This is a genomic window from Erwinia psidii (assembly GCF_003846135.1).
Lineage (GTDB): Bacteria > Pseudomonadota > Gammaproteobacteria > Enterobacterales > Enterobacteriaceae > Erwinia > Erwinia psidii.
In genome coordinates, this window is sequence record NZ_RHHM01000006.1 from 1 (window position 1) to 57,671 (window position 57,671).

At 52.7% G+C, this 57,671-nt stretch carries 49 protein-coding genes and 1 rRNA gene (1 of these 50 running past the window's edge); 15 read left to right on the forward strand and 35 right to left on the reverse strand.

Features of this window, described 5'->3' with window-relative positions:
• Together EB241_RS08720 and gmhB are read right to left on the reverse strand one after the other, a co-directional pair.
• A 16S ribosomal RNA gene (locus EB241_RS08720) occupies positions 1–104 on the reverse strand; the annotation flags it as partial.
• A 414-nt stretch (positions 105–518) separates the two neighbouring features.
• Positions 519–1,079 (reverse strand): D-glycero-beta-D-manno-heptose 1,7-bisphosphate 7-phosphatase, encoded by a 561-nt coding sequence (gmhB, locus tag EB241_RS08725; RefSeq protein WP_124232808.1) that lies wholly within the window; start codon positions 1,077–1,079, stop codon positions 519–521.
• A 181-nt stretch (positions 1,080–1,260) separates the two neighbouring features.
• Here gmhB and metN point away from each other — a divergent pair, with 181 nt between their 5' ends.
• The 6 genes from metN (at position 1,261) to proS (ending at position 6,864) form a co-directional block, all read left to right on the forward strand.
• A complete protein-coding gene (gene metN / locus EB241_RS08730) occupies positions 1,261–2,292 on the forward strand; it encodes a methionine ABC transporter ATP-binding protein MetN (protein WP_124232809.1) in 1,032 nt (343 codons plus the stop codon).
• Positions 2,285–2,938: a methionine ABC transporter permease MetI gene (locus EB241_RS08735; RefSeq protein WP_124232810.1), complete on the forward strand. Its 654-nt coding sequence runs from the start codon at positions 2,285–2,287 to the stop codon at positions 2,936–2,938. The genes metN and EB241_RS08735 overlap by 8 nt, the downstream gene beginning before the upstream one ends.
• A 30-nt stretch (positions 2,939–2,968) precedes the next feature.
• Entirely contained in the window at positions 2,969–3,784 is an 816-nt protein-coding gene (locus EB241_RS08740) for a MetQ/NlpA family lipoprotein (protein ID WP_124232811.1), read from the forward strand.
• A gap of 142 nt (positions 3,785–3,926) precedes the next feature.
• On the forward strand, positions 3,927–4,331 hold the full coding sequence (gene rcsF / locus EB241_RS08745) for an Rcs stress response system protein RcsF (RefSeq protein ID WP_124232812.1): 405 nt from the start codon (positions 3,927–3,929) through the stop codon (positions 4,329–4,331).
• Positions 4,328–5,035, forward strand: coding sequence for a tRNA (N6-threonylcarbamoyladenosine(37)-N6)-methyltransferase TrmO (gene tsaA / locus EB241_RS08750; RefSeq protein WP_124232813.1), 708 nt, complete (start codon positions 4,328–4,330; stop codon positions 5,033–5,035). The genes rcsF and tsaA overlap by 4 nt, the downstream gene beginning before the upstream one ends.
• Before the next feature lie 110 nt (positions 5,036–5,145).
• Positions 5,146–6,864 (forward strand): proline--tRNA ligase, encoded by a 1,719-nt coding sequence (gene proS, locus EB241_RS08755; protein WP_124232814.1) that lies wholly within the window; start codon positions 5,146–5,148, stop codon positions 6,862–6,864.
• Positions 6,865–7,279: 415 nt separating this feature from the next.
• Here proS and arfB read toward each other — a convergent pair whose 3' ends face one another.
• The gene (gene arfB, locus EB241_RS08760) at positions 7,280–7,699 is read right to left on the reverse strand and encodes an alternative ribosome rescue aminoacyl-tRNA hydrolase ArfB (RefSeq protein WP_124232815.1); all 420 of its coding nucleotides are present in this window, start codon (positions 7,697–7,699) and stop codon (positions 7,280–7,282) included.
• Positions 7,696–8,250, reverse strand: a complete 555-nt coding sequence (locus EB241_RS08765) for a YaeQ family protein (protein ID WP_124232816.1) — start codon at positions 8,248–8,250, stop codon at positions 7,696–7,698. Before EB241_RS08765 ends, arfB begins: the two co-directional genes overlap by 4 nt.
• Before the next feature lie 131 nt (positions 8,251–8,381).
• Here EB241_RS08765 and EB241_RS08770 point away from each other — a divergent pair, with 131 nt between their 5' ends.
• A complete protein-coding gene (locus EB241_RS08770; RefSeq protein ID WP_124233011.1) occupies positions 8,382–8,582 on the forward strand; it encodes a YaeP family protein in 201 nt (66 codons plus the stop codon).
• Positions 8,569–8,832 carry a Rho-binding antiterminator gene (gene rof, locus EB241_RS08775; RefSeq protein ID WP_124232817.1) on the forward strand — a complete coding sequence of 88 codons (264 nt, stop codon included), beginning with the start codon at positions 8,569–8,571 and terminating at the stop codon, positions 8,830–8,832. Before EB241_RS08770 ends, rof begins: the two co-directional genes overlap by 14 nt.
• A 165-nt stretch (positions 8,833–8,997) precedes the next feature.
• Here the strand turns inward: rof and tilS are convergent, their stop codons facing one another.
• Together tilS and EB241_RS08785 are read right to left on the reverse strand one after the other, a co-directional pair.
• Positions 8,998–10,350, reverse strand: coding sequence for a tRNA lysidine(34) synthetase TilS (tilS, locus tag EB241_RS08780; RefSeq protein WP_124232818.1), 1,353 nt, complete (start codon positions 10,348–10,350; stop codon positions 8,998–9,000).
• Between the two features lie 62 nt (positions 10,351–10,412).
• Positions 10,413–10,802 (reverse strand): VOC family protein, encoded by a 390-nt coding sequence (locus tag EB241_RS08785; protein WP_124232819.1) that lies wholly within the window; start codon positions 10,800–10,802, stop codon positions 10,413–10,415.
• A 22-nt stretch (positions 10,803–10,824) separates the two neighbouring features.
• On the opposite strand from EB241_RS08785, the gene EB241_RS21095 reads away from it, so the two are divergent.
• The gene (locus EB241_RS21095) at positions 10,825–11,016 is read left to right on the forward strand and encodes a hypothetical protein (RefSeq protein WP_199737339.1); all 192 of its coding nucleotides are present in this window, start codon (positions 10,825–10,827) and stop codon (positions 11,014–11,016) included.
• Between the two features lie 127 nt (positions 11,017–11,143).
• On the opposite strand, the gene EB241_RS08795 is transcribed toward EB241_RS21095, so the two are convergent.
• The 18 genes from EB241_RS08795 to rpsB all read right to left on the reverse strand — a co-directional run bounded on the left by EB241_RS08795 (position 11,144) and on the right by rpsB (position 32,592).
• On the reverse strand, positions 11,144–11,962 hold the full coding sequence (locus EB241_RS08795; protein WP_233592573.1) for a prepilin peptidase: 819 nt from the start codon (positions 11,960–11,962) through the stop codon (positions 11,144–11,146).
• 812 nt (positions 11,963–12,774) lie between these two features.
• Complete coding sequence (gene accA / locus EB241_RS08800; RefSeq protein ID WP_124232821.1) at positions 12,775–13,734, reverse strand: acetyl-CoA carboxylase carboxyl transferase subunit alpha; 960 nt, start codon at positions 13,732–13,734, stop codon at positions 12,775–12,777.
• Positions 13,735–13,746: 12 nt separating this feature from the next.
• Complete coding sequence (gene dnaE / locus EB241_RS08805) at positions 13,747–17,229, reverse strand: DNA polymerase III subunit alpha (RefSeq protein WP_124232822.1); 3,483 nt, start codon at positions 17,227–17,229, stop codon at positions 13,747–13,749.
• Between the two features lie 32 nt (positions 17,230–17,261).
• The gene (gene rnhB / locus EB241_RS08810) at positions 17,262–17,885 is read right to left on the reverse strand and encodes a ribonuclease HII (protein WP_124232823.1); all 624 of its coding nucleotides are present in this window, start codon (positions 17,883–17,885) and stop codon (positions 17,262–17,264) included.
• Complete coding sequence (gene lpxB, locus EB241_RS08815) at positions 17,882–19,063, reverse strand: lipid-A-disaccharide synthase (protein WP_124232824.1); 1,182 nt, start codon at positions 19,061–19,063, stop codon at positions 17,882–17,884. Before lpxB ends, rnhB begins: the two co-directional genes overlap by 4 nt.
• 3 nt (positions 19,064–19,066) lie before the next feature.
• Positions 19,067–19,855 (reverse strand): acyl-ACP--UDP-N-acetylglucosamine O-acyltransferase, encoded by a 789-nt coding sequence (gene lpxA / locus EB241_RS08820; protein WP_124232825.1) that lies wholly within the window; start codon positions 19,853–19,855, stop codon positions 19,067–19,069.
• A 3-nt stretch (positions 19,856–19,858) separates the two neighbouring features.
• Entirely contained in the window at positions 19,859–20,314 is a 456-nt protein-coding gene (fabZ, locus tag EB241_RS08825) for a 3-hydroxyacyl-ACP dehydratase FabZ (protein ID WP_124232826.1), read from the reverse strand.
• A gap of 162 nt (positions 20,315–20,476) precedes the next feature.
• The gene (gene lpxD, locus EB241_RS08830; protein WP_124232827.1) at positions 20,477–21,499 is read right to left on the reverse strand and encodes a UDP-3-O-(3-hydroxymyristoyl)glucosamine N-acyltransferase; all 1,023 of its coding nucleotides are present in this window, start codon (positions 21,497–21,499) and stop codon (positions 20,477–20,479) included.
• A gap of 3 nt (positions 21,500–21,502) precedes the next feature.
• Positions 21,503–22,000, reverse strand: a complete 498-nt coding sequence (gene skp, locus EB241_RS08835) for a molecular chaperone Skp (RefSeq protein ID WP_124232828.1) — start codon at positions 21,998–22,000, stop codon at positions 21,503–21,505.
• Positions 22,001–22,159: 159 nt separating this feature from the next.
• Positions 22,160–24,562: an outer membrane protein assembly factor BamA gene (gene bamA, locus EB241_RS08840; protein WP_124232829.1), complete on the reverse strand. Its 2,403-nt coding sequence runs from the start codon at positions 24,560–24,562 to the stop codon at positions 22,160–22,162.
• 55 nt (positions 24,563–24,617) lie between these two features.
• The gene (gene rseP / locus EB241_RS08845) at positions 24,618–25,967 is read right to left on the reverse strand and encodes a sigma E protease regulator RseP (RefSeq protein ID WP_124232830.1); all 1,350 of its coding nucleotides are present in this window, start codon (positions 25,965–25,967) and stop codon (positions 24,618–24,620) included.
• A gap of 9 nt (positions 25,968–25,976) precedes the next feature.
• Positions 25,977–26,834, reverse strand: a complete 858-nt coding sequence (gene cdsA, locus EB241_RS08850) for a phosphatidate cytidylyltransferase (protein ID WP_124232831.1) — start codon at positions 26,832–26,834, stop codon at positions 25,977–25,979.
• Between the two features lie 18 nt (positions 26,835–26,852).
• Positions 26,853–27,605 carry a (2E,6E)-farnesyl-diphosphate-specific ditrans,polycis-undecaprenyl-diphosphate synthase gene (gene ispU, locus EB241_RS08855; RefSeq protein ID WP_124232832.1) on the reverse strand — a complete coding sequence of 251 codons (753 nt, stop codon included), beginning with the start codon at positions 27,603–27,605 and terminating at the stop codon, positions 26,853–26,855.
• A gap of 192 nt (positions 27,606–27,797) precedes the next feature.
• Positions 27,798–28,994 carry a 1-deoxy-D-xylulose-5-phosphate reductoisomerase gene (gene ispC, locus EB241_RS08860; RefSeq protein ID WP_124232833.1) on the reverse strand — a complete coding sequence of 399 codons (1,197 nt, stop codon included), beginning with the start codon at positions 28,992–28,994 and terminating at the stop codon, positions 27,798–27,800.
• A gap of 133 nt (positions 28,995–29,127) precedes the next feature.
• Positions 29,128–29,685, reverse strand: a complete 558-nt coding sequence (gene frr / locus EB241_RS08865) for a ribosome recycling factor (RefSeq protein WP_124232834.1) — start codon at positions 29,683–29,685, stop codon at positions 29,128–29,130.
• Positions 29,686–29,819: 134 nt separating this feature from the next.
• Positions 29,820–30,545, reverse strand: coding sequence for a UMP kinase (gene pyrH, locus EB241_RS08870; RefSeq protein WP_124232835.1), 726 nt, complete (start codon positions 30,543–30,545; stop codon positions 29,820–29,822).
• 154 nt (positions 30,546–30,699) lie between these two features.
• Positions 30,700–31,551, reverse strand: a complete 852-nt coding sequence (gene tsf / locus EB241_RS08875; protein WP_124232836.1) for a translation elongation factor Ts — start codon at positions 31,549–31,551, stop codon at positions 30,700–30,702.
• A 315-nt stretch (positions 31,552–31,866) separates the two neighbouring features.
• Positions 31,867–32,592, reverse strand: a complete 726-nt coding sequence (gene rpsB, locus EB241_RS08880) for a 30S ribosomal protein S2 (protein ID WP_124232837.1) — start codon at positions 32,590–32,592, stop codon at positions 31,867–31,869.
• 307 nt (positions 32,593–32,899) lie between these two features.
• Here rpsB and map point away from each other — a divergent pair, with 307 nt between their 5' ends.
• From map to EB241_RS08900, 4 genes are all read left to right on the forward strand, one after another.
• Positions 32,900–33,694 carry a type I methionyl aminopeptidase gene (gene map / locus EB241_RS08885; RefSeq protein WP_124232838.1) on the forward strand — a complete coding sequence of 265 codons (795 nt, stop codon included), beginning with the start codon at positions 32,900–32,902 and terminating at the stop codon, positions 33,692–33,694.
• Between the two features lie 256 nt (positions 33,695–33,950).
• On the forward strand, positions 33,951–36,596 hold the full coding sequence (gene glnD / locus EB241_RS08890; RefSeq protein ID WP_124232839.1) for a bifunctional uridylyltransferase/uridylyl-removing protein GlnD: 2,646 nt from the start codon (positions 33,951–33,953) through the stop codon (positions 36,594–36,596).
• A 105-nt stretch (positions 36,597–36,701) separates the two neighbouring features.
• Positions 36,702–37,526 carry a 2,3,4,5-tetrahydropyridine-2,6-dicarboxylate N-succinyltransferase gene (gene dapD / locus EB241_RS08895; RefSeq protein ID WP_124232840.1) on the forward strand — a complete coding sequence of 275 codons (825 nt, stop codon included), beginning with the start codon at positions 36,702–36,704 and terminating at the stop codon, positions 37,524–37,526.
• Between the two features lie 327 nt (positions 37,527–37,853).
• Positions 37,854–38,246 (forward strand): DUF3461 family protein, encoded by a 393-nt coding sequence (locus EB241_RS08900; protein WP_124232841.1) that lies wholly within the window; start codon positions 37,854–37,856, stop codon positions 38,244–38,246.
• A 124-nt stretch (positions 38,247–38,370) separates the two neighbouring features.
• Here EB241_RS08900 and EB241_RS08905 read toward each other — a convergent pair whose 3' ends face one another.
• The 3 genes from EB241_RS08905 to dgt form a co-directional block, all read right to left on the reverse strand.
• Positions 38,371–39,528 (reverse strand): CdaR family transcriptional regulator, encoded by a 1,158-nt coding sequence (locus EB241_RS08905; RefSeq protein ID WP_124232842.1) that lies wholly within the window; start codon positions 39,526–39,528, stop codon positions 38,371–38,373.
• A 386-nt stretch (positions 39,529–39,914) separates the two neighbouring features.
• Positions 39,915–41,348 carry a serine endoprotease DegP gene (degP, locus tag EB241_RS08910; RefSeq protein ID WP_124232843.1) on the reverse strand — a complete coding sequence of 478 codons (1,434 nt, stop codon included), beginning with the start codon at positions 41,346–41,348 and terminating at the stop codon, positions 39,915–39,917.
• Positions 41,349–41,495: 147 nt separating this feature from the next.
• Positions 41,496–43,010, reverse strand: coding sequence for a dGTPase (dgt, locus tag EB241_RS08915; RefSeq protein WP_124232844.1), 1,515 nt, complete (start codon positions 43,008–43,010; stop codon positions 41,496–41,498).
• Positions 43,011–43,195: 185 nt separating this feature from the next.
• Between dgt and mtnN the strand changes: the two genes are divergently transcribed.
• A complete protein-coding gene (mtnN, locus tag EB241_RS08920; protein ID WP_124232845.1) occupies positions 43,196–43,894 on the forward strand; it encodes a 5'-methylthioadenosine/S-adenosylhomocysteine nucleosidase in 699 nt (232 codons plus the stop codon).
• Between the two features lie 475 nt (positions 43,895–44,369).
• Here the strand turns inward: mtnN and erpA are convergent, their stop codons facing one another.
• The 3 genes from erpA to EB241_RS08935 all read right to left on the reverse strand — a co-directional run bounded on the left by erpA (position 44,370) and on the right by EB241_RS08935 (position 47,114).
• Complete coding sequence (gene erpA / locus EB241_RS08925; RefSeq protein WP_124232846.1) at positions 44,370–44,714, reverse strand: iron-sulfur cluster insertion protein ErpA; 345 nt, start codon at positions 44,712–44,714, stop codon at positions 44,370–44,372.
• Positions 44,715–44,802: 88 nt separating this feature from the next.
• Positions 44,803–46,239, reverse strand: coding sequence for a H(+)/Cl(-) exchange transporter ClcA (gene clcA / locus EB241_RS08930; RefSeq protein WP_124232847.1), 1,437 nt, complete (start codon positions 46,237–46,239; stop codon positions 44,803–44,805).
• 425 nt (positions 46,240–46,664) lie between these two features.
• Positions 46,665–47,114, reverse strand: coding sequence for a cupin domain-containing protein (locus tag EB241_RS08935; protein ID WP_124232848.1), 450 nt, complete (start codon positions 47,112–47,114; stop codon positions 46,665–46,667).
• 782 nt (positions 47,115–47,896) lie between these two features.
• On the opposite strand from EB241_RS08935, the gene hemL reads away from it, so the two are divergent.
• Positions 47,897–49,180 (forward strand): glutamate-1-semialdehyde 2,1-aminomutase, encoded by a 1,284-nt coding sequence (gene hemL / locus EB241_RS08940; RefSeq protein WP_124232849.1) that lies wholly within the window; start codon positions 47,897–47,899, stop codon positions 49,178–49,180.
• A gap of 147 nt (positions 49,181–49,327) precedes the next feature.
• On the opposite strand, the gene fhuB is transcribed toward hemL, so the two are convergent.
• The 5 genes from fhuB to hrpB form a co-directional block, all read right to left on the reverse strand.
• Positions 49,328–51,316, reverse strand: a complete 1,989-nt coding sequence (gene fhuB, locus EB241_RS08945) for a Fe(3+)-hydroxamate ABC transporter permease FhuB (protein WP_124232850.1) — start codon at positions 51,314–51,316, stop codon at positions 49,328–49,330.
• On the reverse strand, positions 51,313–52,194 hold the full coding sequence (gene fhuD / locus EB241_RS08950; protein ID WP_124232851.1) for a Fe(3+)-hydroxamate ABC transporter substrate-binding protein FhuD: 882 nt from the start codon (positions 52,192–52,194) through the stop codon (positions 51,313–51,315). The genes fhuB and fhuD overlap by 4 nt, the downstream gene beginning before the upstream one ends.
• Before the next feature lie 15 nt (positions 52,195–52,209).
• A complete protein-coding gene (fhuC, locus tag EB241_RS08955; RefSeq protein ID WP_124232852.1) occupies positions 52,210–53,004 on the reverse strand; it encodes a Fe3+-hydroxamate ABC transporter ATP-binding protein FhuC in 795 nt (264 codons plus the stop codon).
• A gap of 368 nt (positions 53,005–53,372) precedes the next feature.
• The gene (gene mrcB, locus EB241_RS08960) at positions 53,373–55,871 is read right to left on the reverse strand and encodes a bifunctional glycosyl transferase/transpeptidase (protein ID WP_124232853.1); all 2,499 of its coding nucleotides are present in this window, start codon (positions 55,869–55,871) and stop codon (positions 53,373–53,375) included.
• Between the two features lie 108 nt (positions 55,872–55,979).
• On the reverse strand, positions 55,980–57,671 hold the 3' portion of the coding sequence (gene hrpB, locus EB241_RS08965) for an ATP-dependent helicase HrpB (RefSeq protein WP_124232854.1). The gene runs 750 nt beyond the window's last position; 1,692 of the gene's 2,442 nt are visible here — the last part of the coding sequence; its start codon lies off the right edge, out of view; it ends in the stop codon at positions 55,980–55,982.

Consider the following 57,671-nt stretch of genomic DNA (forward strand, 5'->3'; position numbering starts at 1 on the left):
CACTCGTCGGCAAAGAAGCAAGCTTCTTCCCGCTACCGTTCGACTTGCATGTGTTAGGCCTGCCGCCAGCGTTCAATCTGAGCCATGATCAAACTCTTCAATTTAAAGTTTGATTTGCTTCACCGTTCATTAATGAACTGTGAAGCGATGCTCAAGGAAAACGTCGTAATGAATTACGTGTTCACTCTTAAGACTTGATATTTTTTTGCGCCTTACGGCGCGGATATCAATCCTGCGAGTGCCCACACAGATTGTCTGATAAATTGTTAAAGAGCGGTGCGACCGGACATAACTGCCTGTCGCGAGGTGGCGTATATTACGCTCTCCTCCTTCAGAGTCAACGTCTTTTTGAGAAGAAGTTGCTCCGGCGGTTCAGCGTGCTGAACCTCTTAACCCGGCGACCCGTAAGCCGTTGTTCCGTGTCAGTGGTGGCGCATTATAGGGATGCGCCGCGGGAAGGCAAGCACAAAAACGAAGTTTTTTATCATTAGCTGAAACTTCGTACAAAACGCTGTATTTTAGCCTTGTTTAATCCTTGCAGGCAGCTCAGCGAGGCTATTAATCACCCAGTCAGCTGCTTTTTCACCCTCTGCGGTAACCGCCTTGCCGGTACGGACTAACACACATTTCCCCACACCAGCCGCTTTACCTGCAAGCAGGTCATCAATTTTGTCACCCACCATAAAGGAGGCTGCCATATCAATATTAAGTTCCTGCTGGGCAGACAGCAGCATGCCAGGCTGTGGTTTACGACAGTCACACTGCTGGCGATAGACATCCACAACAGCTTCCGGGTGATGTGGACAAAACCAGATACCATCGAGATCTACGTCCCGATCGGCCAGCGACCAGTCCATCCATTCAGTCAGCTGCATAAAGGTATCTTCTGTAAAAATACCACGCGCGATACCAGACTGGTTTGTCACCAGCACCAATGCATAACCCATTTTTTTCAGTTCTCGCAGCGCATCAATCACGCCATCAATAAACTGAAAGTTATCGATCTCATGGATATAGCCGTGATCAACATTTATCGTGCCGTCACGATCCAGAAAAATTGCGGGGACTTTGTCTGCCACGTAGAAACTCCTGCTACAAATGTTGCCACAGTGTATTGCATTATTATGCGTATAACGACAATGGCAGTTTAGATGACGTTGATTGATTCAGACGTCTGGATGCCTTAACATCCAAGCGCCCTACGCCCTCTTTGGGATACACTAAAATTAAACACCACGGATAATCGTATTACCTAGAAAAATGATAAAACTCTCTCACATTACCAAAGTATTTCGCCAGGGTGCGCGTACTGTTAACGCGCTGTCTGATGTCAGCCTGGAGGTACCAGCGGGTCAGATTTACGGCGTCATTGGTGCCTCAGGCGCGGGTAAAAGTACCCTGATTCGTTGTGTTAATTTACTTGAGCGACCAACGTCCGGTAGCGTATTGGTCGATAACCAGGATTTGACCACGCTTTCTGAAAGTCAGCTAACACTGGCTCGTCGGCAAATTGGTATGATCTTTCAGCATTTTAACCTGCTGAACTCCCGAACGGCAGCAGGCAATGTGGCACTACCACTGGAACTGGGAAAAATGTCTGGAACCGATATTAAAACGCGCGTGAGTGAATTGCTGGAGCTGGTTGGTCTGGCCGATAAGCACGATGCCTGGCCTGCCAATCTTTCCGGCGGACAAAAGCAGCGCGTAGCTATAGCCCGCGCGCTGGCCAGCAACCCCAAGGTTTTATTGTGTGACGAAGCTACCAGCGCACTTGATCCGGCTACAACCCGTTCTATCCTTGAATTGCTGAAAGACATCAATCGCCGACTGGGCATCACCATTCTGTTAATTACCCATGAAATGGATGTGGTGAAGCGTATCTGTGATCGGGTCGCGGTGATAAGTCACGGTGAGCTGATTGAACAGGATACGGTGAGTGAAGTGTTCTCGCACCCTAAGACGCCACTGGCACAGCAATTTATTCAGTCAACGCTGCATCTGGATATTCCTGATGACTATGCCGCCCGTCTGTCAACAGAGTCCCGAACGGGCAGCGTTCCTTTATTGCGTCTGGAGTTCACGGGTAAATCGGTCGATGCGCCGCTGCTTTCAGAAGTAGCCCGCAAATTTAACGTGAACAACAACATTATCAGTGCGCAAATGGATTATGCCGGTGGCGTAAAGTTCGGCATTATGCTGGCAGAAATGCATGGTACAGATATGGATACCCGCGCAACGATCGAGTTTCTGAAAGAGCATCATGTAAAGGTGGAGGTTTTAGGCTATGTCTGAAGCAATGATTATGCTGCTCTGCCGGGGCGTATGGGAGACACTGGTGATGACATTTGTCTCCGGTTTTTTCGGCTTTGTACTTGGCCTGCCGCTGGGCGTCCTGCTGTATGTCAGCCGCCCGAAACAGATTATTGAAAACCGGCTGCTGTACCGCTCACTGTCCGCACTGGTGAATATTTTCCGAGCCATTCCGTTTATCATTTTGCTGGTATGGATGATCCCTTTCACCCGGCTGATTGTTGGCACCTCAATTGGCTTACAGGCCGCTATTGTCCCACTGACTCTTGGTGCCGCGCCATTCATCGCTCGTATGGTGGAAAATACGCTGCTGGAGCTGCCCACCGGATTGATCGAAGCCTCACGGGCTATGGGAGCAACCCCGATACAAATCATAAAAAAAGTGTTGCTGCCAGAAGCGCTGCCGGGTTTGATCAATGCAGCGACCATTACACTTATCACCCTGGTCGGATATTCCGCGATGGGAGGAGCCGTCGGTGCCGGTGGGCTTGGCCAGATAGGCATTCAGTATGGTTATATCGGTTATAACGCAACAGTGATGAATACGGTATTAGTGTTGTTAGTGATTTTAGTGTATTTGATCCAGTTCTGTGGCGAACGCATTGCGCGTGCCGTCACCCACAAATAAACAACCATACATTCTGATAAAGGAAGGGATATGTCTTTTAATTTTAAAACATTTGCCGCTGTGGGTGCGCTTATTGGTACACTGGCGCTGGTAGGTTGCGATCAGAAAGAAAAAGATCCAAACCATATTAAAGTTGGCGTCATAGTCGGTGCCGAGCAGCAGGTTGCTGAAGTGGCCAAAAAAGTCGCCAAAGATAAATATGGTCTGGATGTTGAGCTGGTGACCTTCAACGATTATGTTCTGCCAAACGAAGCGTTAAATAAAGGCGATATTGATGTAAACGCCTTCCAGCATAAACCTTACCTGGATCAGCAAATCAAGGATCGCGGCTACAAGCTGGTTCCGGTCGGTAATACCTTTGTTTATCCGATCGCAGGCTACTCCAGGAAAATTAAATCACTGGATGAACTCCAGCACGGCGCGCAGGTTGCTATCCCTAACGATCCTACCAACCTTGGTCGTTCACTGCTTCTGCTGCAAAAAGAGGGGCTGATCAAACTGAAAGAGGGGGTTGGCTTGCTGCCAACGTCGCTGGATGTGGTAGAGAATCCGAAAAACATCAAGCTGGTAGAACTCGAAGCCCCACAATTACCTCGCTCTCTTGACGATCAGCAAATTGCGCTGGCAGTGATTAACACCACCTATGCCAGCCAGATCAACCTGACACCAGCAAAAGATGGCATTTTTGTGGAAGACAAAAACTCGCCATACGTAAATCTGATTGTGGCTCGTGAAGATAATAAAGATGCTGAAAACGTGAAAAAATTCGTCCAGGCCTATCAGTCTGATGAAGTAAGCGACGCGGCAAATAAAACCTTCAATGGCGGAGCGGTAAAAGGCTGGTAAATCAGCGCAAAAACACCGAACTTACAGCATTATTTTATCAAAGCGGGCGAAAGTCCGCTTTGATACATTCTGAGCGCTTGTCATTTAACACCGGGCTTGTTTCAATAACGCCACTTTGATTACCGAACATGAGGATTTTCCCATGCGTGTTTTACCGCTCTGCTTGTTAGCCCTTTCGCTGACAGGATGCTCGCTGCTGCAAAAGCCGTACAAACCGGTCAAACCCTTCAGCCAGCCCACGCAAACCGTGTCGGAACAGGCCAAGACAGTCTCCCATCCGGCACCGGTAAAACTGTACACCAATGCCAGCGATCTGATGAACGGGCCTTTTCGCGATTTAGGGGAAGTCTATGGTGAAGATTGTCAGAATAACCGACAAAGCTCGCCCCCAAACATTAATACTGCGCGCAAGCGGCTGCAAATCCACGCGGCAAATATGAAAGCCAATGCGGTATTACTGCACCGCTGTGAAATTGTCAGCGATACACAGGGATGTTTCCGCAAGGCGGTGTGTGAAGGCTCAGCACTGAAAGTAACCCGGCAATGAATTCTTTTGCCTTCCAGCAAATCGGCACTATCCGCTCCCCCTGGAAAGAGAAGTTTGCCGTGCCTCGCCAACCGGGCCTGATTCAGGATGGCGGTGGGGAACTGCATTTGCAAGCACCCTATAATCAGACGGATGCAGTACGCGGGCTGGAAGCGTTCAGCCATATCTGGCTGCTGTTTATCTTCCATCACACCATGGCAGAAGGATGGCAGCCAACCGTTCGCCCTCCCAGACTGGGTGGAAATGCCCGCGTTGGCGTTTTCGCCACCCGTTCCACCTTTCGCCCAAACCCTGTGGGTATGTCGTTGGTTGAACTGACCGGAATTCGCACAGAAAAAAAGACAGTGATACTTGAACTGGGTAGCCTCGATCTGGTTGATGGCACACCGGTTATTGATATTAAACCTTATCTGCCTTTTGCCGAATCACTCCCCCAGGCACGGGCCGGTTTTGCGCAACAAGCGCCGGCAGCTGATATGCCAGTTACGTTTTCCCCTGAAGCGCAACAGCAGATTGCCGGACAGCAAACCCGCTATCCTCATCTCGAACGTTTTATCCGACAGACTCTTGCTCAGGATCCTCGTCCGGCATATCACAAAACTGCACACACCGATCGGGAATACGCCGCCTGGCTGCTGGATTTCAACGTGCGCTGGCGTGTCACCGCAAGCGAGACCATCGTAACCGCCATCGACGACCGTTAATTTATCTTCCGGCATCTTTTGACTCTTCAGACACGCTGGTACACTAGCCGCCAGCAATTTCTTTACAGGGCTTAATTAGTAAGCTTTCTGTTTAACTGGGATCGTAATTCATGCGCACTACTCAATATTTGCTCTCCACTCTGAAGGAGACTCCTGCCGACGCTGAAGTGATCAGCCACCAGCTGATGCTTCGCGCCGGTATGATCCGCAAACTGGCCTCCGGCCTCTACACCTGGCTACCAACTGGCCTGCGCGTATTGAAAAAAGTTGAAAACATTGTACGTGAAGAGATGAATAATGCGGGTGCTATCGAGATTTCCATGCCTGTGGTACAGCCTGCTGATTTGTGGCAGGAAAGTGGCCGCTTTGAGCAGTATGGCCCTGAACTGCTGCGCTTTGTCGATCGTGGCGACCGCCCTTTTGTACTTGGCCCAACGCATGAAGAGGTGGTCACCGATCTCATCCGTAATGAACTCAGCTCTTACAAGCAGTTGCCGCTGAATGTATTTCAGATCCAGACCAAATTCCGTGACGAAGTACGGCCGCGTTTTGGTGTGATGCGTTCGCGCGAGTTCATTATGAAAGACGCTTACTCTTTTCATACCTCGCAGGCGTCTCTTCAGGCCACTTATGATGATATGTACCGTGCCTACAGTCAGTGTTTCAGCCGCATGGGTCTGGACTTTCGTGCTGTTCAGGCGGATACCGGTTCCATTGGCGGTAGCGCATCTCATGAGTTTCAGGTACTGGCACAAAGTGGTGAAGATGACATTATTTTCTCAACGGATTCCGACTATGCGGCCAACATGGAACTGGCTGAAGCTGTAGCGCCGACCGAAGGCCGTGCAGAAGCCACTCAGCCATTAACCGAAATCGACACGCCTGATGCAAAAACGATCGCGGCCCTGGTTGAGCAGTTTAATCTGCCGATTAAAAAAACGGTCAAGACACTGCTGGTCAAAGCCACCAAAGAAAGCGGCCACGATCTTGTCGCGCTGCTGGTACGTGGCGATCACGAACTGAATGAAGTAAAAGCCGAAAAAATTGATATTGTTGCTGCGCCACTGGCCTTCGCCAGTGAAGAAGAGATCCGCGCGGCTATCGGTGCGGGACCGGGGTCACTGGGTCCATTAGGCCTTACTTTGCCAGTAATCGCTGACCGCACTGTTGCCACCATGAGCGACTTTTCAGCGGGTGCAAATAAAGACGATAAACATTTTACCGGCATCAACTGGCTGCGCGATCTGCCATTGCCACGAGTGGAAGACATCCGCAACGTGGTCGAAGGCGATGCCAGCCCGGACGGAAAAGGCACTCTGCTGATTAAACGCGGTATCGAAGTAGGACATATCTTCCAGCTGGGCACGAAATACTCTGAAGCGATGAAAGCGGCCGTTCAGGGTGAAGAGGGCCGTAACCAGACCCTGACCATGGGCTGCTACGGTATTGGCATCACCCGTATTGTTGCTGCGGCAATTGAGCAGAATCATGATGAGCGCGGTATTATCTGGCCAGACGCGCTGGCCCCCTTTCAGGTGGCGATCCTGCCCATGAACATGCACAAATCTTTCCGTGTGAAGGATCTGGCAGAAGATCTGTATCAGCAATTGCGAGCGAAAAGCGTTGAGGTCATTCTGGATGACCGCAAAGAGCGTCCGGGTGTCATGTTTGCCGATATGGAACTGATTGGTGTACCGCACACCATCGTCATCGGCGAGCGTAACCTCGACAGCGAAGAGATTGAGTATAAATCCCGCCGCGAAGGTGAAAAAAGAATGATTAAAACCGGTGAAATCCTCGATTTCCTGATCCGCGAACTGAAAGCCTGAAAATGAGCATCGGCGGGCTGTCCGGCCCGCCAGCAACCTTCCACTTGTTATCAGCTAGCTATCTGGCCACCGGCTTACGCTTCTGGCAGGCAATAATTATTGTTCAACCGGGCAATAGCCTGAATATCGATTATTTCCGGCCTGTATGACAGCGGTCATCAATTACACTTTGTGTTTTTATCAGAAGCCGCACCAAAGTTACGCCCTGCGACGTGTAAATGACCGTCTTTCCCCCGATCATATTGACTCATGCGCTAATTGCAGTGAAAACGAAGCCGGGGCGTTTTCGCCATCAGCACAGGAGGTAACATTCTGATATTTTCGCCAGCACTTGCTCTGCCTGAACGCTGAGGTCATTCTGATAGCCCGATAGCGAAAAGCAGCCTCACCGGAGCCGTCGCAACTATTTTTTATATCATTCACGGCCGCAACACGGCTTTCCGCGAAGTGACTTAATGCCGGATTTACGGGACTTGGACTCCAGTCGTCGCTGCTTTGAAGCCCTGGTTGGCCTTGTCGCTCGTCGCGTTTTCTCCACTACCGTCAATTCCTGAATCAGATTTTCCAACCGCTTCAGCGCTGCCTCACGGTTCATTTCCTGACTGCGGTACTCCTGCGCTTTGATAATCACCACGCCCTGGGCAATCAGATGGTGGCTGGCTGCCAGCAGACGCTCTTTATAAAACACCGGCAGACTGGAGGCGCGAATATCAAAACGCAGATGGATAGCGGTAGCACTTTTATTAACATGTTGACCACCGTTACCCTGAGCCCTGATTGCCGTCAGCTCCAGTTCACTGTCGGCAATGGTCACGCTGCGTGAAAGAACAATCATATGATGTTGCCATTTTTCAGCCAGTCGGTAAAACGCAGTTCAAGATGGTTTTTCTCATCGGACAGCCAAATCGTACCGTCCTGTACTGTGGCCTGGAGATGCATTGATCGGGCTGCCATCCCGGCCAGAGCCTGCATTTGGTGATCGTCAAGGAAACGCACGCTGAGATTTTCCAGCTGTGCCAGTCGGCGTTGATTCTGCTGCCACCAGATCTGTGCAGCGCGCGCATTGTAGGCGTATAAAAAAACACTCGCTGCACGGTTACAGGCTTTTTTTATACGGCGCTCATCGGGTAGCCCCAGCTCAACCCAAACCTCAATGCCATTATGGTCATTCATGCGCCAGATCTCTGGCTCATCTTCAGCACTCAAACCACGGGTAAAAACCAGCCTTTCATCCGCGTTTACTAACCAGGCCAGCAAACGCAGCATCAGCCGTTCTTCTGTTTCGGAAGGATGACGGGCCAGCGTCAGATTGCTGTCAATAAAAACATGCCGATCCATATCAGCGATGTTAATCATCGCTTTGTAAATAGTCGCTTTGAGTGCCATAACGTTCCTTATATTAATCGCCTGCTATTGTAACCTGTTAAGACAGCAAATCACTCGACGTCAGGCTGATTTCACGTAAATTCCTGTGTTATAGTCGTCGAATTACCAGAGGAAAATCTTGAGGTGTAATGGTGCAGAGGTATAGCGAATTAGTTCGCCGTAAATACGCCGGGATAGGCAGCGGCGACCTGGGATACGTGCCGGATGCACTGGGTTGCGTGCTAAAAACACTCGATGAGATAGCGGCTAATACTGAGCTACACTCTTCCATCAGGGAACAGGCAGCATTTGCTGCTGCAAACTTATTGGTGAGCGATTATGTTAACGAATGAAGCCTACAAACCGATAAACTGCGATGATTACGACAACCTGGAACTCGCCTGTCAGAATAACTGGACGCTGGTGCTGGCATTGAAAAATGGTGAACAGCTGAAAGCCATAGCAACTGACATGGTGTCACGCAAAAATGTGGAATATCTTGCTGTTGCTCTCTCTGGCGAAGTAAGGGAGTTACGCCTGGACCACATTGCCAGCTTCAGTCACCCGGATTTAGGTACTGTTATCGTCAGTGAGTCCGATTAGTGTCCGGTGGGCGGGCTTCCCCGCCCAAAATCGCGACGTAATACACTGCCAAATCGCTGACATCCCATATTGCCCAGCAGCTCCCGCAAGCTTTCACCACGTTACTAACCTCTGCCAGCGCGTAATTTTGCATAATAATTTTCCCGGCCACCAGCCGGTTTCAGGTCATCGGGTAAGCTCCTGTTGCCAACAAATCTGCCAGTGAGGTCCCATTCCGGGATCACCTTCGCGGGTAACAAAGATGCCCACTGCGGCAATCAACTGGTCGTCATAAAAAATCATCGGGATACGACCACGCTGCCACGGCGGCACACCCAGTTCCTGCCAGAGCTTTTTTAGCGATCGACTACCCGCGCGGCCAACAATATGAAATTTCCCCTGAGCCTGAAAGCGCACGCTAACTTTTTCATGGCAACCTGCAGGACGCACCATGGTATTTTTCCCACCAATAGCTGTGGCATTATCATGAACAATCATTGCACTAGGTTCCCGTCGCAGCAGCCATCCGCTTGCACTGGCCAGGGCCACAGTCGTGTCAGTGGCAGGCCACTCAATCACCACATTATCCACAGGCTGACACACTTCAAGCCAGTAAAGACGGTTCCGATAGCGACGGATCTCATATTTACCCAACAGCAGACGTGGCTCTGCATCGTCGCGGCTGCACGCTACCTCCTGCCAGATCCGCAACAACGCATCTCTGGAAGGCATCACGCCCTGATGACTGGCAATCCAGCGCCGAATCAGTGCACTGCGCCGAACATGACTCATCTCCGCCAGCGGCGCGATAGCCAGGGAGCCATCTTCTTCCATCAGGGTGATTAGCGAATCTGCCAGAAGCTCATCCAACAACTGTTCCTGCTCAGCACACAGACTGGCACTTCGGGCAACCGCCTGAGGAAAATGCGACCAACGCGCGCTCAGCAGCGGCATAATAGCCTGGCGCAAAAAGTTGCGCTCATAGCGCTGGTCCTGGTTACTGTCATCTTCAATCCATCGCAGACGATGCTCCGCAGCCCAGCTTTCCAGCTCAAGCCGTGAACAGGCCAGCAAAGGACGTAAATGCCAATGGCAACCAAGCAGCCCTCTGGCAGACATCCCGGAGAGTCCGGCGGGACCGCTTCCCCGCTTCAGGGCAAGCAGCAGTGTTTCACACTGATCGTCCTGATGTTGAGCAGTAAGAAGAACCTCACCGGGCTGCAGATGTTCCAGAAACGCCTGATAGCGGGCGGCGCGTGCCGCAGCTTCAATACCTTTTTCCCGGCCATCAACCTGAACGTTGACCACCTCAAGTAAAACCTGCCATTCAGCACACTGTCGCTGGCAATGGCTAACCCAGCTGTCAGCCAGCGGGTTGAGTCCATGATGAATATGGATCGCGCGCAGATGTAAAGCAGGGAGCTGCTGGCGGAGGAGAACCAGCTGATGCAACAGCACGCTTGAGTCAACTCCACCGCTGTAAGCCACCAGCAGATGCCGGTGCCCACCAAGTTGCTGTTCAAGATTAGACAATGGCATGAACGTTCCAAACAGGGATTAATCAATCCGGTTATATATGAGCGGATCGGCCGGGCGCTATCTTACGCTTGATACAGCTCAAGCGGCAAACCATCTGGATCGCAGAAGAAGGTGTAGTGTTTACCCGTAAGAGGATCAACACGGATCGCTTCACAAACCACATCGTTTTCTGTCAGGTGCTGTATGGCAGCCTCAATGTCTGCCACACTGAAAGCCAGATGACGCAGACCACAGGCTTCAGGCTGATTAACTCGTGCTGGCGGTTGTGGAAACGAGAACAGCTCAATACTGTACTGACCATGCAGGGCCAAATCACCTTTCCACGAATCACGGGCTTCCCGATAAACTTCACTTATCAGAGTAAAACCAAGAACGTCACAATAAAAACGCTTACTGACTTCATACCGGCTGGCGATAATGGCGATGTGATGAATTTGCTTAATCGCTAACATGGTTGCTCCCTGAAGATGATGAATGTGGTTATCTGAGGCATCTTTTCGCCTGCCAACGACGACACCAGCCCGTCACGGCGCTTTACGCTTCAGCCAATCAGCCAATCAGCCAATCAGCCAATCAGCCAATCAGCCAATCAGCCAATCAGCCAATCAGCCAATCAGCCAATCAGCCAATTATGATGCCACTTATCATTGGCAGGCAGGTGGATAAATGGGTAACGGTAGCGGCAGGTCGGCACGCCGCAACATTATACATACCGAAAATGCGGTCAGGGATGACACCATCCGGGTTATCTTCTGGCATTGCCTGGCAGCAAAGGCAAGCGTTGCAATCGTTTTTACCCTGATGTCATCTGCATCATCAAAAGCCACCAGCCTGACAGGGCCAGCCATGGACCAAAAGGCAAAGCCTCGTTCAGGCTCCGGCGTCCCATAAAATGCAACAGCAAATGAACAGCGCTTGCCATTAAGGCAGCATACAGCACCAGTAGTGGCAACGATCGCCAACCACACCATGCCCCAAGCGCCGCGAGTAATTTGAAATCGCCATAGCCCAGCCCCTCTTTACCAGTCACTATTTTGAAGATCCAGTGAATGGCCCAGAGGCTTAAATATCCCAACAACGCACCGATCACCGCATCATTTAGCAATACGACTGAGCCGTTGAGATTTGCCAACAGGCCCAGCCAGAGCAGCAAAAGTGTCAGGCGGTCCGGTAACAACATATATTCAATGTCAATCACAGCAAGTAAAATCAGCAACCAGCCGCAGAAGATCAGAGCAAACGCTGCAATATCTGGCGGCCAGTTAAACGCCACCCAGAAGCTGCTGACGGCTGCCGCCAGCTCGGTTAACGGATAGCGCCAGCCAATATGGTGCTGGCAATAATGACAACGCCCCCGCAGATACAGCCAGCTCAACAGCGGAACATTATGATAAAAGGCCAGACGCCGCCGGCAATATGGGCAGCAGGATCGCGGGGAAAAAAGATTAACGCATTCAGTGCCATGCTCAGAGGGTAACGCCAGCAGATGTCGTGCTTCTGCCAGTGCCTGGCGTTGCAGCATTTGTGGCAAGCGCCAGGCTACGCAGTTTAATACGCTACCGGCTATCAGTCCCAGTCCACCTGTTATTACCCACCACATTTCCGCTTTCACACCGAGATTCTCCCTGTCAACGCCGTCTTATTAATTTGATATCTGATAAAAAGGATTGCTAACCACTTTGCTGTCCGTTAATCGTCAGCGCGTCTCATTAACTTACTGGGCCAAAATAATTGCTGAGAAAGTCGATCAACCCACCGTTGTATCTTCGTGCTCTTTCCAGACCAGATTCACAGCATAAAACCACCGTCGCGCATCGTTAAAAACCGCGAAGAAACGTAAATGCGGAGAGAATCGCAAATAACAATATCGGGGAAATTACATAAACAAAAGACCGGAACGCCGATCATAAATCAGGACAAGCTACACTGGCTGAACGCAGAGGTAATCCTGAAGCGTGTGAACAGATAATCGCGCTATTTTGCCTGTGCCGGTGAGCATATTCATCGTTATTGAGCCAGGATTAAAACCTTAAAACAGCAACAGAAGTCACTGTATCTGGCCAGTAAAAATAATATGGCACCACGGGTTTATTTTAAGAGAAAAATCGTTGATGGCTGCGTATGCAGAGGGAAAGTGGCGTACCAGAAAACCCACCCTCATACTTACGGTAGCGTTCAGCAAAGGGCATGAGTGGGTGCATACGGACTCAGCAGGTATCACGTTCATTGTCATAAAGCGTAGAAAGTCCACTTCGTCTGCATGGATCATGCAGGGAAAACGATGGGCCTGTGTATGAAGAAATAAAGACCCCGGCAAAAATCTTTGCTGGGGTCAGGCTGGCGTATAGCATCAACTGCGGCAGTAAAAGCAGCAGGCCTTCTTTCCCAGTGCTTCTGTATGCGCCCTTACCGGTAAGAACCGAATCAGGCGTAGCCGTAATTCATCAGACGCTGGTAACGGCGATCCAACAGTTCATCTTTGCTGAGGCTGTCCAGATCGGCCAGATCGGCCAACAGCTGTTTCTTCAGCGACTCACCGGCCACCAGCGGACCGCGGTGTGCGCCGCCGAGTGGCTCAGGGATCACCGTATCAATCAGCTTAAGCTCTTTCAGACGGGGCGCAATAATGCCCATCGCTTCAGCAGCCAGCGGCGCTTTATCGGCGCTTTTCCACAGGATGGAAGCACAGCCTTCCGGCGAAATAACCGAATAGGTGCTGTACTGCATCATGTTGACTTTGTCACCCACGCCAATGGCCAGTGCACCACCGGAACCACCCTCACCAATCACCGTACAGATAACGGGCACTTTCAGGCCGGACATCTCACGCAGGTTGCGTGCGATAGCCTCAGACTGCCCACGTTCTTCCGCTCCCACGCCAGGGTAAGCGCCTGGCGTGTCGATAAAGGTGACGATCGGCATATTGAAACGCTCGGCCATCTCCATCAGGCGCAGGGCTTTACGGTATCCCTCCGGTGCTGGCATACCAAAGTTACGGCGGATTTTTTCTTTGGTTTCACGCCCCTTCTGATGACCAATGATCATCACTGGCCGACCGTCCAGACGGGCAGTACCGCCCACGATGGCTTTATCATCTGCGTAGGCACGATCGCCTGCCAGTTCGTCAAAATCCGTAAATACATTGCGAACATAGTCCAGCGTGTAAGGACGCAATGGATGGCGTGCCAGCTGTGCGATTTGCCATGCACCCAAATCGGAGAAGATTTTGCGGGTCAGCTCAACGCTTTTCTCACGTAAGCGCTGCACTTCTTCATCCAGATTAATATCCAGTTTTTCATCCTGACGACCAACCGACCTGAGCGAATCAATTTTCGCTTCAAGCTCCGCAATTGGCTGTTCAAAATCCAGGTAATTAAGACTCATAATATTCCTGTTTTAGTCAAACTCAAGTTCCACCTGCTCCGTTCCTATCAGCAAGCGCAGTTCATTTAATAAGCTATCGCTGGGTGATACACGCCATGCTGCACCAAAGCGTAGCCTCGCCCGCGCATCCTCTCTCTGATAGTAGAGATAGACAGGAATCGTCCCCGAACGATGGGGTTCAAGGGACTGACGGAGACGGTTCAAAAGCTGGTCATCAATTTGCCTGTCCGTCAGCGAGATAGCAAGCCCACGAGCATATTTTTCACGAGCTTCATTAATGTCCATCACATCACGGGCGGTCATTTTAAGGCCGCCACTGAAGTCATCGAAGCTGACCTGTCCGCTGACGATCAGGATACGGTCTTTTTCCAGCAAATGCTGGAACTTTTCCAGGGCGTCCGTAAACAGCATTACCTCCAGACGACCGGAACGATCGTCAAGAGTGCAGACACCGATTCGGTTGCCACGTTTTGTTACCATAACACGGGCCGCTATGACCAAACCCGCCGCCATAATAACTTCACCACGTTTTGTCGGGTGCATATCTTTAAGACGCACGCCCCCGACATAGCGCTCAATCTCTTTCAAATACTGATTGATCGGATGCCCTGTTAAGTAAAGCCCCAGGGTCTCCCTTTCACCATCCAGCTGGACCTGTTCCGGCCAGCGGGTGACGTCAGCATAAGACTGCTCAATCTGTTCAGGCGCTTCGGCCAGCACGCCAAACATATCGGTCTGGCCTGTCGCTTCAGCCTTCGCATGCTGATCGGCAGCTTTCAACGCATCGCTCAGGGCGCTCATTAAGGCCGCACGGTGCGGACCGAGCCGGTCAAACGCACCGGACATGATGAGTTTTTCCAGCACGCGTCGGTTCAACTTTTTGGTATCGGTGCGCGCACAAAGATCGAACAGCTCACGGAAATAGCCGCCCTGATGACGTGCTTCCAGGATAGCTTCAATCGGCCCTTCACCGACGCCTTTTATCGCGCCAATCCCGTAGACAATTTCACCTTCATCATTAACGTGGAACGGATAAAGACCTGAGTTGATATCAGGTGGCAACACCTTCAGTCCCATGCGCCAGCACTCATCCACCAGCCCAACCACTTTCTCGGTGTTATCCATATCGGCGGTCATCACCGCCGCCATAAACTCTGCCGGGTAGTGCGCTTTCAGCCACAGTGTCTGGTAAGAAACCAGTGCATAGGCCGCCGAGTGCGATTTGTTAAAACCATAGCCGGCGAATTTTTCCACCAGATCGAAGATCTTAACAGCCAGTTCACCATCCACGCCACGCGCTTTCGCACCATCTTCAAAGCCACCACGCTGCTTCGCCATTTCGACCGGATTCTTTTTCCCCATCGCACGACGCAGCATATCCGCACCGCCCAGGCTGTAACCTGCCAGCACCTGAGCAATCTGCATTACCTGTTCCTGATAGAGAATGATGCCATAGGTGGGTTCCAGCACCGGCTGCAAGGACTCGTGCTGCCACTGAATATCCGGGTAAGAAATAGCTTCACGACCGTGCTTGCGGTCGATAAAGTTGTCCACCATGCCCGACTGTAACGGACCGGGACGGAACAGTGCCACCAGGGCTATCATGTCTTCAAAGCAGTCCGGCTTCAGGCGCTTGATCAGGTCTTTCATGCCACGCGATTCCAGCTGGAACACGGCGGTGGTTTCCGAGCGCTGAAGCATATCGAAACTTTTTTTATCATCAAGCGGGATGGCGGCAATATCGAGCGGCGGCTCTCCCTGCTTCTCGCGCCGGGCATTAATCATTGCCAGCGCCCAGTCAATGATGGTCAGCGTTCGCAGCCCCAGAAAGTCAAACTTCACCAGTCCGGCATATTCAACGTCGTTCTTGTCAAACTGGGTAACCGGATGGTGGCCATTTTCGTCACAATAGAGCGGCGCAAAATCAGTGATTTGCGTCGGGGCAATGACCACGCCACCGGCATGTTTCCCGGCATTGCGCGTCACCCCTTCCAGCTTGCGCGCCATATCAATCAGCGCTTTAACTTCTTCATCCGCCTCATAGATTTCTGGTAGCTGAGGCTCCGCTGCAAAGGCTTTTTCCAGCGTCATTCCCGGATCGGGCGGCACTAATTTAGAGATGCGGTCGACAAATCCATAGGGGTGTCCCAGAACGCGGCCCACGTCACGAATGACCGCCTTCGCCGCCATCGTACCGAAAGTAATGATCTGCGATACCGCTTTGCGACCATACATTTCAGCCACGTGATCAATCACCAGATCACGCTTTTCCATACAGAAATCGACGTCAAAGTCTGGCATCGACACACGTTCCGGGTTCAGGAAACGTTCGAACAGCAGATCAAACTCCAGCGGATCAAGGTCAGTGATTTTCAGCGCATAAGCCACCAAAGAACCGGCCCCGGAACCACGTCCTGGCCCAACAGGCACGCTGTTATCCTTTGACCATTGGATAAACTCCATCACAATCAGAAAGTATCCCGGAAAACCCATCTGGTTGATAACGTTGAGTTCAACCTCAAGGCGCTGGTCATATTGCGGGCGTTTCTGCGCCCGCAGGTCGGCATCGGGAAACAAAAATGCCAGACGATCTTCCAGGCCTTCACGTGATTTCATGACCAGAAAGTCTTCCGTGGTCATCTCGCCGGTCGGGAACTGTGGCAGGAAATACTCTCCCAGCCGGATAGTGACGTTACAACGTCTGGCAATCTCCACGCTGTTTTCAAGCGCTTCGGGAATGTCTGAGAACAGCTCACACATCTCTTCGCTGGTACGCAAATATTGCTGGGAACTGTAAAGACGTGGACGTTTAGGATCGTCCAGCGTGAAGCCATCGTGAATGGCAACACGGATTTCATGGGCGTCAAAGTCGCTTTCTTCAAGGAAGCAGACGTCGTTAGTGGCAACAACCGGGATATTTTCAGCCATCGCCAGCTCAACCGCCGCGTGTAGCCAGGTTTCTTCATCAGGCCGACCTGTGCGGGTCAGCTCCAGATAGTAACGGTCAGGAAAATGCCGCTGATAAAACGCCAGGCACTCTCTGACCTGAACCGTATTACCCCGCAGTTGCATCCTGCCCACATCGCCGCGGCGTCCGCCGGAGAGCAGAATTAAGCCTTCCTGCATTTCTACCAGCCAGTCTCGATCGATGAACGGCCCGGCTGCACCGTATCCACGCTGGTAGGCACGCGAAATCAATAGCGTCAGATTCTGGTAGCCCTGATTGTTTGCGGCAAGGATGGTCAGCTGTGAAAGTTCATCACCCATCGCGTCGCTGGCCACGTTAAAATCCGCGCCAATAATCGGCTTGATGCCCTGTCCATGCGCACTACCGTAAAATTTCACCAGACCACAAAGATTGGTAAAATCGGTAATTGCAATGGCTGGCATACCGAGCGCCGCCGCCTTCTTCACCAGCGGTGCAGTCTTGGCCAGCCCATCAATCATGGAATAGTCACTGTGGACGCGCAAATGAATAAAACGAGGTTCAGCCATCTCTGATTCCGCTCAACGCTGTGAAATAAAAGCTACGGTGCAGTGCCAACTGAAGCCGCAACGTCGGCATCCAGCAACGCATTGCGAACGGGGGCAAAACTGCGCCGATGGTGTGGCGTGACGCCATATTGTGTCAGCTTTTCCAAATGTAGCGCCGTCGGATAGCCTTTATGCTGCGCAAAACCATATTGCGGAAACAGCCGATCCAGTTCAGCCATCTCGCGGTCACGCGATACTTTAGCAATAATAGAGGCGGCACTGATTTCAGCAACCAGGCTGTCGCCTTTTATCACTGCCTGCGATGCCATTGGCAGTGCCGGGCAGCGGTTACCATCAATCAGCACTAAATCAGGCGTAACCGCAAGGTTAGCCACCGCGCGTTGCATCGCCAGCATGGTGGCATGCAGAATATTGAGTTGGTCAATTTCCTCTGGTTCCGCGCGGCCCAGGCTCCAGCTTAACGCCTTGTCTTTGATCTCATCAAACAGCGCAATACGACGTTTTTCAGAGAGCTTTTTTGAATCAGCCAGTCCGCTAATGGGTTTCAGAGGGTCAAGGATCACCGCCGCCGTTACCACTGCACCAACCAGTGGGCCACGACCTACTTCGTCCACGCCGGCAATGCAGGTGGCAATGGGATAGATGAAATGGCTCACTGGCACAGCTCCAGTACCGCTTCAGCTGCCTGCTCATCTGCATTCCAGCGAATCTGATGATGTAATTCAGTGAAAGTAGCCAGCAGCGCGTCGCGGGCCTCGCTTTCTGCCAGCAACGGCTCCAGCGCCGCGGCCAGCTGTTCCGGCTGACACTCTTCCTGCAACAGCTCTTTCACCAGCTCACGCCCGGCCAGCAGATTAGGCAGCGATACGTACGCTGTTTTTATCAGACGTTTCGCCAGCCAGAAGGTAAAAGGCTTCATGCGGTAGCCGACCACCATCGGACATTTCGCCAGCATACATTCCAACGCCGCCGTGCCGGAGGCCAGCAAAGCGACATCACTGGCAATCATCGCCTGACGGCCCTTACCATCCAGAAGATGTATTGACAAATCGGGTGCCACTTCCGCTTTAATTTTTTCAAACTGTTGCCGACGGCGTGAATTCACCAGAGGCACAACGATGTCGAGATCGGGCCATTTCTTACGCAACAGCACAGCTGTTTTCAGAAAATCGGCGCTGAGCATTTCCACTTCCGCACTGCGGCTACCGGGCAGCAATGCCAGACAGGGAGCCGAATCGGCAATACCCAGCTCCAGGCGTGCGGCGCGTTTGTTCGGGATCACTGGCATGGCATCCGCCATGGTATGGCCGATAAAGCGGCAGGGTACATTAAAACGATCGTAAAACGCTTTTTCAAAGGGCAAAAACGCCAGCACCAAATCGGTGGAACGGCCGATTTTAAATACGCGCTTCTGACGCCACGCCCAGACCGATGGACTGACATAATGAATCGTACGGATACCGCGCTGCTTAAGACGCCCCTCAAGGGTAATATTGAAATCTGGCGCATCAATACCGACAAATACGTCAGGTTGCAACCCGGTGAAGCGTTGGGTGAGATCGCGGCGAATTTTCAACAGACGAGGCAGGCGACCAAGCACCTCCACCACTCCCATCACCGCCAGCTCTTCCATCTCATACCAGGCCTCACAACCTTCGGCCTGCATCAGCGGTCCTGCCACACCAACGAAGCGAGTATCAGGATGCTTTTCCTTCAGAGCACGAATCAGGCCAGCGCCAAGAATATCGCCAGAGGTTTCCCCGGCGACCAGCGCAATGGTCAGCGCACGGGGAACATCATTATGTCCGGGAGCGTTGTCTGATAATAAAGACATAAGTTAACGGATCAGGCCTCGCGTGGAACGGGCAAAGAAATCGTAGAAAGGCTGTACTTCAGGATGCTCGCGGGCGATTTCAGCGATTTCAGGCTTTACTTCATCAAGGGTTTTACCACTGCGATAAAGCACCTTATAAGCATTACGTATCGCCTGTAGTGCGCTTTTACTAAAGCCGCGACGTTGTAGCCCTACCAGATTGATACCAAATGGCGTGGCGTGATTGCCTTGAGCTATCACATATGGTGGCACATCCTGCGCAACGCCAGAACAGCCGCCAACCATAACGTGTGCCCCGATAGTGCAGAACTGATGAACGGCTGTCATACCACCAATAATGGCGAAATCATCCACGGTCACATGCCCGGCAAGCGTGGCATTATTGGCAAGAATACAGTTGTCGCCAATAACGCAATCGTGAGCAACATGCGCATTTACCATCAGCAAATTGCCACTGCCAACTTTGGTTACGCCATCGGCCTGAATGGTGCCGCGATGAATAGTAACGCTTTCACGGATACTGTTGCGATCGCCCACTTCAACGCGGGTCGGCTCATCGGCGTATTTAAGATCCTGATTCACTTCACCAATAGTCGCAAACTGGTAAATGATGTTGTCTTTACCAATGCGGGTATGACCGTTAATCACAACGTGAGATTTCAGGACAGTACCTTCACCAATCTCAACATTTGCACCAATGAAGCAAAATGGGCCAATATGAACGCGGGCACCAATAATGGCCCCCTCTTCAATCACGGAACCTGGGTGGATAACAGCAGTCTCATCAATCATGCATCATGTCTCCCGGCTGCGGGCACACATCATTGTTGCTTCGCAGACAATTTTACCGTCAACGGTTGCCACGCCTTTAAAACGCGTCAGACCACGGCGGGTTTTTTCAAACGTCACATCCATGATCATTTGATCGCCAGGCACCACCGGCCGTTTAAAACGTGCTTCATCAATACCGGCAAAGTAATACAGCTCACCAGGCTCCAGTTTTCCAACGCTTTTAAACGCCAGAATACCGGTTGCCTGCGCCATAGCCTCTAGAATTAGCACACCGGGAAAAATCGGTTTACCAGGGAAATGGCCCTGGAAAAAGGGTTCGTTGACCGATACGTTTTTTACTGCACGCAGGAATTTGTGCTCTTCAAACTCAAGCACGCGATCAACCAGCAGAAACGGATAGCGGTGCGGCAGTAGTTCAATAATCTCTTCAATCTTCAGAGTATGCGTTTCAGTAGTCAAAATACTCTTCCTGTCCTAAAAAATTCTGATGGCATCAATAACACGGCCTGCAAAGATCGATAAGACTCTTCGCAGGCCGCAAATCAGTTTCCGTCCGCAAGCTTCCATGATTTACTTTATGTATTTATGAAAGTGGGCCACCGGTCTGGTCATAAAACTCTGTCAGTCTTTCCCAACCTTGCGTTCGATGTTTTTTAAGCGCTTGCTCATTTCATCAATGTTCATTACCAGCGCGGCGGTTTTACGCCAGATTTTGTTCGGTTGCAGCGGGATCCCGGAAGAGTATACCCCAGGTTCGGTAATTGGTCGCATCACCATTCCCATTCCCGTTACCGTCACCTTGTCACAAATCTCCATGTGACCATTTATCACACTGGCCCCGCCAATCATGCAGTAGCGGCCAATTTTCAGACTGCCAGCCATGATGACGCCACCAGCAACGGCTGTATTGTCACCAATCACCACGTTATGCGCAATCTGGCATTGGTTATCAATGATAACACCATTCCCAATTTGAGTGTTATCCAACGCACCGCGATCGATCGTGGTGCAGGCACCAATCTCCACCGCATCGCCAATCACCACCGTGCCCAACTGAGGGATCTTCACCCAGTTACCACGATCGTTCGCATAGCCAAAACCATCAGCACCGATCACGGTACCCGACTGGATCAGACAGCGCTCACCGATCTGAATTTCATGGTAAACCGTTACGTTGGCCCACAAACGCGAGCCGCTGCCAATGCGGGTATTTTTACCCACGAAGCACCCCGGACCAATCACCACGTTATCACCCAGCTTAACGCCGGATTCAATCACGGCATTCGCGCCAACAGCGACATTTTCGCCAAGCGTGGCACTGGGATCAATGACAGCACTGGCGGCAATGCTGCTTGCAGGCAGCGGAGTACTGTCAAGAATTTGCGCCATGCGCGCATAGGACAGATAAGGATTTTTAACCACCAGGGTTGCCCCCGGGAAACATTCCCTGTCCGCTTCCAACAATACAACAGCGGAAGCATGGCAGTCAGCAAGCTGGTCGCGATGGCGGCTGTTTGAAAGAAAAGTGATTTGTCCTGCCTGGGCAGATTGTACAGAAGCAATGCCGGAGATGACAATTTCGCCATCTCCGTGCAAATCTGCATCCAACTGCTGGGCTAAATCAGCCAGTCGAATCGAAGGCATCAATTATTTAACCTGTTTCAGTACATCAGCAGTGATGTCTTTGGACTTGCCAGCGTAAGCTACCGCGTTAGCATCGATAACCACATCGTAACCTTCGTCATCAGCCACTTTCTTAACGGCATCCTGGATACGGCTCAGGATTTTATTGCGTTCTTCAGCCTGGCGACGACGGTTATCCTGTTCAAAAGCCTGAGCTTTTGTCTGGAAAGTCTCACGCTGAGCCATGATGTCTTTTTCCATGCGGCTACGTTCGCTGGCTTTCATGGTTGAACCATCACGCTGCAATTTCTGCATTTTAGTTTGCAGATCGCTTTCCATTCCCTGCAGTTCGGTTGCACGGCCTTTAAACTCAGATTCGAGCTGTTTCGCAACTGTCGCACGCGCTGGTAACTGTTGGAAAATGCTGGAAACGTTCACCACTGCAATTTTGTCAGCAGCCTGGACACCAGCGGAAACCGCCAGAGCAAGAGAAAGGCCTGCGGCACACAACAACTTTTTCACTATAAAACTCCTTACCATTAACGTTTGTGTCTTCGACACAGGTGTTACGCGTTCAGGCAACCCAAAGTTGCCTGTTCACTGCGCGAGACTTGCAGTAACCACCGCAAGCGATGGGAAAGCGAAAACCCCTCTTTCCCTCAGCAACCCTGCCAAACCGGCTTACCAGGTTTTACCAATGTTAAACTGGAACTGCTCGGCCTTATCTCCATCATACTTTTTAAACGGCTGGGCGTAAGAGAACACCAGAGGCCCCAGCGGAGACATCCACTGTAATGCCAGACCGGCAGACATACGAATATTGCCCGGATCACTGTAATCAGGAATACCCGCAGCACGAGTCTCAGCCGTATTTTCCCAGTTGGTATCCCATACCGTACCGGCGTCAACAAACAGCGACGTACGTACTGAATTAGCGTATTTATCGCTCAGGAATGGGGTTGGGGTAATCAGTTCAGCGCTGGCAGTTGCCATCGCGTTGCCGCCCACAGCATCACTTGAATTACAGTAAACGCCCGTTGAACAGGTGCTGGAACCGTTGTTGTAGTATGCCGCTTTCGGACCGATGGTATTGGAGCGGAAACCACGCACGGTGCTGGAGCCACCGGCATAGAAGTTTTCATAGAATGGCAGCTCTTTGCCATTCAATCCGCCACCGTAGCCAACTTTCCCACGGCCCAGCAACACCCAGGTATGATCCTGGTTCAGCGGCATATATTGCTGAGTATCCAGCGTTGCCTTGTAGAAAGCATTATCTGAACCCGGAATCGTCACTTTTCCGTTCAGATTAGTACGGTTACCTGACGTTGGGAAGAAGCCACGGTCAAGATTATTGTAGGTCCAGCCGTAGTTGAAGGTGAAGTCATCGGCAGAATAATCAGCGTCAGAAGTCGTGCCTGGATCCTGGCCTACGGAGCGCAGATAACGGAACATCGCAATTTGCGGCTGCATGTTGGACAGATCGTTGTGAACATAACCCAACCCAACGCGCAGGGTATTATTCTCATTCACCGGGAAGCCAAGCGTGCCATCCAGACCATAACTCTTGTTGGTATAGTCAGAAAGGTCAGCATCATCCGCTTTGAAATCATTATAGAAAATGCGACCGCCCAGGCTGACACCATCCACCGTGAAGTAAGGATCGGTCAGTGAGAATTCGGCATAGGTCTGGTAGTCATTTTTGGTGCCGCTGATACCAACGGTGTTACCCGTTCCCAACCAGTTGTCCTGAGTGACACCGACCTGGAAGCTGACGCCACTCTCTGTGCCGTAACCCACACCAAAGTTAAAGGTGCCCGTGTTACGTTCTTTCACCTTATAAACGACGTCTACCTGATCTGGCGACCCCGGTACACGCTGAGTTTCAGTTTCGACCGTTTCAAAATAGCCGGTGCGGTTCAGACGTTCTTTGCCCTGTTCAACCAGGTTGCTACCCAGCCACGCGCCTTCCATCTGACGCATTTCGCGGCGCAGAACGGAATCTTTGGAGGTATCGTTACCTTCGAAGCGCACCTTACGTACGTAATAACGGTTTCCGGCGTCCACATTGACATGCAGCTTGACGGTTTTATCCGCATCATTGATTTCAGGCTGGGTCATCACGCGTGGATAAGCGTAACCGTAGCGACCAAACATCTTCTTGATGTCGTCTTCCATTTTGGTGACTTTGGCACCGTTATAGAGTTCACCCGGTTTGACTTTAGTCAGGCTTTCCACTTCCGCAGAATGGCCCGCCATACTACCGTTAACCACCACGCCTGAGAGCTTATATTGATCGCCTTCGGTGATGTTAATGGTGATATAAATGCCCTTCTTGTCCGGCGTCAGACTGACCTGAGTCGAATCAATGTTGAAACGGGCATAGCCGCGATCCAGATAGAAGCTACGCAGGGTTTCCAGATCACCCGCCAGTTTCTGCTTCTGGTATTTGCGATCGCCGACCACATTCCACCACGGAACTTCATCACGCAGCTGGAAGCGGGAGATCAATTCATCAGAGCTAAAGGCCTTGTTGCCCACAACGTTGATCTGCTGAATTTTGGCGGAAACCCCTTCGGTAAACACCAGCTTCAGGTCGACACGGTTGCGGGGCAGTGGCGTGACTACGGCTTTAACGTTGGCACTGTATTTACCCACGCTGTAGTAGAAGTCTTCCAGGCCCTTTTCAATGGAAGAGATGGTGGTGCGGTCAAGGGCTTCCCCGACGCGCACACCCGATGCTTCCAGGTTCTGCTTGAGCATGTCATCTTTCACCGCTTTGTTGCCGGAGAAGGTGATGCTGGCAATGGTAGGGCGCTCCTTCACCTGAACGATCAGCGTGTTACCATCGCGCAATACCTGGACATCCTCGAAGTTCCCGGTGGCAAACAGCGCACGAATGGTATTACTGATATCTTCATCTGAGACGGAATCTCCTACGCGGACAGGCATACTAAGCAATGCCGCCCCGACGGCGACCCGTTGCAGGCCTTCGAAATGAATATCCTTCACTACGAAGCCGTCTGCCGCGTATACGGTAACGCTGCTAAACAGCAGCGACGCTATGAGCAACTTTTTCATCGCCATCGTTATTATGCATTCTTCCTAACTGGTTTTCGCACCACATCTGCCTGATGGCAGATCAGAGACGCGAAAAATCATTGAATAGTGCAAGCCCCATTAACAACACCAGCAAAATTGAGCCAATGCGATAACTGAAGTCCTGAACTCGCTCAGACACCGGCCCACCCTTGATCTTTTCGATCGCGAGGAACAACAAATGCCCACCATCTAATACCGGCAAGGGAAACAGATTGATAATACCGAGGTTCACGCTGATCAGAGCCAGGAACATCAGATAGTAGATCAAGCCATATTCCGCCGACATCCCAGCACCCTGGGCGATTGAAATCGGCCCGCTGAGATTGTTTAACTTCACTTCGCCAGCAATCAGTTTACCCAGCATGTTCACCGTCAGCTTCATCAACTGCCAGGTTTTTGCACTGGCCTCACCGATTGCCGAAAAGGGTCCATACTGACGAACCGTTTTATATTCGTCCGGCAACGGGATAATACGCGGGACAACCCCGGCAAACCCCACTGCTTTACCGCCTTGCTTTACGTCCGGCGTCAGCGTCAGCGCCAGCAAGCCTGCCTGACGCTCCACCTCTATCGACAACGCTTTACCGGGATTATCCCGCACCAGCGTAACGAAATGCTGCCACTGGTCCAACGGCTGACCATCGACTTTAACGATCCTGTCACCTGCTTGCAAACCCGCCTTTTGGGCCGCTGAGTTGGCCTGTACTTCAGCCAGTACAGTTTCAATCTGCGGGCCTCGAGGACGGATCCCCAGCGAAGTAATCGGATCCTGTCTGGCCGGATCGAACTGCCAGTGACGCAAATCAACACGCTTTTCAGCGAGCTGACTGGTACCAAAGGGCACCATGCTGAGCACCGTTTCCGGGTCACCTATTTTCGACACCAGTGCCATGCGTACAGCATCCCAGTCAGGCGTTTCGATACCATCAATAGCCTTAAGTTCCATGCCAGGAACAATTTGCGCCACTCCGGCAGGCGAACCGTTCACTATTTCACCAACCACAGGGCGAATACCGGGCACACCAATGATAAAAACCAGCCACCAGGCAAAAATGGCGAAGATAAAGTTAGCAAGGGGGCCAGCGGCAATAATGGCGGCACGCTGTGAGACGGTTTTATGATTAAAAGCCCGGTGACGAAGCTCAGGCGGAACGGTTTCAACCCGTTCATCAAGCATTTTCACGTAGCCCCCCAAGGGGATCAACGCGATGACATATTCCGTTCCCTGTCGATCGCTACGGCGCCACAGTGCCTTGCCGAAGCCAACCGAAAAACGCTCTACTTTTACACCACAGCGGCGCGCAACCCAGAAGTGGCCAAATTCATGAACCGTAATCAGTACACCCAGCGCGACGATAAAAGCTCCCAGGCTCCAGAGTATACTCAGCATAGTAATCCCTTATAGCGTTCCGAAAACCAACAGCAGTAAGCAGGTAAATACCGGGACTGCTGCGGTAAGGCTATCAATACGATCCAATATTCCTCCGTGTCCTGGGATCAGGTTGCCACTGTCTTTGATGCCGGCCTCACGCTTAAACATACTTTCACTTAAATCGCCCAGCACAGAAGCCAGTGCAGCAGCGACAGAACAGATTAACAGCGTGTCTACGGACACCTTTAACGGCGCCCACAGGCTGAACAGCCAGGCAATCAGCGCTGACGTCACCAGTCCACCGAAAAAACCCTCCAGGGTTTTACCCGGAGAGACTTTAGGTGCCAGTTTGTGCTTACCGAACAGACGACCAAACAGGTAAGCGCCAGAATCGGCTCCCCAGACCAGGAACATGACGTACAGTAACCACCAGGCACCGGCAAAACGGTCCGCTTCGTAGTGATACTGACGCAGGGTCAGCATACTCCAGAAAAATGGCACAATCGTCAGCACCCCAAAGAGCAGACGCAGCGCCCTTGAACAACGCCAGAGAGAGGCAGAAACCGGATAAAAAACCACTAACAGTAAAGCGCACCCCCACCAGCCCAGAGCAGCCCACAGCGAAAAGGCTATCTGCGGCTGATGAACAGAGTGATGCCAGGCAGGTAACGTAAACATCATGAACGCCAGCAGCAGCCCGCATAACAGAGCCAGCCAGATACGCTGCGAGTGCGAGGCCAGCCCGGCAAATTGCCCCCATTCCCAGGCAGCAAGCATACAGACCGCCATAACAACGATGGCAAATGCCGGGGGAGGCAGCAAAAACAGTGCTGCAATCACAATTGGAATAAGTACAAACGCGGTAATCAGGCGAGACTTCAGCAAAGATTACCCCCAGTGCGCTCAGACGCCGCCGGGTGCTGCACCGCCAAAGCGACGCTCTCGTTGTGCAAAAGCATTCAGGGCACCTTCAAAAACGTGTTCATCAAAATCAGGCCAGAGAATATCAGTGAAAAAGAATTCCGCGTAGGCTACCTGCCACAGCAAGAAATTACTGATTCGATGTTCTCCTCCCGTCCTTATTACCAGATCCACCGGCACCAGTTCATTGAGGCAAAGATGCTGACCCAGCGTCTCTTCCTCAATCTGGTCTGGAAGAATCAGGCCTTCCTGAACCTGCTCCGCTATTTTTCTGACGCCGTGAATAATATCCCAACGCCCGCCATAATTCGCGGCAATGTTCAGGGTGAGTCCATCATTTTGTTGAGTGAGTTCCTCAGCGCGACGAATGCATGCCTGCAGTCGGGCATTGAAACGACTGACGTCGCCAATAACTCGCAGTCGGACATTGTGCTTGTGCAAACTTTTGACTTCGCTGTCGAGCGCCCAAACGAACAGTTGCATCAGCGCCATGACTTCCTGCGGCGGACGGTTCCAGTTCTCACTGCTGAAAGCATATAAGGTGAGTGCTTTCAGCTTGTTGCTTACGGCGAAACTGACAGCACGACGAACCGATTTCACTCCGGCTTTATGGCCCAAAATACGGAGTTTTCCCCGATTTTTAGCCCAGCGGCCATTGCCATCCATAATGATGGCCACATGACGGGGATTATCTCCCAGGAAGTCATCGGTTTTTAATTGATTTTCGGACGACATAACGCGTAATTATTTCCTTTAATCAGAAATACAACGGTTTCTGAAATATCTACCCGCTCGACGCAAAAAAGCCGTGTTTCACACGGCCATGCATACCGCTCAATACAACGTCATTCTCATTCAGCGGGCGGAGACTATATCATCTACGCCCACCGGCCACAAATAGCGACAGGATCCCAGAGCGAATTATCGTCACTGACTGAAAGCAGAAAGGCAAGCTGTCGCAGCAGCACGAGCCTGGCGATCGATTGCCAAAACGGCCTCCACACTATCTGGCTCTGCACAGTGGAGCGTTTCCATAACGGTGGAATTGACGGCCGCAATATCCGTGAAACGTATCTGAGAATCCAAAAATGCAGCGACGGCGATTTCATTGGCTGCGTTCAGGGCAGTGGTCGCCGCCTGACCGGCTTTACAGGCATCAATGGCCAGTTTCAGGCAAGGATAGCGCGCATAATCAGGCTCGGAAAATGTCATTGCGCCCATTCGGGCAAAATCCAGCGATTTCGCACCGGACTGAACACGCCGCGGCCAGGCCATCACATGTGCGATTGGTGTGCGCATATCTGGCGATCCAAGTTGCGCAAGCACACTGCCATCACGGTACCGCACCATTGAATGTATCACCGACTGAGGATGCAGAATGACTTCCATCTGAGCGTCTGTTGCATTAAACAGCCAGCGGGCTTCGATATATTCCAGACCTTTATTCATCATGGTGGCCGAATCGACGGAAATCTTACGTCCCATCGACCAGTTCGGATGGGCACAGGCCTGATCGGGTGTCATATGCACCAGATCGGCCAGTGGCGCGTCACGAAAGGGGCCACCCGATCCCGTGAGGATAATGCTTTCTATGCCATTATCCTCTAGAGAAGCGTAACCTAACTGCTGCTGAAGGGAAGCAGGCAAACTCTGAAAAATGGCGTTATGTTCGCTGTCAACAGGCAGCAATTGCGCGTTTGACGCACTCACCGCCTGCATAAACAGCCGTCCACAGGTAACCAGTGACTCTTTATTGGCGAGAAGCACCTGTTTTCCGGCACGAATGGCGGCCAGGGTGGGCATCAATCCCGCTGCACCGACAATCGCCGCCATAACCTGATCCACATCGTCCAGCGCCGCCAGTTCACAGGCTGCCTGCTCCCCACTCAGTACTTCCGTTGTCACATTCATGTCTTGAAGGCGAATACGCAGTGCTGAAGCAGAAACTTCATCCGCCATCGCCGCCAGGGCTGGCCGGAAAGTAAGACATTGAGCGGCCATCAGTTCAACATTATGGCCTGCCACCAGCGCTTTTACCGAGAACAGATGGGGATTCGCTCCAATCACAGCCAGCGTGCTGGTCCCGATAGAACCGGTTGAACCAAGAATGGTTAATTGCTTCATGAAAGTACTCTGTGTCGTGGCCTGTGAAACAGTCTGGCCGGTAGGTCAGACGGGCAATAAAAGCAAAACGCCGCAAGACTGTCCACCCAAACGAACGGCAATCTGTACGGCGTTTTAGCGCTGCACCGGAAACTCAGAACTCCATCAGTTCCGCTTCTTTTTCTGCCAGCGCGGCATCCACTTTTTTGATGCAAATATCAGTCATCTTCTGAATATCATCCTGAGAACGACGTTCTTCGTCTTCACTGATCGCTTTGTCTTTCAACAACACTTTCACTTTATCGTTAGCGTCGCGGCGAACGTTACGGACAGAAACGCGCCCCTGCTCCGCTTCACCACGGACAATTTTGATCAGGTCCTTACGACGTTCTTCGGTCAGCGCGGGCAGCGGCACGCGGATATCGCTCCCGGCAGAGCTGGGATTTAAACCCAGATCGGAGGTCATGATCGCTTTTTCAACGGCGGCGCTGATGGAACGATCAAAAACATTGACTTTCAGCGTACGTGAGTCTTCTACCGTCACGCTGGCCAGCTGGCGCAGCGGCGTGGCAGCGCCGTAGTATTCGACCATAATGCCGTCAAGAATACTGGGGGATGCACGGCCCGTGCGGATTTTACTGATATTGTTTTTGAATGCTTCCACGCATTTATCCATACGCGTTTCTGCATCTTTTTTGATTTCGTTAATCACATTGAAACCCTTGAATTCTGGTTGACCGGCCAGGCGTTGTAATAAGCCGGCTGCAACATAGTCATCGTTATGATTCTGTAGTGCGTAAGGCACCGCGAAAGCAGAATATACCTTATTTTATCTGCTGACTGATATTATTGCGTAATCAGCGTGCCTTCTTTTTCACCCATCACCACCCGGCGCAGTGCCCCAGGCTTATTCATATTGAATACGCGGATAGGCAGCTTATGGTCACGGGCCAGCGTAAAGGCAGCCAGGTCCATCACCTTCAGTTCCTTGTCCAGCACATCAGCATAGCTGATGCGTTCAAACAGCGTCGCTTCAGGGTTTTTTACCGGATCGGCAGAATAAACACCATCCACTTTGGTCGCTTTCAACACCACGTCGGCTTCAATCTCAATGCCACGCAAACAGGCCGCTGAATCCGTGGTAAAGAACGGGTTACCTGTTCCGGCAGAGAAGATCACCACGCGATTGTTACGCAACAGACTAATGGCCTCTGCCCAGCTGTAATTATCACATACGCCATTCAGAGGAATGGCAGACATCAGACGGGCATTAACATAGGCACGATGGAGGGCATCACGCATTGCCAGACCATTCATTACGGTCGCCAGCATCCCCATGTGGTCACCGACAACCCGGTTCATACCGGCCTGTGCCAGACCGGCACCGCGGAACAGATTACCGCCACCAATCACCACACCAACCTGAATGCCCAGCTCCACCAGTTCTTTCACTTCCTGAGCCATACGATCCAGCACACTGGCATCAATACCAAAGCCTTCAGCACCTTGCAGGGCTTCGCCACTCAGTTTCAGCAGGATACGTTGATATACAGGTTTTGCATTGGTCGCCATGGTTTTTTTCCTGGAAGATATTTATCGGGGTGAAATGTTAAATCCTGTCAATCATCCTACCAGCTGCAACAAAATGCTATTGGGATGAGACTGAAAATGCGCTGAGAGACAGCAGGTAAAAAAGAACCGCCGGTTGGCGGTTCTTTTCAGACGATTAAGACTGTTTGGACATCGCTGCAACTTCAGCAGCGAAATCAGTTTCAGCTTTCTCAATGCCCTCACCCACTTCGAAACGGATGAAGTTAATCACGTCAGCATTCTTCTCTTTCAGCACCTGACCAACGGTTTTGCCTGGATCGATAACGAAAGGCTGACCGGTCAGAGAAACTTCGCCGGTGAATTTCTTCATACGGCCTTCAACCATTTTCTCTGCGATTTCTTTTGGCTTACCAGACTGCATGGCGATGTCGAGCTGGACCTGGTACTCTTTCTCAACCACATCAGCAGACACGTCTTCTGGCTTAACAAATTCTGGCTTGCTGGCGGCGACGTGCATAGCAATTTGCTTAACCAGTTCTTCATCAGCATTTTTAGCGGAAATCAGAACGCCGATACGTGCACCGTGCAGGTAGCTGCCCAGCACATCGCCTTCCAGCGAGGAAACGCGACGGATGTTGATGTTTTCACCGATTTTGGCCACCAGCGCCACGCGTTCTTCTTCGAACTGCGCTTTCAACACTTCAACATCGGTGATTTTGCCAGCCAATGCAGCATCCAGCACTTTATCAGCAAACGCCTGGAAACCACCATCTTTAGCAACGAAGTCAGTCTGGCAGTTTACTTCCAGAATCACACCGTAGTTGCCTTCGATTTTGGTTTTGATCACGCCATCAGCGGCCACGTTGCCTGCTTTTTTAGCGGCTTTGATCGCGCCAGACTTACGCATGTTTTCAATCGCCAGCTCAATGTCGCCACTGGCTTCGGTCAGCGCTTTTTTACAGTCCATCATGCCAGCGCCAGTGCGCTCGCGCAGCTCTTTTACCAGAGCAGCAGTAATATCAGCCATTCTCTAATCCTCGGTTAGCTCGCATCTGTCCGCTGCGTCGTAAGACGGCACGACAAATGCCTGGTCTCGGGGGAAACATTCTGCCCCGCCGCGTGTGACAGGCGGCAAAGCAAAGTCGAAAAAATAAAGGGGCCAGTCAGGCCCCTTACAGATTTTAATCTGATGGCTACCCATTATCCCTGACACGACAGCAGGACGCTTTGTGCAGAATGCCTGTCACGCTGACTCAGGTCAGTCATCCGGGCAAAAAACACGAAACCAGTATCACTGCGGCATCAGAGACAACGGATATAAGGGCTCTCTGTAGAGCACGCCTTATTCAGCTTCAGCGAAGCTTTCTTCTGCCTGCTGAACCAGGTCCTGAGAGCGACCTTCACGCACAGTGGTGGCCACTGCGGTCAGGTACAGGCTAACAGCGCGGATGGCGTCGTCATTACCAGGGATAATGAAGTCAACACCGTCTGGATCAGAATTAGTATCAACAACGGCGAATACCGGGATACCCAGGTTGTTCGCTTCTTTGATAGCGATATGTTCGTGATCGGCATCGATAACAAACAGTGCGTCCGGCAGGCCGCCCATGTCTTTGATACCGCCCAGGCTGTTTTCCAGCTTGGCCAGCTCTCGATCGCGCATCAGCGCTTCTTTTTTGGTCAGTTTATCGAAAGTACCGTCCTGAGACTGAGTTTCCAGATCTTTCAGACGTTTGATGGACTGACGCACGGTTTTCCAGTTAGTCAGCATACCACCCAGCCAGCGGTGGTTTACGAAGAACTGATCGCAGCTCAGAGCATGCTCTTTTACCGCTTCGCTTGCTGCACGCTTGGTACCAACGAACAGAATTTTACCTTTACGGGAAGCAATTTTGTTCAGTTCAGCCAGCGCTTCGTTGAACATTGGTACCGTTTGTTCAAGGTTGATGATGTGAACTTTGTTACGCGCGCCGAAGATGAATGGCTTCATTTTCGGGTTCCAGTAACGGGTCTGGTGACCGAAGTGTACACCGGCCTTGAGCATGTCGCGCATGGAAACAGTTGCCATGATTACCTCTATAGAATGATTTGGGGTTAAGCCTCCATGTATCCCATACAACCGACCTCTCACAACGTTCAAGGCACCCCGGCGTATGTGTCGATACATGTGTGTTATTTACACGGGAGATTTATGCGCTTCCCTGTGAAACTGCTGATACAGGGATTCGTCGGCGCGCTTTATATCACAAAGTGCCGCGCGAAGCTAATTTTTCATCGCCATGACAAACGACAATTGGCAGCGGCAAAGTGGACTGCTACCATTGCAGCACTTCTTTTATTATTGTCGAAAATATCGTCAGCTGCGGACTAAATGAATGGCAATTACAATCAAAACTCCTGAAGAAATTGAAAAAATGCGCGTCGCTGGCCGTCTGGCTGCTGAAGTGCTGGAAATGATCGAAGAACACGTCAAACCCGGCGTCAGTACCGGCGAGCTGGATCGCCTTTGTCACGATTACATCGTTAATACTCAGAAGGCGATTTCGGCAAGCCTCGGCTATCACGGCTTTCCGAAGTCAGTCTGTATCTCAGTCAATGAGGTAGTCTGCCACGGCATTCCCAGCGATGACAAAATTCTGAAAGAGGGCGATATCGTCAATATTGACGTTACCGTCATTAAAGATGAATACCACGGCGACACTTCCAAAATGTATCTTGTCGGCCAGCCGACCATCCAGGGAGAACGCCTCTGTCGCGTAACACAGGAAAGTCTCTATCTTGCCTTACGCATGGTCAAACCGGGTATCCGACTGCGTACCATTGGTCGCGAAATTCAGCAGTTTGTTGAAGCACAGGATTTTTCCGTGGTGCGTGAATACTGTGGTCACGGGATCGGCAAAGGGTTCCATGAAGAGCCACAGGTATTGCACTACGATGCGGATGACGGCGGTGTAGTGTTGCAGGCCGGCATGGCCTTTACTATCGAGCCAATGGTCAATGCAGGGGACTATCGGATCCGCAGCATGAAGGATGGCTGGACGGTGAAAACCAAAGATCGTAGCCTGTCGGCACAGTATGAACATACTATTGTGGTCACGGAAACCGGCTGTGAAATTATGACATTGCGTAAAGACGACACTATACCGGCGATCCTTACTCACCCGATGTAACCCCGCTCGATCCCGTTACAGCAGTACAGGAACGCACCGCTGATGCAGTGCGTTCCTGAAAGCGAAGTTCTCCTTTGAAAGACAGTACCCTTCACGGCACCGACAGCGCCTCTGTCGGAAAACCTTAGCTGGCGCTCCCTTTTATCTCCTCCCTCAGGCAGTACCGTTTTATTTTGATTTTGACCGCATACTGGCGGTATTGTCCTGAGGACCGCCCAACTATTCCGACTGGCGGAGCACAACCTGGAGCACTGGCGTGACTGATATACTGAAAAATGACGGGCTGACGGAATCTGCTGCAAACTGGGATGACAGTGAGCTGACGCGTGACAAGCTAAAGCAGCATCTGGAACATTTCCGACACCACCTGGCCTGCGCGTTTGACCAGGGCGTTGATGTGGAGCAATTGATCGATGCCCGTACGCTGTTTATCGATCGCCTGCTGCGCCGCCTGTGGCGCTTTTATAATTTTCCTGAACAGCAAGATATTGCTTTAGTTGCCGTCGGCGGCTACGGACGTGGTGAGCTGCACCCATTGTCCGATATTGACGTGCTAATCCTCAGCCGCAGTCCCCTCTCAGCAGAAGATGCCCAGCGCACCAGTGCGCTACTGACGCTGATGTGGGACCTGAAACTGGAGGTAGGACACAGCGTAAGAACGCTGGAAGAGTGCCTTCTGGAAGGGCTGTCAGATCTGACCGTGGCCACCAACCTGATAGAATCCCGTATGCTGGTCGGTGATGTCACACTGTTCCTTGAATTGCAAAAAAACGTCTTCAGCGATGGATTCTGGCCTTCGGATCGTTTCTTTGCTGCCAAGATTGCCGAGCAACAGGAACGTCACCATCGCTATCACGGCACCAGCTACAACCTTGAACCAGATATTAAAAGCAGTCCCGGAGGACTGCGTGATATCCACACATTGCTGTGGGTAGCACGACGCCATTTTGGCGCCACCTCCCTTGATGAAATGGTGGGTTTTGGTTTTCTGACCGAAGCAGAACGTAATGAGCTGAACGAATGTCAGCATTTTCTCTGGCGCATTCGGTTTGCCCTGCATCTGACGCTGCCTCGTTACGATAACCGACTGCTGTTTGATCGTCAGCTGAATGTGGCCCAACGCCTGAACTACCAGGGAGAAGGCAACCAGTCGGTCGAGCGGATGATGAAAGATTTCTATCGCGTCACCGGCCGCGTCAGCGAACTGAACCAAATGCTTTTGCAACTTTTCGACGAAGCTATCCTTGCGCTGGAAGAAGATGAAAAGCCCCGTGCCATTGATGACGAGTTCCAGTTGCGCGGCAGGTTGATCGATCTGATTGATGAAACGCTGTTTGCCCGCCAGCCGGAAGCGATCATGCGCATGTTTCACACCATGGTGCGTATGCCAAATATCCGCGGCATTTACTCCACCACCCTTCGTCAGCTACGTCATGCACGCCGCCACCTGGAACAGCCGCTTTGTTACATCCCGGAAGCCCGCCAACTATTTCTCTCCATTTTGCGTCATCCCGGCGCGGTGAGCCAGGCGTTGGTGCCCATGCATCGCCACAGCGTGTTATGGGCCTACATGCCTCAGTGGGGCAATATCGTCGGACAGATGCAGTTCGACCTGTTTCATGCCTACACCGTGGATGAACACACGATCCGCGTATTACAGAAGCTGGAAAGTTTTGCCGACGAGGGAACCCGATCACAGCATCCCCTCTGCGTGGAGATTTGGCCAAGGCTACCGCAGCCCGAATTATTGCTGATGGCGGCGCTGTTTCATGATATCGCCAAAGGCCGTGGTGGCGATCACTCAATTCTTGGTGCCGAGGATGCGCTGCAGTTTGCCGACTTGCACGGGCTGAATTCCCGTGAGGCACAACTGGTTTCCTGGCTGGTGCGCCATCATCTGTTAATGTCGGTGACCGCACAGCGGCGGGATATTCAGGATCCGACAGAAATACAGCAATTTGCCGAAGTGATGCAGAATGAAAATCATCTGCGCTATCTGGTCTGCCTGACGGTGGCAGACATCTGTGCCACCAATGAAACACTGTGGAACAGCTGGAAACAAAGCCTGCTGCGCGAGCTGTTTTTCGCCACGGAAAAACAGCTGCGCCGCGGCATGGAAAACAGCCCGGATCTTCGCGAGCGCGTTCGCCATCACCGGCTTCAGGCACTGGCATTACTACGCATGGACAATATAGATGAGCACGCCCTTCATCGTATCTGGCGACGCTGTCGCGCGGATTACTTCCTGCGTCACACCCCGAATCAACTGGCATGGCACGCCCGTCACCTGATGAACCATAACCTGAGCGAACCGCTGGTTCTGGTCAGTCCGCAGGCCACACGCGGTGGTACTGAGATCTTTATCTGGAGCCCGGACCGGCCTTATCTGTTTGCCACCGTGGCAGGTGAACTGGATCGCCGCAACCTGAGCGTGCATGATGCACAGATTTTCACCAGTCGGGACGGCATGGCGATGGATACTTTCATCGTACTGGAGCCTGACGGCAGCCCGCTGGCAACCGATCGTCACCAGATGATCAGCGAAGCGCTTGGACAGGCTATCGCCCAGACTCACTGGCAGCCGCCCAAAACCCGCCGCCAGTCCGCCAGACTGAAGCATTTCAGCGTGGAAACTGAAACCAAGTTTCTGCCCACTCATGCTGATAATCGCACCTATATGGAATTGATCGCGCTGGATCAACCCGGGCTGCTGGCGCGGGTGGGCGAAGTGTTCGCCGATCTGGGCGTTTCATTACATGGCGCACGTATCAGTACCATCGGTGAACGCGTGGAAGATCTGTTTATCATTGCCGACAGTGAACGCCGTGCCCTCAGTCCACAATTGTGTGAACTGATACAACAACGGTTGACAGAGGCCCTTAATCCAAACGATAAAGTGTGACCCAAATTTAATTTTTACCCCGCCTTCCGGGAACCAGTGCGGCAGCGTCCGAAGCGCGTGGTCGTGTCGGCCCGGAGAGATGTTCAGATACAGGAAATAAAATTAATGCAACAGTTACAAAGTGTTATTGAGAGCGCCTTTGAGCGCCGTGCAGAAATCACCCCCACGAATGCCGACACGGTTACCCGTGAAGCGGTAAAGCAGGTAATAAGCCTGCTGGACAGTGGCGTGCTGCGCGTGGCTGAAAAAATTGACGGGCAATGGGTAACACACCAGTGGCTGAAAAAAGCCGTGCTGCTCTCTTTTCGCCTCAATGACAACCAGGTGATGGAAGGTGCTGAAAGCCGTTTCTACGATAAAGTACCGATGAAGTTTGCAGACTATGATGACGCCCGTTTCAAAAAAGAAGGCTTCCGCGTGGTGCCTCCTGCCGCCGTGCGCCAGGGCGCATTTATTGCGCGCAATACCGTGCTGATGCCCTCCTACGTTAATATCGGTGCATGGGTTGATGAAGGTTCAATGGTGGATACATGGGCAACCGTCGGATCCTGCGCCCAGATTGGTAAAAACGTTCATTTGTCAGGGGGCGTTGGCATCGGTGGCGTACTGGAACCATTGCAGGCAAACCCGACCATTATCGAAGATAACTGCTTTATCGGTGCGCGTTCAGAGATCGTTGAAGGCGTGATAGTGGAAGAAGGCGCGGTGATCTCCATGGGCGTGTACATCGGCCAGAGCACCAAAATCTACGATCGTGAAACCGGCGAAGTTCATTACGGACGTGTTCCGGCAGGTTCCGTAGTGGTATCCGGTAACTTACCGTCGAAAGATGGCAGCTACAGCCTGTACTGTGCGGTTATTGTGAAGAAAGTGGATGCAAAAACCCGTGGTAAAGTGGGCATCAACGAACTGCTGCGTACTATCGATTAACTTCCTTTGCGGGCCACTGATGTGGCCCGTAATGTTATCTTTACACTTCAGCGCTAAAAAACCTCTCCGGCGTGATAAAACAACTGATGCTATTGAGCATTAACCAGGCGATAATCCGCGCCGTTAAGCGCACAGACGCTCCCCGATCGCTTTTTAGATTTTCACATATACTCATCTGAGTACGGGATGAGCGAGCTACGCAAAAATACATCTTACCGCGCACCGTCAGCCAGATGGAGATTGTCTTCGTCAGCATGACGATGGGTCCGGGTCGGTTTTTGCAGCGCGCAGCCAAAACACCCCTCTCCCGCTAAGGAATAAATGACTATGTATGACAATTTGAAAGGTTTGGGTATTTCTAACCCTGATGATATTGACCGCTACAGCCTGCGTCAGGAAGCCAGCAACGATATTCTGAAAATTTACTTCCGAAAGGATAAAGGCGAGTTTTTTGCCAAAAGCGTCAAATTTAAATATCCACGCCAGCGCAAGACCGTGGTGGCGGATAACGTCAGCCAGGGCTATAAGGAAATCCAGGAAATCAGTCCGAACCTGCGTTACGTGATTGATGAGCTGGATCAGATCTGCCAACGCGATCAGGTTGATGTCGATCTGAAACGCAAAATTCTGGAAGATCTGCGTCATCTGAAATACGTCGTGTCCAATAAGATCGACGAAATTGAATCCGATCTGGAAAAACTGACCCGTAACGGTCGTTAATTCCCCGGACAGAACAGCAGAGGCCCACTTAATCCTGACACAGGCATTGAGTGGGCGTTATTTACTGCCAGACTTTCCGTTTGTCGACAGACATATCGCCGCCGACGTTTTCCTGCCTGTCAAATCAGGGCTGCTCATCGAACTGCAACGCGACATAAAGCAATAACCGGTCGTCAAAGTTACTCAGATTAAGGCCGCTCAGTTCAGAAATTCGGTTCAGGCGATACTCCAGCGTGTTGCGGTGGATATACAGCGCTTTTGCGGTGGCCGACGGTTGAACATTATTGCTGAACCATGCAATCAGCGTGCGTCGAAGTAAACCGTTATTATCCATTGACTTCAGTTTCGCCAGCGGGCGCGACAACTCCACCGCCTGCCAGCCGCCGCGAAGGCTATCCAACAGCACCGGCAGCACCAAATCCTGGTAAAAATAACTGCGTAACTCCGGCATCCTCTGTTTACCCACCTGCATGGTGGTATGGGCCGTGCGGTAAGAACGGGCAATACTGCCAGGGCCAGTGAAAAAATTACCCAGCGCAACCCGCATACGTAAATGGCCGCTCTCCTTCATGCGCGCCTGTAACAGTTCAACCCGCTTACGATGATCTTCTGCGTCAAAGCGACCGTGAGCATTTAAGGCTGGCTTCAGTACCACCATTTCTGTCAGTGAAACAATGGCGATAAGATTATCCCGCTCTGGCGTGGTCAGCAGCGTCTGTAGCTGTTGCAGCTCCGACATGGCGCTGTCCACGCCCAGCTGACCACTGTCAACCTCCACAACCGCAACCACCCGCGGCTGATTCAGATCGATACGCAGTCGTTGCGCCCATTCCATTAGCGCCGGTGACAGCGTGTCGCTGCGGATCAGATTCAGCACCAACTCTTCCCGCAGGCGGCTATCCTGTGCCAGCATATGAAGTAAACGCGCCTGCTCCAGCATCATTTCCGCCGTCATACAGACCAGCTCGCCATAATGCCGCAGGGCTTCAGGTTCACCTGTCAGGCCAATTACGCCAACAATCTCGCCATCAATACGCAGCGGCAGGTTGACCCCCGGCTTCACCCCGTGCAGGTGCTTTGCCACGGCTTCATTAATATCCACCACCCTGCCCTGTGATAACGCTAACAATGCTCCCTCGTGCAACTCGCCGATACGTTCACGGTCACCACTACCGATAATCCGGCCACGAGCATCCATCACATTGATATTACTGTCAATAATTCGCATGGTACGGGCAACAATGTCCTGAGCAAGACGGGGATCCAAATGATAAGTAGCCATTGACGACTCCTGGAACACATTATGCTGCCAGCATACCGCAGCAAAGCAGCGAAACACTGTGCATATGCACCAAGCGTGATCGGGGTTGTAAAAATTGCGATGGGATGAGGCAAGCAAGGGGGCCCGCACAGAAGCCGACTTCGATGACGCCCAATGTGGGGATAGTTAATTCCCTGAAAAGAAGCCTCTGCCTGTACCGCAAGATGCAAATCCAGAGACAACAAGGCAGGGCCAAAACCTGTTGATCACCACATCTACTGGACGCGGTGTTCAGTTAGCAACAAAAAGGCGGGTTAAAATAACCCGTCCTTTTGCAAGGGTCGTTCAAAAATACGCTACACGGCCAACCTGTGCACTGAACCCGTGACACAACCCACACTGAATGTTTACTGCATCAGCAGATAAATTGAGCTGTCGCCACGCTGAATATTCAGCGCCAGTACCGACGGTTTGGTATCAAGGATCTTACGCAGTTCACCCAGATTGGCGATACCCTGCTGATTCACTCCGAGGATCACATCATCCTTCTTCAGCCCGATACGGGCGGCGGCAGAGCCAGCCTTGACGCTGTCAACCTTGACACCCTTAACGCCTTTTACATCGTAGTTGCTGAGGTCAGCCCCTTCAATACCGGTATAAATCGTCCCGGAATCGACTTTCGTCTGGGTACTTTGCTTTAACTCAACGTCGACGGTGAGCGGTTTTCCATCACGGATCAGGCCCAGCGCCATTTTACTGCCAACCGGGAGAGAGCCCACCTGCGCACGCAACGCGGCAAAGCTGGCAATTGCTTTTCCGTTGATGGAAACCACAACGTCCCCTGCTTTGATACCCGCTTTCGCCGCAGACGAGTTTGGCAGTACCTGGCTGACAAAGGCACCACGCTGAGCATCCACTTTCATTGCTTTCGCCAGTTCAGAGTTAAGCTCGGTACCCATAATACCCAACTCACCGCGTTTCACCTGACCATACTCGACCATCTGCGCTGTCAGATTTTTAACCATGTTACTCGGAATGGCGAAACCAATGCCGATGTTGCCACCGTCGGGCGCGAGGATCGCCGTATTAATACCAATCAGCTCACCATTCAGATCGACCAGCGCACCGCCGGAGTTACCGCGGTTGATTGCTGCGTCGGTCTGGATAAAGTTTTCATAGTTTTCAACATTAAGACCGCTACGTCCCAGGGCAGAAACAATCCCGGAAGTCACCGTTTCACCGAGGCCATACGGGTTGCCAATTGCCACGGTGTAATCACCGACCCGCAAATTGTCTGAATCAGCGATCTTAATGGCAGTGAGATTTTTCGCGTCCTGCAACTGAATTAACGCGATATCGGAACGCGGATCTTTACCAATGACTTTTGCGTCGTATTTACGCCCGTCGCTCAGCTGAACCTGGATTTTGGTGGCATTATTCACCACATGGTTATTGGTAACGACATAGCCCTTCGCGGCATCGATCACCACGCCTGAACCCAGAGCGCGGAATTTCTCCTGCTGTGTATTTGCATCACCCTGTCCCTGATCGGCCCCGCCCTGACACATTGGCGATCTCTGGAAAGGCGAACCGTCCTGGCAGAATGGCGAATTTCCGCCAAAAAACTGCTGGAACTGTTGGGGTAAACGAGGTGTACGTACTGTTGTGCTCCCTTCAACATTAATACTCACCACTGAAGGCATCACTTTTTCTAACATCGGTGCCAGGCTTGGCAATTGCTGGCTGGAGGAAGAGGCAGTTTCTGCTGCCAGTGCAGAAATTGGGTTCATTGCCGTTCCCAGGCACAGAACCAGTGCGCTAGCTAAAAGTGTTTTTTTCATGCGTCGTTTTCTCAAAAGTATCCAATTATTTAACCATGTCGCGGTCACCCAGATGAGATTCAATTTTTAGCGCTAAGTTCATGAATTAGATTCAGCTAAAGGTAAAAAAATATTCTTCATCTTTACAAATGAGTACGGCCAGTTATTTTACTCTACTGCCATCAGCCGACGATATTCGTCCCACGCATACAAATCAGTCATTCCGCTAACATAATCCTGTAACAAACGTGCCCGATAATATCGCTCCCATAAAAGTTTTTCAAAAGGGTGCTGAGTCTGCAAATTATGCATGTGAACGGAATAGGCTTTGCGATGCTTTCCTGACAACTTATGAAACAAACGTGTTTCAATGGGATAATCTTTGTGATAATCCTCATTAATCAGCACGGTAAAGTCGGCACAGGGCATAGCCAACAGCGGTTGATAGATATTCAGCAGTCCTTTTATGATCTGATACCCCTGCAACTCAAGTTGTTCCACTTCCGCATGATTAAATACGTGCTTTCTGGCCACCGCTTTAAACAGAGCCAACAAACAACTTTCATTACTTTCATCTTCCAGTAACGAATGATTAAAATTACCGTTATAGATGGCCGCAATATTATCAATAAACCGTCTGACTGCATGCCCGACCAGCAAAGACTGAACGCCAACCCGCAATTGCATAAAAAAGGTGTCACTGCGGCTACGGTAACGCTGTTTGTTTTGCGCTTCACTGTAAGCAAAGTCGACTATCTTTACAAACAACGCATCTGACTTGACTTGCTTATTCTGCTTAAGTAATTGCCATTCAGCCTGGAGATAACCGTAAAGCTGATCAACGCTGAAAATAGCTTTCTCTACGGCATCATCAAGATCGGCAATACAGTAAGAAATATCATCTGCGGCCTCCATAATATAAGTCAGTGGAAAACGATGATATTGCTCCGTGGAAGTGGCCCGTAGCAGTTCAGAAACGAATTTCTCTTCCGACAGAAAATAACCCGGCTTTTTCATCAGCGTACTGAACTGCGCGGGTTTTTCACCGCTGAACCAGGCCGGAGCGGTATATTTCAGGATACAGGCAACCTGAACATATGACAGATTGAGTTGCAACAGCGTATGCACCAGGCGAATAGCCTGCGCATTGCCTTCAAAGTGGCAGAGATCCTGACGCAGCTTTGCATTGATTGCCAGAAAAGCCTCGTTCTGCTCACTGTTGGTAACGCCGGCCTGTGCCGGATCCACCAGCATTCCGGGCAAATTCATTTTAAACCAGTCGTTGATCGCCGCCTCACCAAAGTGACCAAAGGGCGGATTTCCCACGTCATGCAGCAGACAGGACATTTCCACCAGACTCTCGAATACCCCGGTAAAATCGCTCAGACCATATTGTTCCAGGCCGCCCGGCTGTTCTTTTAAATGCTGAATAATCTCTCTGGCAATATAGCGGCCCGTCTGCTGTACCTCCAGCGAGTGCGTCAGACGCGAACGTACCGCAGCGTTTCTTTCCAGTGGAAAAACCTGGGTTTTCTGTTGCAGGCGCCGAATAGCAGCGGAGTTAATGATTCGACCACGATCGCTTTCAAAATGCCGGGTGATCCGATACTCACCCTGGGGTTGTTCGCGGTTATTAAACGGCCTTTCAAAACTGAATTTCTTCCTGAAATCGATTGCTGGCATGGTCGTCCCCCGAACTGGCTGCTTTGGTAAGTTAAATAACGCCCTGACCACAAATAATCCGGCCAACTGTTACGCTGGCAACTCAGGCTGCCATGACATTGCCCGCCTGAAGTATGCTGGATTTAATCATGATAAACTATGCTCCAAATTTGACGAGTTATACCACAACATTAGCGAGTGTCCCTATGAAAGCAGGTATTATTGGTGCGATGGAGCAGGAAGTTGTTCTGCTGCGTGACAAAATCGAAAGCCGTCAGACTATTACGCTGGCAGGTTGTGAGATTTACACCGGCACACTGAATGGCACAGAGGTTGCTTTATTAAAATCGGGCATTGGCAAAGTCTCCGCAGCAATGGGAACCACCCTGCTACTGGAACTGTGCAAACCGGATTTTATTATTAATACCGGCTCGGCGGGTGGCCTGGCACCTACGTTGAAAGTGGGTGATATCGTGGTGTCTGACGAAGTGCGCTATCACGATGCTGACGTCACCGCCTTTGGTTATCAGCCCGGTCAGATGGCAGGATGCCCGGCAGCCTTTAAGGCCGATCCGGCGCTGATTGCAGCAACAGAAAGCTGTGTTGAACAACTCGGTCTGCACGCGGTGCGGGGTCTGGTGGTCAGTGGCGATGCTTTTATCAATGGTGCAGAGCCGCTGGCACGTATCCGCGCCACCTTCCCACAGGCCGTGGGTGTGGAGATGGAAGCCACCGCTATCGCACATGTTTGTCATCAGTTCGGCACCCCTTTCGTGGTGGTTCGCGCCATCTCTGACGTAGCCGACCAGGCATCCCACCTGAGTTTTGAAGAGTTCCTGACCGTCGCAGCCAGTCAGTCCTCACTGTTGGTTGAAACACTGCTGGCCCGTCTTGTGCGTGGCTAAATTTTTGCCATCCTCTGGCTGCGGTGCCTTATGCCGCAGCCCACGCTGTTCCGCAGGTAATTCCTTATCTTCCGTCCTGAGCAAACTGGCATTCGCAGCCGGGATAACCCCGGGGGCCAGGCTATTCAGATTATCCGCCTGAGGCGTACACTGTTGCGCAGATTGCCAACGGACAGCGCATCAACAGCAGGCGAATTATCGGTGGTTCTGGCCCGGCGCTGATAATTCAGGGCGGCAGGGGCGCTGCTGAAAACATTGGGTATTTGGGGCGAATGGATAACGTCAGGGTGATTGCAAGAAAAAGGTGACTGGCTGAGACGCTGGCCGCGCAATAATCATACCGCCAGCGATGTTCTGAACGTCCTGCCATCCATCTCAGACGCCGACAGAGCGCATCAATGGCCTGGGCAGTGCAGCCACTGCCCAGCGAAAACACAAAGAAAATAACCCCGCAGACCAGGCTCCGGGGAAAATATCAGATGCTGAAGGACGAACCGCAGCCACAGGTGGTTTTGGCGTTAGGGTTGGTGACCACGAAACGCGATCCTTCCAGCCCTTCGGTATAATCAACCGACCCACCCACCAGATATTGCAGGCTCATTGGATCAACCACCAGCGACACACCGGCTTTCTCAATGGTCATATCGCCGTCATTGACCTTATCATCAAAGGTAAAGCCATACTGAAAGCCGCTACAGCCGCCGCCGGTGATATAAACACGCAGTTTCAAATCAGGATTATCTTCATCTGAAATCAGGTTTTTGACTTTACTGGCCGCCGCTTCGGTAAATTGCAGGGGAAGTGCTAGATTGTCACTCATGTATTACTCCAGTTGCATACGGGCTATTGCCCGGCAGGTCATATTATGACCATCAATCGCACTATTATCTTATAGCGCATTATAGCAATCAAGTATCAGCACCTTTGCCGCCGTGCGGTGAGGTGGCATTCTGTGCTGCGGCATCATCGACCTGCTGCTGTTTTGCCAACAGCCGGGCCAGCAAAGAAGAATAAAGCGGCTTACCGCCAAAAAACTGTGCCAGTAATGTTGCACCAAGGCAGGTAATAATCATCGGCAAAATGAGCTGATAGTTGTCAGTCATCTCCAGAACCAACACAATACCGGTCAGCGGTGCCCTGACTGAGGCAGCAAACAGTGCTCCCATCCCGGCAATGGCAAAGGTTCCCGCGTCAAGATGATAGGTGGGGAACAGCCCCGCGCAGACCATGCCAAAAGCGGTCCCCAGCAACGTCCCCAGCGCCAGCATCGGCGCGAAAATACCTCCCGGCGCACCAGAGCCAAAGCACAGCAAGGTGGTTGCCACACGGGCGATAAAAATAAACAGCAGCATTGCCAGCGAATAATGGCCTGCAACCGCAATGGGGATCAGATTGAAACCACCTCCCGCGACTTCAGGTCTGATCAGGCCCAGCACTCCACACACGCCGCCCAGCAATGCACCGATCATTACAAACTTACGCCAGTTACCACCATGCAGGCGTTGAAACAGATCCTGCATCCTGAAGATCAGTGCATTGAAAGCCACGCCCACCACACCAAAGACCATCCCCAGCAGCAGGTAGAGCCACAGGGTGTCAACCGCAGAATCAGCCAGTTTGCCAACGGCAATCACCGCGTGTTCGCCATTGAAGAAACGAAATACAATGCCCGACATGATTACGCCAATAAAAACGGCCTTAATAGAAATCAGGCTGTAGCGAAATTGCAGGCGCATCTCCTCAATGATAAACAGGATACCGGCCAGAGGGGCATTGAACGCCGCAGAGAGCCCGGCTGCGGCTCCCGTGGCCAGCAGCGTGTGGCGAGCCTCGGTTCCCTTCACGCGGAAAATATCCAGCGCCATTCGGCCAATATTTCCACCCAGCTGCACCGTCGGCCCCTCGCGCCCCAGAACCATTCCGCCCCCCAGCGTCCCCATTCCGCCAATAAATTTTACCGGGATCACCCGCCACCAGCGCACCGGTCTGAGTTCTTCCAGTGCCCCTTCAATCTCCGGGATACCGGAACCGGAAGCCTCAGGAGCGAAACGTCCGACCAGATAATAGCCAATGGCAGCCAGCCCGCCAGAAAGAGCAAACGCGAGAGGAAACAGCAGCAGCCAGTGGTGCTCAACGTGATGTAATACAGCCAGCCGGTGAGTACTGACCGCATTGACGGCCTTTTCAAAACCAACGCCAACCAGCCCTGCGAGGGTGCCGACCAGCCCCGCCAACACCAGCACAATGACCGGGGTTTTATCACGCCGTAACAGCAGGCGGAGAAAATCACCGCGCCTTGACGGAACAACGTTTAACGCATCAGTCGTAGAATTTGGCTCAGTCATATAGCGGAATTATTCTGACGGGAAAGTGCCATATCTTACGCCGCTGGGTGCAGATGTCCCGTAGAAAAAACGCTTTTTATGCCAAAGACGCGCCTTAACGTTTAACCGTGCCACCAGTTCCTTCAAATAGCGTGGTTTTCTTTACGTATCTTCAGAATGCCTGGCCCTGAGTTGGTTTGAATATCTTTATGCTCAACGGCAATAAGTTCTACGCGGTTGCAAGGTTTATACAGAACGGAGATGCGTTGCCTGTCTGAATAATGCAGGGGGCAAAGCTTATGTAGCTCCCGGACACAGGTCAGGAGCAGAAGATGAGATAGTGTGAAAAAAATAATTCGATTCAGAAAGATGCATAGATTTAGCTTTGCAATAAATACCCCCAGGCCTTATGGCAGAGGGGGTTTTGATATTAAGAAAGCGTCAATTTATTGATCGGCAATAAAATGATCGTTATCTCCGACCGGAATATAGACACGTGTCCATTCCTTACCATCAATGATATCCCAACTGTGTCCTTCCCCCATCGTATCTGCCGCAAGCAGCACCGTGCCTGGCTCTATAATGAAGGTAGAACCATCGCTAACCTTAAATTTAAGCTTTCCTACAAGGGTAACCACATACTGTTTTTTCGGTGCCGGATGAATGCCTTTCTGCCATTCTTCAAAAGTATTGCTGAAGTAGAGCCCTTCTGAAGACAATTTTGCCAGAGAAGGCACCGAGCCCTTAATAAAAGCGGAGTGATTGTCCGCCGTATTGATCAGCTTCACTGCGGGAATACGATGCTGAACGGCTATGGTTTTGATTGGTTCTGCATGCCCGGTGATGGAGATAAACAAACTGGCCGAGGCCAGAAAAAATGGTATCAATGTTTTCAAAATATTATCCAGGTTTGATTATAAAATGTTTATTTTGGTGAAAAATCAGGCAAAACATTACACTCAACCTAAGAAAAATCTTAGAAAAAAATAGTTACATAATTATTATCCACAGAAACAGTACCCCCTGACGATGAAGAACCCAGGCCCCGCTTATAGCGGTTCAGTAAAAGTTCCTTGCCTGCAAAAACTGCTATTAACGATACATTTACGCAGTGGCTGACTGATGCAGAGAAAAGCAGACAATAGCAGACAATAGCAGACAATAGTTACATAATTATTATCCACAGAAACAGTACCCCCTGACGATGAAGAACCCAGGTCGCGCTTATAGCGGTTCAGTAAAAGTTCCTTGCCTGCAAAAACTGCTATTAACGATACATTTACGCAGTGGCTGACTGATGCAGAGAAAAGCAGACAATAGTTACATAATTATTATCCACAGAAACAGTACCCCCTGACGATGAAGAACCCAGGTCCCGCTTATAGCGGTTCAGTAAAAGTTCCTTGTCTGCAAAAACTGCTATTAACGATACATTTACGCAGTGGCTGACTGATGCAGAGGAAAGCAGACTGTTGCGAGGGTTCAGAGCGGATAGCAACAATCGCTGCATACCAAAGCGCATGATGTTTGGTTTAGCCCGGAATTCGGCAGCGATAAGAATGCCTCTCCCGGTTCAGCGATATGGATGGTTTCAGTTTTCTGGACGCGAACATTTAACCTGCCACCATGTTCCCTTAGAATGGCGGCGTTTTATTTCCCTATTCTCAGGAGCCAAACCATGAGTAAGTCTGAAAATCTGTACGCTCAGGCACAGCAAGTTATTCCCGGCGGCGTTAATTCACCGGTACGCGCCTTTACCGGCGTTGGCGGCGCACCTCTTTTTATAGAACGCGCTGACGGTGCTTATCTGTACGATGCAGACGGCAAGGCTTATGTGGACTACGTAGGTTCCTGGGGTCCGATGGTGCTGGGCCATAACCATCCCGCGATCCGTAACGCGGTCATCGAGGCAGTACAACGGGGCTTAAGCTTTGGTGCACCCACCGAGATGGAAGTCAAAATGGCCGAACTGGTGACCACGCTGGTGCCAACGATGGATATGGTGCGTATGGTCAATTCCGGCACCGAGGCCACCATGAGTGCGATCCGTCTGGCTCGCGGCTTTACCCAACGCGACAAAATCATCAAGTTCGAAGGCTGTTATCACGGCCATGCCGACTGCCTGTTGGTGAAAGCCGGCTCGGGCGCGCTCACGCTGGGCCAGCCAAACTCACCGGGTGTCCCGGCAGACTTTGCGAAGCATACCCTGACCTGCACCTTCAACGATCTCGCCTCGGTGCGCACCGCCTTTGAACAGTATCCCCAGGAGATCGCCTGTATTATCGTCGAGCCGGTGGCCGGCAATATGAACTGCGTCCCGCCTCAGCCAGATTTCCTGCCGGGTCTGCGCGCGTTGTGCGATGAGTTCGGCGCATTGCTGATTATTGATGAGGTGATGACCGGATTTCGGGTTGCGCTGGCAGGCGCACAGGAGCATTACCATGTAGAGCCGGATCTCACCTGTCTGGGCAAAATTATTGGCGGAGGAATGCCGGTAGGTGCCTTTGGTGGCCGTCGGGACGTAATGGCAGCGCTGGCGCCAACCGGCCCGGTTTACCAGGCGGGGACACTCTCCGGTAACCCCATCGCCATGGCTGCGGGTTTTGCCTGCCTGAGCGAAATCGCCAAACCGGGCATTCACAGCACGCTGAGCAAGCTCACAGCTCAGCTGGCTTCAGGTCTGCTGGCTGCGGCCAGGGCTGAAGGCATCCCGCTGGTGGTCAACCATGTCGGCGGCATGTTTGGTCTGTTCTTTACCGATGCGCCTGAAGTCACCTGCTACGCAGAGGTCATCCAATGCGATGTTGAACGCTTTAAACGCTTCTTCCACCTGATGCTGCAGCAGGGTATTTATCTGGCCCCTTCCGCCTATGAAGCAGGCTTTATGTCACTGGCGCACAGCCAGGAAGATATCCAGCGTACCATTGCTGCAGCGCGTCGTTGTTTCGCTAAATTAGCCTGATCGCCTTTGCTGCCGGATAACCCCGGCAGCGTCCTCATAACCGCAATATGCTCCCACTGTCACATCGCGCATGCGCCATGCCGGGAGCTGCTGCGTTGTCCGGGGAAGCCCGCGGCACATTGCCCCGGTGCTTTGCAGCAACGTGATTTACGGCGTGCGAATTTTTCGCAACAGATACACAAACCAGGGTGCACCGATAAAGGTTGCCAGCAGCCCTGCCGGAACCTGTGCCGGAAAAGCCACCATGCGTCCACACCAGTCAGCAAGCGCCATCAATCCGCCACCCAGCAATACGGCGATGACTAACTGTGGCACTGCACGGCGAAAGCCCAACATGCGGGCAATATGTGGTGCCATCAGCCCAATAAAACTGAGTGGTCCTGTGGTCAAAGTGGCGGCCGCAGTCAATGCGGACGCCAACAGCAGCAGCGCCATCCGTGCCGGCTTCAGCGCCAGGCCGACAGAGCGTGACGTTTCGTCCCCCAGTGGCAACAGCGTCAGCCAGCGCCGACAAAGTGGCGTCAGCCCCAGCAGCGCCGTGGCAACCAGCAGCGTGCGCCATGCCTGGCCAGCATCCACAGGGTAAGTGGAACCGGCGATCCACGTCATCAGCGTCGCCATACGCGGGTCGCCGCTGGCCATCAATAGCAGCAGTAAAGTGGCAAAGGCGGTACTGAGCGCCATTCCTGCCAACAGCATTCTCTCTGGAGAAAAGCCGCCACGCCCGCCGATGGTGGTGATAACCAACAGCGTCAACGCGGCACCAAGACACCCTGCCGGCAGCAACCAGCCAAAGGCATCGCCCGGCACGATAAACAGCATCACCACCACACCAAAAGCGGCGCCTGAACTGATCCCCAGCACTTCCGGGCTGGCCATCGGATTACCGGTCAGGCGCTGCACAATGCAGCCTGCCGCTCCCAGCATCATCCCGGTGGCAACCGCCGCCGCCAGACGGGGCAGACGCCACGGCAGCAGTTGCTGCCAGAGTTCACCCATCGCCCAGTGCCAGCCATGCGCATCACGCCCCAGGCTGAGTGCGGCGAGACTTAATATCAGTAGCGCCAGCGCCGCGAAGCCCACCCATATCACCACCCGGTGGCGTTCAACGGGCACCTTATCCCCCTGATCCATCGCAGGCATCACCGCTGCCGTTTTCAGCCGAGGCAACAGCCACAACAGCAAGGGGGCACCAATAATTGCCGTTGCCGTACCGGTCGACACTTCCCGCCAGTGTGCCGTCAGCCAGACAACACACTGATCGGCCAGCCACAGCAGCAGCATGCCTGTCAGCGGCGCAAGCAGTAGCCGACTGAGCAAACGCCTGGCGCCGAACATCTTCGCCAGCAGCGGAGCGAACAAACCGATAAAGCTGATAATACCGGCAACGTTAACCAGCTGAGCACTGAGTACCACCGCCAGCAGCAGCACGCCCAGCCGCGACAGTGACAGCGCCAGGCCAAGATTTTTCGCCACGCCATCATCCAGCCCCATCAACGTCATGGGTCGTATCAACAGCAGCGACAGTAACAGGCCCGACAGCAGTTTTGGCCAGATAAAGCTGACATGACTCCAGTCCATCTGGTTCAGCGTGCCGGTGCTCCACAGGAAGATATTTTGCAAACGATCGTGATTGAACAGACCCAGCAGCTGATTGACCGCACCGCAATAAAGGGACATGACCAGCCCAGCGAGGATCAGCGTCACCGGTGAAAGACGTTTTCCCCAGGCAATGCCAAATACGATCAAACCGACGAAAATGGCCCCGGTCATCGCTGCCATCTGCTGGGTAAGCAGGCCCTCCGGCAGGCTCCACAGAGTGGCCACGGTCAGTCCCAGCTGCGCCCCGGTCGCCACCCCCAGCGTGGTTGGCTCCGCCAGCGGGTTACGTAACACCTGCTGAAACAGCACCCCCACCAGCCCAAGCCCTGCGCCCACCAGCAGAGAAAGCGCCAGCCGTGGCATCAGACTGTAATGAAACACCATCTCTTCCACCCGGTCGGGATTGGCCGCGCGGAGGACACGCCACCACCGCGACGCAGGCAGTTGCTGGCTGAAGTTGTAAAACGTCAGGCACAGCGCCGCCGCCATCAGTAGCGTCAGAAGACATACCGGAAAACGATAAGATGTTTTCACGCGGCCCCCAATACGCTGTCAAGTTGACGACAGAAGCGCATCGCAGAAAGGGTTGCGCCGTAAAACCACACCTGTGGCACGCGGTGGAGACGGTTTTCCCGCACAAAAGGCATCGCCTTCCAGAGCGGGGTGGCAGTGACCTGGGCCACCAGCGCATCGTCACCGTGGTCAAAACAGACCGCATCCACCTCCCGCATCGTGGCCAGTCGTTCCAGCCCAACGATCGCGCTCCCCCAGAAGTTGGTTTCACCCTGCCAGGCATTTTCAATGCCCAAATGTTCCATCACTTCCAGAAACAGGCTGCCTTTACCGAATACCAGCGCGTGTCGCGGATCGAGAATCGACATCAGCAGCAAAGGTCGTTGCGCTCTGGCGGTAATGCGCGTTTTTGCCGCTGATATAAAGGCATCAAACGCGACAAGGTGCTGCTGTGCCTGCACTACCCGGTCGAGACGCTCCGCCAGCTGCATCAGGGATCGGCGGGCTATGGTCAGCGGTTTACCACTGGCATCACTGAACGGAAAACCCATTCCCGGCGCGATCTGGCCGATTTTCGCCGCGGAAGGGCCATAGCCAGAAGAGTACAGGATCAGCGAGGGTTTCATCTGGATCAACAGCTCCAGATTGGGTTCGGTCCGTAGGCCAACATCCACCGTCGAGGGCGGCAGGGCGGGTTCTCCCACCCACCGTTTGTACTGGTACATTTCTGCCGCCCCCATCGGTGTGACACCCAGCGCCAACAGCAACTCGACGGGTAACCACTCCAGCGCGATGATGCGCTGAATATCGACAGACGAAGCCGCCCGGCCCGGCAGGGCAGGTAACAAAGGAGAAAGCGCCAGCGCCATCAGCAGGCGGCGGCGAAAATAATCAGGCATCAATACCCCACTCCGTCAGTAAACAAAACTCACCGGCGTTCTGCCGTCAGGGTGAGGCAAAATCCCCATAGGGATACCGTAGATACGATGGAGCACATCGGGTCGCATAATGGCACCCGCATCCCCCTGCGCAATCATCCCACCGTCGCGCAATGCCACCAGCGTGTCGCAGTAGCGCGCCGCCATATTAATATCGTGCAGCACCGCGATCACCGTCAGGCTGCGCTGGTGGCTCAGGCGCTGAATTAACGCCAGCACCTCAACCTGATGGGCAATATCCAGCGCCGACGTAGGTTCATCCAGCAGCAGGCAGCGGCTGTTTTGCGCCACCAGCATCGCTATCCAGGCCCGCTGACGCTCGCCGCCAGACAGGCTGTCCACCAGACGTTGCGCAAAGGGTTTCAGTCCCACCAGCCCAATCGCCTCTTCGACATACTGGCGGTCCTGCACAGTAAAACGCCCCAGCGCACCATGCCACGGGTAACGTCCCATCGACACCAGTTCCTGCACCGTCATCCCTTCGGCAGGGGGCAGTTGCTGGGGCAGATAAGCCACTTCGCGGGCAAACGCTTTGCCAGACCAGTCAGCGAGCGCGGTACCGTTAAGCAGTACCCGACCATTGGTCGCCTGGTGATGCCTGCCCAGCATTTTTAGCAGCGTGGATTTACCGGAGCCATTATGACCAATTAACCCACAGACTTTGCCGCCAGGAAACGTCAGCGACAGCGGTTGCAGCAGGGTTCTGCCGGGCACGGCAAAGGTGGCCTGCTCAAGGGAAAAGGTGGTTTCTGTTGCGTGCGGAGAATGCATAACGTTCTTCTGATTGGGGGCCGCCGACGTATGGCGAACCCGTTAGCAGTGGTTGATCCCCGATAGCATCCGGTTGCCGGCACCGGCAGAGCGGGAGGACGCTAAATATAAACGAGAATCATTACTATAAAGACGAGATAATATGCGAATGTACGCCAAACCCGCAAGCAGAAATCGGGCCTCTCGGCCCCGATTATCAGCAGATTAACCCGAAAATACATGAGGAAAAAGCAGGCCAGAAAGGGTATTCAGTGCAAACGGATGTCCATCGCGGTTCACTGAAGCACAGTGGATATCAGGAAACCTGTTGCAAACATGGCGTCATGGACCGCTTACCAGAAACCGTAAAGCGGTCCATGCCAGCCAGATCACTTACCAAACATATCCTTGATCCAACCCGCAACCCCATCACTGTCTTTCTGCTCATTCTGCGGTTGTTGCGATTGCTGCTGTAACTGTTGCTGTTGCTGCTGCGCCTGTTGCTGCTGGCACAGGGCATTGGCATCGGTGGTCCACACCGGCAATGTCCGCCAGCTGCTACTACCGCCGCCACAGACAAAGTTACCGGCTGAATCAACATTCATTGGGGCAATATCTTCCGGCGGCGTTGGCAGTAACGGCATCGGTGCCTGGTTATCCAGATAGCGGCGGTAGATCTGCATCGCACCGCTGGCACCGTAAAGTTTGGTCGGCTGGTTGTTGTCGCGGCCAATCCAGGTGATAGCCACTTCTTTACCGTCCACGCCGGCAAACCAGCTGTCGACCTGATTGTTGGTGGTGCCGGTCTTGCCTGCCAGATGCGCTTTGGAATAACGGGCGCCAAGGGCGCGGGCAGTACCCTCTTCCGCCACCTGCTGCATCGCATAGAGCGTCAGATAGGCCGCCTGCGCCGGTACGGCCCGTTCAGCCTGCGGGAAGCTTTGATACAGCGCGGAGCCATCTTCCGCCATCACCGAACGTACGGCAGAAAGCGGGGCACGGTTGCCCCCGCTGGCGATAGTCTGGAACGCCTGCGCCACTTCCACCGGCGTCAGGTTAAGCGCCCCCAGCAGCATTGACGGAACCGGCTGCAACTGATCTTTCGCCACGCCGAGCCGGGTCCAGGTATCCACTACCTGCGGTAGTCCCAGCGTCATCCCAAGGTTAACCGTGGGCACGTTCATCGAGTGCGCCAGCGCATCCACCAGCATGACCTGACCGCTGAAGCGACGATCATCGTTCTGCGGTTTCCAGATCTGGCCATTAGGCTGTTTCAGTGCAATCGGATTATCCGCAATCCAGGTATTCAGGCGGTATTTATCCGGCTGGCTCAGGGCGGTGAGATAGGTGGCAGGCTTCGCCAGTGAACCGATTGAGCGACGTGCCTGCAGGGCGCGATTGTACCCGGCAAACTGTGGTTCGGCACCGCCTACCATCGCGCGAACTTCACCGCTGAAGCGATCGACGATCACCATCGCCGTTTCCAGATCGTTCAGGCCACGTTGTTTACGCAGGGCGGGGATCCCCTCTTCTACCGCCTTTTCCGCCGCATCCTGGGAAAGCGGGTCCAGCGTAGTGAAAATTTTCACCCCGGAAAGATCTTTAACCTTGTCACCCAACTTTGCCTGCAACTCATTACGCACCATCTGCATAAAGGCAGGCTGTGGTGTGATCACGCCGCCTTTCGGCTGCACGCCCAGAGGACGCGCACTGAGCATGTCGTACAGCTCCTGATCGATCACTTTTTGCTGTTGTAGCAAGCGCAGCACCAGATTGCGGCGCTCCAGCACCAGCTTTGGATTGCGCCATGGATTATAAAGCGAAGCGCCTTTGACCATGCCAACCAGCAGCGCCTGTTGATCGAGGCTCAGTTCATCCACCGGACGCCCAAAGTAATAAAGGCTGGCCAGCGGGAAGCCACGGATCTGATCGTTACCCGCCTGCCCCAGATAAACCTCGTTAAGATACAGCTCAAGAATGCGATCCTTGCTATAGCGTGCATCCATGATCAACGCCATATAGGCTTCGTTGACTTTACGCCACAACGAACGCTCGTTGGTGAGAAACAGGTTTTTCACCAGCTGCTGAGTCAGCGTACTGCCCCCCTGCACCGCCCGACCGGCGGTGATATTGGCCAGAAACGCACGGCCAATGGAGTAGAAGCTGATACCGTCGTGCTGATAAAAGTGGCGGTCTTCGGTAGCGACCAGCGTATCCACCAGCAGATCCGGGAAACCGGCTCGCGGCACAAACAGACGCTGTTCACCGTTAGGTGACTGCAACATGGTAATCAGCCGTGGGTCCAGACGGAAAAAGCCGAAGTCACGCCCGCTGTCGAGGTTTTTAATCTCACTCAGACTGTCATTGCTGAAGCTCAGTCGGGCGCGGATCTGGCTTTCCTTACTGTCCGGGAAGTCAAACGGACGGCGGATCATCTCAATGCTGTTCGCCTGCACGGTAAATTCTCCAGGTCGCGTCATACGCGTCACCTGACGATACTGCGTGCCTTCCAGCAAGGCGATCATCTCACTTTTGTTCCACGACATACCCGGCTCAAGATTCACCATCCGGCCATAAACGGCGGCGGGCAGCTGCCAGACTTTGCCATCAATGCGGCTACGAATCTGTGAATCAAGGTAAAATCCGTATGCGACCGCCACCACGATCAGGACCAGCAGCAGCTTTATAAATAGCCCAGGCCAGCCTCTTCTCCGGCGCGGTGAACGCCCTTTTCCTTTACGTGGCACCGGTTGTTTCTCCTCTTTATCATGGTCATCATCCTGAAAATCATCGTAGTCATCATCCCTACGCCCACCCCGGCCAGGCACGCGGCGCGGGGGGATGGTTTTTTTACCTTTGCGCCCAATCGGTTCGCGATCGTCAGACATTCTTTTCTCTTCTCCGCCAGCGGCCACACGCAATGGTCGACCACTTTGTTCTTACTCAATTCAATACGGAACGGGAACCTTCCGAAATCAGAGGCTCATGCGCTGTTTTCACGAGGGAGCAGAAAACTTTTTGGTGCGCCGCGTAGGCTGTGCATTCGCCGGATCGTCCGGCCAGAGATGTTTGGGATAGCGCCCTTTCATCTCTTTTCGCACCTCAGGATACGCCCCCTGCCAGAAAGCAGCCAGGTCACGGGTGATCTGCACAGGCCGCTGTGCCGGAGAGAGCAGTTCCAGCACCAGGGCAAGGCGTCCCCCGGCCACGCACGGATTTTGCGCTTCCCCGAACATCTCCTGCAAACGCACGGCCAGCACTGGCGGCTTCTCTTCATCGTAACGGACAGGAAGCCGGTTTCCGCTGGGCACAGTGTAGTGAGTTGGCAGCAGAGTATCCAGTTGCTGGCGGCAGGACCATGTGAGCAATGGTAATAAAGCCGCAGCAACATCAATTTGCTTCAGTCCCCTGGCATCACGCACGCCACGCATGGCGGGCAGCAGCCAGCTTTCCAGCGAGGCCAGCAGATCGTTTTCACCGGCGGCAGGCCAGTTTTCTTCCGGTAGCCACCGGGCAGCACAAACCATACGCAGACGCAGTTGCTCTGCCTGTGGCGTCCAGTTCAGTACTGATAATCCTTTCAGACGCACCCAGCGTAGCATCGCCGGGTGCAGTTCATCCTCATCCGGTTTGCTTAACGGCTGCGAGGTGAGCACCAACTCACCGATTTGCTGCCGACGCCAGGCGCGCAACGTCCCGCGCTGCTCATCCCATTCCACATCGGTATGCAACGTCACACGCTCCGGCTGCTGGCGGATCAGTGCTTCAATATCCAAAGGCGCCGCCTGTAAAATACGCGCATCTGGCTGTGCGCTTCCCTGCAACAAACCGGGCGCGATCAGCCATTCATAGCGGGTCAGCGCCTCATCAACGTTGAGGCTGGCACCGCTGCCATTGGCTAACTGATAACGTCCCTCCGCACCACGGCGACGGGCGATACGGTCCGGGAAAGCCCTCGCCAGCAGCGGTGCAATCAGCGTGCTGTCAGCGTCTCCCTCTGCCATACCAAGACGCCGCAACAGCTGCCCTGCACGCTGTTGCCAGCCAGGCTGACGACGATGAAAGCTGTCGCGTAAATCGACGCTGCTCCGCGCGGGTTCTTCCAGGATCGCCACCAGCAGCGCTGCCGTGTCGGCCAGCTCGGTATCACCCGCCGCATCAGCGAGCATCGCCGAGAACCGCGGTTCACTGCCCAGTACCGCCATGCGTCTGCCCTTGACCGTCAGCTTACCGCTGGCATCCGTGGCACCAAGCTGCATCAGCAACTGCCGCGCACTGTCAAGATGCCGGGCAGGCGGCAGATCCAGCCAGCGTAACTGCGTCACCTCGTGACAGCCCCACTGCAACAGATCCAGCCATAACGCCGCCAGATCGCTGTTGAGAATTTCAGCGTCGGCATGGCTGGCAGCACGTTCAGCCTGCTCTCTGGCAATCAGATGCACACAAAGACCGGGTTCAAGACGGCCAGCACGCCCGGCACGTTGCGTCATTGAGGCCTGGCTGACCCGCTGTGTTTGCAGCCTGGTTAACCCGCTACGTGGATCAAACAGCGCCACCCGCTCCAACGCGCTGTCCACCACCAGCCGGATACCCTCAATGGTCAGGCTGGTTTCCGCGATATTGGTTGCCAGCACCACCTTCTGACGCCCGGCAGGCGCAGGCAGGATAGCTTTCCGCTGCTCGGCCAG

Coding starts and splice junctions, on each gene's coding strand:
- ispC (WP_124232833.1), bottom strand. CDS start 28,994: ATGAAGCAATTAACCATTCTTGGTTCAACCGGTTCTATCGGGACCAGC.
- pyrH (WP_124232835.1), bottom strand. CDS start 30,545: ATGGCGACCAATGCAAAACCTGTATATCAACGTATCCTGCTGAAACTG.
- erpA (WP_124232846.1), bottom strand. CDS start 44,714: ATGAGTGACAATCTAGCACTTCCCCTGCAATTTACCGAAGCGGCGGCC.
- metN (WP_124232809.1), top strand. CDS start 1,261: ATGATAAAACTCTCTCACATTACCAAAGTATTTCGCCAGGGTGCGCGT.
- proS (WP_124232814.1), top strand. CDS start 5,146: ATGCGCACTACTCAATATTTGCTCTCCACTCTGAAGGAGACTCCTGCC.
- map (WP_124232838.1), top strand. CDS start 32,900: ATGGCAATTACAATCAAAACTCCTGAAGAAATTGAAAAAATGCGCGTC.
- lpxA (WP_124232825.1), bottom strand. CDS start 19,855: ATGATTGATGAGACTGCTGTTATCCACCCAGGTTCCGTGATTGAAGAG.
- rof (WP_124232817.1), top strand. CDS start 8,569: ATGTTAACGAATGAAGCCTACAAACCGATAAACTGCGATGATTACGAC.
- EB241_RS08740 (WP_124232811.1), top strand. CDS start 2,969: ATGTCTTTTAATTTTAAAACATTTGCCGCTGTGGGTGCGCTTATTGGT.
- tsaA (WP_124232813.1), top strand. CDS start 4,328: ATGAATTCTTTTGCCTTCCAGCAAATCGGCACTATCCGCTCCCCCTGG.
- tilS (WP_124232818.1), bottom strand. CDS start 10,350: ATGCCATTGTCTAATCTTGAACAGCAACTTGGTGGGCACCGGCATCTG.
- mrcB (WP_124232853.1), bottom strand. CDS start 55,871: ATGTCTGACGATCGCGAACCGATTGGGCGCAAAGGTAAAAAAACCATC.
- ispU (WP_124232832.1), bottom strand. CDS start 27,605: ATGTCGTCCGAAAATCAATTAAAAACCGATGACTTCCTGGGAGATAAT.
- EB241_RS08765 (WP_124232816.1), bottom strand. CDS start 8,250: ATGGCACTCAAAGCGACTATTTACAAAGCGATGATTAACATCGCTGAT.
- rcsF (WP_124232812.1), top strand. CDS start 3,927: ATGCGTGTTTTACCGCTCTGCTTGTTAGCCCTTTCGCTGACAGGATGC.
- clcA (WP_124232847.1), bottom strand. CDS start 46,239: ATGACTGAGCCAAATTCTACGACTGATGCGTTAAACGTTGTTCCGTCA.
- dgt (WP_124232844.1), bottom strand. CDS start 43,010: ATGCCAGCAATCGATTTCAGGAAGAAATTCAGTTTTGAAAGGCCGTTT.
- EB241_RS08905 (WP_124232842.1), bottom strand. CDS start 39,528: ATGGCTACTTATCATTTGGATCCCCGTCTTGCTCAGGACATTGTTGCC.
- hemL (WP_124232849.1), top strand. CDS start 47,897: ATGAGTAAGTCTGAAAATCTGTACGCTCAGGCACAGCAAGTTATTCCC.
- bamA (WP_124232829.1), bottom strand. CDS start 24,562: ATGGCGATGAAAAAGTTGCTCATAGCGTCGCTGCTGTTTAGCAGCGTT.
- dapD (WP_124232840.1), top strand. CDS start 36,702: ATGCAACAGTTACAAAGTGTTATTGAGAGCGCCTTTGAGCGCCGTGCA.
- EB241_RS08785 (WP_124232819.1), bottom strand. CDS start 10,802: ATGTTAGCGATTAAGCAAATTCATCACATCGCCATTATCGCCAGCCGG.
- arfB (WP_124232815.1), bottom strand. CDS start 7,699: ATGATTGTTCTTTCACGCAGCGTGACCATTGCCGACAGTGAACTGGAG.
- fhuC (WP_124232852.1), bottom strand. CDS start 53,004: ATGCATTCTCCGCACGCAACAGAAACCACCTTTTCCCTTGAGCAGGCC.
- mtnN (WP_124232845.1), top strand. CDS start 43,196: ATGAAAGCAGGTATTATTGGTGCGATGGAGCAGGAAGTTGTTCTGCTG.
- EB241_RS08900 (WP_124232841.1), top strand. CDS start 37,854: ATGTATGACAATTTGAAAGGTTTGGGTATTTCTAACCCTGATGATATT.
- EB241_RS08735 (WP_124232810.1), top strand. CDS start 2,285: ATGTCTGAAGCAATGATTATGCTGCTCTGCCGGGGCGTATGGGAGACA.
- dnaE (WP_124232822.1), bottom strand. CDS start 17,229: ATGGCTGAACCTCGTTTTATTCATTTGCGCGTCCACAGTGACTATTCC.
- lpxD (WP_124232827.1), bottom strand. CDS start 21,499: ATGCCTTCGATTCGACTGGCTGATTTAGCCCAGCAGTTGGATGCAGAT.
- rpsB (WP_124232837.1), bottom strand. CDS start 32,592: ATGGCAACTGTTTCCATGCGCGACATGCTCAAGGCCGGTGTACACTTC.
- EB241_RS21095 (WP_199737339.1), top strand. CDS start 10,825: ATGTGGTTATCTGAGGCATCTTTTCGCCTGCCAACGACGACACCAGCC.
- lpxB (WP_124232824.1), bottom strand. CDS start 19,063: ATGTCTTTATTATCAGACAACGCTCCCGGACATAATGATGTTCCCCGT.
- tsf (WP_124232836.1), bottom strand. CDS start 31,551: ATGGCTGATATTACTGCTGCTCTGGTAAAAGAGCTGCGCGAGCGCACT.
- fhuD (WP_124232851.1), bottom strand. CDS start 52,194: ATGCCTGATTATTTTCGCCGCCGCCTGCTGATGGCGCTGGCGCTTTCT.
- rseP (WP_124232830.1), bottom strand. CDS start 25,967: ATGCTGAGTATACTCTGGAGCCTGGGAGCTTTTATCGTCGCGCTGGGT.
- accA (WP_124232821.1), bottom strand. CDS start 13,734: ATGAGTCTTAATTACCTGGATTTTGAACAGCCAATTGCGGAGCTTGAA.
- degP (WP_124232843.1), bottom strand. CDS start 41,348: ATGAAAAAAACACTTTTAGCTAGCGCACTGGTTCTGTGCCTGGGAACG.